General features: G+C 69.5%; 55 protein-coding genes and 2 pseudogenes (1 of these 57 only partly in view). 33 read left to right on the forward strand and 24 right to left on the reverse strand.

Annotated features, from left to right (window positions below):
• Both IEZ15_RS34895 and IEZ15_RS34900 read left to right on the forward strand, forming a co-directional pair.
• Positions 1–1635: pseudogene (locus tag IEZ15_RS34895) on the forward strand (hypothetical protein); the annotation flags it as partial.
• Positions 1636–1668: 33 nt separating this feature from the next.
• On the forward strand, positions 1669–2148 hold the full coding sequence (locus IEZ15_RS34900; RefSeq protein WP_229846318.1) for a hypothetical protein: 480 nt from the start codon (positions 1669–1671) through the stop codon (positions 2146–2148).
• 132 nt (positions 2149–2280) lie between these two features.
• On the opposite strand, the gene IEZ15_RS34905 is transcribed toward IEZ15_RS34900, so the two are convergent.
• Positions 2281–2691, reverse strand: coding sequence for a hypothetical protein (locus tag IEZ15_RS34905; RefSeq protein ID WP_189280927.1), 411 nt, complete (start codon positions 2689–2691; stop codon positions 2281–2283).
• Positions 2692–2958: 267 nt separating this feature from the next.
• The gene (locus IEZ15_RS34910) at positions 2959–3414 is read right to left on the reverse strand and encodes a MarR family winged helix-turn-helix transcriptional regulator (RefSeq protein ID WP_114245907.1); all 456 of its coding nucleotides are present in this window, start codon (positions 3412–3414) and stop codon (positions 2959–2961) included.
• Between the two features lie 165 nt (positions 3415–3579).
• Here IEZ15_RS34910 and IEZ15_RS34915 point away from each other — a divergent pair, with 165 nt between their 5' ends.
• Positions 3580–5037 (forward strand): MFS transporter, encoded by a 1458-nt coding sequence (locus IEZ15_RS34915; protein WP_189280928.1) that lies wholly within the window; start codon positions 3580–3582, stop codon positions 5035–5037.
• A 245-nt stretch (positions 5038–5282) separates the two neighbouring features.
• On the opposite strand, the gene IEZ15_RS34920 is transcribed toward IEZ15_RS34915, so the two are convergent.
• Positions 5283–6269 carry a hypothetical protein gene (locus IEZ15_RS34920; RefSeq protein WP_189280929.1) on the reverse strand — a complete coding sequence of 329 codons (987 nt, stop codon included), beginning with the start codon at positions 6267–6269 and terminating at the stop codon, positions 5283–5285.
• A gap of 189 nt (positions 6270–6458) precedes the next feature.
• Here IEZ15_RS34920 and IEZ15_RS34925 point away from each other — a divergent pair, with 189 nt between their 5' ends.
• On the forward strand, positions 6459–6737 hold the full coding sequence (locus IEZ15_RS34925; protein WP_229846319.1) for a type II toxin-antitoxin system Phd/YefM family antitoxin: 279 nt from the start codon (positions 6459–6461) through the stop codon (positions 6735–6737).
• Between the two features lie 4 nt (positions 6738–6741).
• Positions 6742–7020: pseudogene (locus IEZ15_RS34930) on the forward strand (type II toxin-antitoxin system RelE family toxin).
• A 29-nt stretch (positions 7021–7049) separates the two neighbouring features.
• Here the strand turns inward: IEZ15_RS34930 and IEZ15_RS34935 are convergent.
• The gene (locus IEZ15_RS34935) at positions 7050–7469 is read right to left on the reverse strand and encodes a hypothetical protein (protein WP_189280930.1); all 420 of its coding nucleotides are present in this window, start codon (positions 7467–7469) and stop codon (positions 7050–7052) included.
• A gap of 81 nt (positions 7470–7550) precedes the next feature.
• Between IEZ15_RS34935 and IEZ15_RS34940 the strand changes: the two genes are divergently transcribed.
• From IEZ15_RS34940 to IEZ15_RS34955, 4 genes are read left to right on the forward strand one after another with little or no spacing between them, the layout of a single operon-like run.
• Positions 7551–8363 (forward strand): helix-turn-helix domain-containing protein, encoded by an 813-nt coding sequence (locus IEZ15_RS34940; RefSeq protein ID WP_373302689.1) that lies wholly within the window; start codon positions 7551–7553, stop codon positions 8361–8363.
• The gene (locus IEZ15_RS34945; RefSeq protein WP_189280931.1) at positions 8360–8599 is read left to right on the forward strand and encodes a DUF397 domain-containing protein; all 240 of its coding nucleotides are present in this window, start codon (positions 8360–8362) and stop codon (positions 8597–8599) included. The genes IEZ15_RS34940 and IEZ15_RS34945 overlap by 4 nt, the downstream gene beginning before the upstream one ends.
• Before the next feature lie 43 nt (positions 8600–8642).
• Positions 8643–9965 (forward strand): ATP-binding protein, encoded by a 1323-nt coding sequence (locus IEZ15_RS34950; RefSeq protein WP_189280932.1) that lies wholly within the window; start codon positions 8643–8645, stop codon positions 9963–9965.
• The gene (locus IEZ15_RS34955; protein WP_189280933.1) at positions 9962–11032 is read left to right on the forward strand and encodes a tetratricopeptide repeat protein; all 1071 of its coding nucleotides are present in this window, start codon (positions 9962–9964) and stop codon (positions 11030–11032) included. The genes IEZ15_RS34950 and IEZ15_RS34955 overlap by 4 nt, the downstream gene beginning before the upstream one ends.
• Before the next feature lie 281 nt (positions 11033–11313).
• Here IEZ15_RS34955 and IEZ15_RS34965 read toward each other — a convergent pair whose 3' ends face one another.
• The 4 genes from IEZ15_RS34965 to IEZ15_RS34980 all read right to left on the reverse strand — a co-directional run bounded on the left by IEZ15_RS34965 (position 11314) and on the right by IEZ15_RS34980 (position 14120).
• Positions 11314–12177, reverse strand: coding sequence for an ABC transporter permease (locus IEZ15_RS34965; RefSeq protein ID WP_189280934.1), 864 nt, complete (start codon positions 12175–12177; stop codon positions 11314–11316).
• Positions 12137–13003: an ABC transporter ATP-binding protein gene (locus tag IEZ15_RS34970; protein WP_189280935.1), complete on the reverse strand. Its 867-nt coding sequence runs from the start codon at positions 13001–13003 to the stop codon at positions 12137–12139. The genes IEZ15_RS34965 and IEZ15_RS34970 overlap by 41 nt, the downstream gene beginning before the upstream one ends.
• Positions 13000–13458 carry a MarR family winged helix-turn-helix transcriptional regulator gene (locus IEZ15_RS34975; protein ID WP_189280936.1) on the reverse strand — a complete coding sequence of 153 codons (459 nt, stop codon included), beginning with the start codon at positions 13456–13458 and terminating at the stop codon, positions 13000–13002. Before IEZ15_RS34975 ends, IEZ15_RS34970 begins: the two co-directional genes overlap by 4 nt.
• 167 nt (positions 13459–13625) lie before the next feature.
• Positions 13626–14120 (reverse strand): cupin domain-containing protein, encoded by a 495-nt coding sequence (locus IEZ15_RS34980; protein ID WP_189280937.1) that lies wholly within the window; start codon positions 14118–14120, stop codon positions 13626–13628.
• Positions 14121–14186: 66 nt separating this feature from the next.
• On the opposite strand from IEZ15_RS34980, the gene pip reads away from it, so the two are divergent.
• The 3 genes from pip to IEZ15_RS34995 all read left to right on the forward strand — a co-directional run bounded on the left by pip (position 14187) and on the right by IEZ15_RS34995 (position 18757).
• A complete protein-coding gene (gene pip / locus IEZ15_RS34985) occupies positions 14187–15164 on the forward strand; it encodes a prolyl aminopeptidase (RefSeq protein WP_189280938.1) in 978 nt (325 codons plus the stop codon).
• A gap of 196 nt (positions 15165–15360) precedes the next feature.
• Entirely contained in the window at positions 15361–17634 is a 2274-nt protein-coding gene (locus IEZ15_RS34990; RefSeq protein WP_229846320.1) for a peptidoglycan recognition protein family protein, read from the forward strand.
• 127 nt (positions 17635–17761) lie between these two features.
• Positions 17762–18757, forward strand: coding sequence for an aldo/keto reductase (locus IEZ15_RS34995; protein WP_189280940.1), 996 nt, complete (start codon positions 17762–17764; stop codon positions 18755–18757).
• Positions 18758–18854: 97 nt separating this feature from the next.
• Here the strand turns inward: IEZ15_RS34995 and IEZ15_RS35000 are convergent, their stop codons facing one another.
• Positions 18855–19385, reverse strand: a complete 531-nt coding sequence (locus IEZ15_RS35000; RefSeq protein ID WP_189280941.1) for a PadR family transcriptional regulator — start codon at positions 19383–19385, stop codon at positions 18855–18857.
• An 87-nt stretch (positions 19386–19472) separates the two neighbouring features.
• On the opposite strand from IEZ15_RS35000, the gene IEZ15_RS35005 reads away from it, so the two are divergent.
• Positions 19473–20249, forward strand: coding sequence for an alpha/beta fold hydrolase (locus tag IEZ15_RS35005; protein WP_189280942.1), 777 nt, complete (start codon positions 19473–19475; stop codon positions 20247–20249).
• Positions 20250–20752: 503 nt separating this feature from the next.
• Here IEZ15_RS35005 and thpR read toward each other — a convergent pair.
• Positions 20753–21325: an RNA 2',3'-cyclic phosphodiesterase gene (thpR, locus tag IEZ15_RS35010; RefSeq protein WP_189280943.1), complete on the reverse strand. Its 573-nt coding sequence runs from the start codon at positions 21323–21325 to the stop codon at positions 20753–20755.
• Positions 21326–21425: 100 nt separating this feature from the next.
• On the opposite strand from thpR, the gene IEZ15_RS35015 reads away from it, so the two are divergent.
• Entirely contained in the window at positions 21426–22010 is a 585-nt protein-coding gene (locus IEZ15_RS35015) for a Uma2 family endonuclease (RefSeq protein WP_189280944.1), read from the forward strand.
• A gap of 69 nt (positions 22011–22079) precedes the next feature.
• Here IEZ15_RS35015 and IEZ15_RS35020 read toward each other — a convergent pair whose 3' ends face one another.
• Together IEZ15_RS35020 and IEZ15_RS35025 are read right to left on the reverse strand one after the other, a co-directional pair.
• Entirely contained in the window at positions 22080–23414 is a 1335-nt protein-coding gene (locus IEZ15_RS35020; protein ID WP_189280945.1) for an MFS transporter, read from the reverse strand.
• Positions 23415–23509: 95 nt separating this feature from the next.
• Positions 23510–23950, reverse strand: a complete 441-nt coding sequence (locus IEZ15_RS35025) for a MarR family winged helix-turn-helix transcriptional regulator (RefSeq protein WP_093899797.1) — start codon at positions 23948–23950, stop codon at positions 23510–23512.
• Positions 23951–24095: 145 nt separating this feature from the next.
• Here IEZ15_RS35025 and IEZ15_RS35030 point away from each other — a divergent pair, with 145 nt between their 5' ends.
• Complete coding sequence (locus tag IEZ15_RS35030) at positions 24096–24311, forward strand: ribbon-helix-helix protein, CopG family (RefSeq protein ID WP_189280946.1); 216 nt, start codon at positions 24096–24098, stop codon at positions 24309–24311.
• On the opposite strand, the gene IEZ15_RS35035 is transcribed toward IEZ15_RS35030, so the two are convergent.
• Positions 24304–25758 carry an NCS2 family permease gene (locus IEZ15_RS35035; RefSeq protein ID WP_189280947.1) on the reverse strand — a complete coding sequence of 485 codons (1455 nt, stop codon included), beginning with the start codon at positions 25756–25758 and terminating at the stop codon, positions 24304–24306. The genes IEZ15_RS35030 and IEZ15_RS35035 overlap by 8 nt on opposite strands.
• Positions 25759–25979: 221 nt before the next feature.
• On the opposite strand from IEZ15_RS35035, the gene IEZ15_RS35040 reads away from it, so the two are divergent.
• Entirely contained in the window at positions 25980–26285 is a 306-nt protein-coding gene (locus IEZ15_RS35040; RefSeq protein WP_189280948.1) for a DUF2530 domain-containing protein, read from the forward strand.
• A gap of 217 nt (positions 26286–26502) precedes the next feature.
• Positions 26503–28983 (forward strand): HAD-IC family P-type ATPase, encoded by a 2481-nt coding sequence (locus tag IEZ15_RS35045; RefSeq protein WP_189280949.1) that lies wholly within the window; start codon positions 26503–26505, stop codon positions 28981–28983.
• 24 nt (positions 28984–29007) lie between these two features.
• Here IEZ15_RS35045 and IEZ15_RS35050 read toward each other — a convergent pair whose 3' ends face one another.
• From IEZ15_RS35050 to IEZ15_RS35065, 4 genes are all read right to left on the reverse strand, one after another.
• A complete protein-coding gene (locus IEZ15_RS35050) occupies positions 29008–29892 on the reverse strand; it encodes a calcium-binding protein (protein WP_189280950.1) in 885 nt (294 codons plus the stop codon).
• 248 nt (positions 29893–30140) lie between these two features.
• Positions 30141–31073, reverse strand: a complete 933-nt coding sequence (locus IEZ15_RS35055) for a hypothetical protein (protein WP_189280951.1) — start codon at positions 31071–31073, stop codon at positions 30141–30143.
• A gap of 190 nt (positions 31074–31263) precedes the next feature.
• The gene (locus IEZ15_RS35060; RefSeq protein WP_189280976.1) at positions 31264–34470 is read right to left on the reverse strand and encodes a sacsin N-terminal ATP-binding-like domain-containing protein; all 3207 of its coding nucleotides are present in this window, start codon (positions 34468–34470) and stop codon (positions 31264–31266) included.
• 376 nt (positions 34471–34846) lie between these two features.
• Complete coding sequence (locus tag IEZ15_RS35065; protein WP_189280952.1) at positions 34847–35782, reverse strand: DUF3027 domain-containing protein; 936 nt, start codon at positions 35780–35782, stop codon at positions 34847–34849.
• A gap of 433 nt (positions 35783–36215) precedes the next feature.
• Here IEZ15_RS35065 and IEZ15_RS35070 point away from each other — a divergent pair, with 433 nt between their 5' ends.
• The 4 genes from IEZ15_RS35070 to IEZ15_RS35085 are packed head-to-tail and all read left to right on the forward strand — an operon-like array spanning position 36216 to position 39748.
• On the forward strand, positions 36216–37628 hold the full coding sequence (locus IEZ15_RS35070) for an MFS transporter (protein WP_114245879.1): 1413 nt from the start codon (positions 36216–36218) through the stop codon (positions 37626–37628).
• Positions 37629–37655: 27 nt separating this feature from the next.
• The gene (locus IEZ15_RS35075) at positions 37656–38138 is read left to right on the forward strand and encodes a DUF2771 domain-containing protein (protein ID WP_114245878.1); all 483 of its coding nucleotides are present in this window, start codon (positions 37656–37658) and stop codon (positions 38136–38138) included.
• 40 nt (positions 38139–38178) lie between these two features.
• A complete protein-coding gene (locus IEZ15_RS35080) occupies positions 38179–38901 on the forward strand; it encodes a futalosine hydrolase (RefSeq protein ID WP_189280953.1) in 723 nt (240 codons plus the stop codon).
• Entirely contained in the window at positions 38882–39748 is an 867-nt protein-coding gene (locus IEZ15_RS35085) for a 1,4-dihydroxy-6-naphtoate synthase (protein WP_114245876.1), read from the forward strand. Before IEZ15_RS35080 ends, IEZ15_RS35085 begins: the two co-directional genes overlap by 20 nt.
• Positions 39749–39768: 20 nt before the next feature.
• On the opposite strand, the gene IEZ15_RS46855 is transcribed toward IEZ15_RS35085, so the two are convergent.
• Complete coding sequence (locus IEZ15_RS46855; RefSeq protein WP_093540351.1) at positions 39769–40152, reverse strand: cold-shock protein; 384 nt, start codon at positions 40150–40152, stop codon at positions 39769–39771.
• Between the two features lie 221 nt (positions 40153–40373).
• On the opposite strand from IEZ15_RS46855, the gene IEZ15_RS35095 reads away from it, so the two are divergent.
• The 6 genes from IEZ15_RS35095 to IEZ15_RS35120 all read left to right on the forward strand — a co-directional run bounded on the left by IEZ15_RS35095 (position 40374) and on the right by IEZ15_RS35120 (position 47206).
• A complete protein-coding gene (locus IEZ15_RS35095; protein ID WP_189280954.1) occupies positions 40374–40598 on the forward strand; it encodes a hypothetical protein in 225 nt (74 codons plus the stop codon).
• A gap of 407 nt (positions 40599–41005) precedes the next feature.
• Positions 41006–41404, forward strand: a complete 399-nt coding sequence (locus tag IEZ15_RS35100) for a DUF6507 family protein (RefSeq protein WP_189280955.1) — start codon at positions 41006–41008, stop codon at positions 41402–41404.
• Positions 41405–41601: 197 nt separating this feature from the next.
• Entirely contained in the window at positions 41602–43719 is a 2118-nt protein-coding gene (locus tag IEZ15_RS35105) for a hypothetical protein (protein ID WP_189280956.1), read from the forward strand.
• 14 nt (positions 43720–43733) lie between these two features.
• Positions 43734–44744, forward strand: a complete 1011-nt coding sequence (locus IEZ15_RS35110) for a hypothetical protein (protein WP_189280957.1) — start codon at positions 43734–43736, stop codon at positions 44742–44744.
• 73 nt (positions 44745–44817) lie between these two features.
• Positions 44818–46224 carry a DUF6177 family protein gene (locus tag IEZ15_RS35115; RefSeq protein WP_189280958.1) on the forward strand — a complete coding sequence of 469 codons (1407 nt, stop codon included), beginning with the start codon at positions 44818–44820 and terminating at the stop codon, positions 46222–46224.
• A gap of 94 nt (positions 46225–46318) precedes the next feature.
• Positions 46319–47206 carry an alpha/beta fold hydrolase gene (locus IEZ15_RS35120; RefSeq protein ID WP_189280959.1) on the forward strand — a complete coding sequence of 296 codons (888 nt, stop codon included), beginning with the start codon at positions 46319–46321 and terminating at the stop codon, positions 47204–47206.
• Between the two features lie 24 nt (positions 47207–47230).
• Here the strand turns inward: IEZ15_RS35120 and IEZ15_RS35125 are convergent, their stop codons facing one another.
• Genes IEZ15_RS35125 through IEZ15_RS35140 form a run of 4 tightly spaced genes read right to left on the reverse strand, consistent with a single transcriptional unit; the run spans position 47231 to position 48743 of the window.
• Positions 47231–47476 carry a DUF397 domain-containing protein gene (locus IEZ15_RS35125; protein ID WP_114245870.1) on the reverse strand — a complete coding sequence of 82 codons (246 nt, stop codon included), beginning with the start codon at positions 47474–47476 and terminating at the stop codon, positions 47231–47233.
• Entirely contained in the window at positions 47469–47660 is a 192-nt protein-coding gene (locus tag IEZ15_RS35130; RefSeq protein ID WP_114245869.1) for a DUF397 domain-containing protein, read from the reverse strand. Before IEZ15_RS35130 ends, IEZ15_RS35125 begins: the two co-directional genes overlap by 8 nt.
• 31 nt (positions 47661–47691) lie before the next feature.
• Complete coding sequence (locus IEZ15_RS35135) at positions 47692–47880, reverse strand: DUF397 domain-containing protein (RefSeq protein WP_114245868.1); 189 nt, start codon at positions 47878–47880, stop codon at positions 47692–47694.
• Positions 47881–47891: 11 nt separating this feature from the next.
• Positions 47892–48743, reverse strand: coding sequence for a helix-turn-helix domain-containing protein (locus IEZ15_RS35140; RefSeq protein WP_189280960.1), 852 nt, complete (start codon positions 48741–48743; stop codon positions 47892–47894).
• Between the two features lie 212 nt (positions 48744–48955).
• On the opposite strand from IEZ15_RS35140, the gene IEZ15_RS35145 reads away from it, so the two are divergent.
• Entirely contained in the window at positions 48956–49417 is a 462-nt protein-coding gene (locus tag IEZ15_RS35145) for an ATP-binding protein (RefSeq protein ID WP_189280961.1), read from the forward strand.
• A 20-nt stretch (positions 49418–49437) separates the two neighbouring features.
• Here the strand turns inward: IEZ15_RS35145 and IEZ15_RS35150 are convergent, their stop codons facing one another.
• On the reverse strand, positions 49438–50061 hold the full coding sequence (locus IEZ15_RS35150) for an HAD family hydrolase (protein ID WP_189280962.1): 624 nt from the start codon (positions 50059–50061) through the stop codon (positions 49438–49440).
• Between the two features lie 108 nt (positions 50062–50169).
• On the opposite strand from IEZ15_RS35150, the gene IEZ15_RS35155 reads away from it, so the two are divergent.
• The 4 genes from IEZ15_RS35155 to IEZ15_RS35170 all read left to right on the forward strand — a co-directional run bounded on the left by IEZ15_RS35155 (position 50170) and on the right by IEZ15_RS35170 (position 54210).
• Positions 50170–51180, forward strand: coding sequence for a FecCD family ABC transporter permease (locus IEZ15_RS35155; protein WP_189280963.1), 1011 nt, complete (start codon positions 50170–50172; stop codon positions 51178–51180).
• Positions 51177–52256: a FecCD family ABC transporter permease gene (locus IEZ15_RS35160; RefSeq protein WP_189280964.1), complete on the forward strand. Its 1080-nt coding sequence runs from the start codon at positions 51177–51179 to the stop codon at positions 52254–52256. Before IEZ15_RS35155 ends, IEZ15_RS35160 begins: the two co-directional genes overlap by 4 nt.
• Positions 52253–53107, forward strand: a complete 855-nt coding sequence (locus IEZ15_RS35165; protein WP_189280965.1) for an ABC transporter ATP-binding protein — start codon at positions 52253–52255, stop codon at positions 53105–53107. The genes IEZ15_RS35160 and IEZ15_RS35165 overlap by 4 nt, the downstream gene beginning before the upstream one ends.
• 125 nt (positions 53108–53232) lie before the next feature.
• On the forward strand, positions 53233–54210 hold the full coding sequence (locus IEZ15_RS35170) for an ABC transporter substrate-binding protein (protein WP_189280966.1): 978 nt from the start codon (positions 53233–53235) through the stop codon (positions 54208–54210).
• 117 nt (positions 54211–54327) lie between these two features.
• Here the strand turns inward: IEZ15_RS35170 and IEZ15_RS35175 are convergent, their stop codons facing one another.
• Complete coding sequence (locus IEZ15_RS35175; RefSeq protein WP_189280967.1) at positions 54328–55419, reverse strand: hypothetical protein; 1092 nt, start codon at positions 55417–55419, stop codon at positions 54328–54330.
• A 75-nt stretch (positions 55420–55494) separates the two neighbouring features.
• Between IEZ15_RS35175 and IEZ15_RS35180 the strand changes: the two genes are divergently transcribed.
• On the forward strand, positions 55495–55647 hold the start of the coding sequence (locus tag IEZ15_RS35180; RefSeq protein ID WP_189280968.1) for a helicase C-terminal domain-containing protein. Its footprint extends 2313 nt past the window's final position; the window shows 153 of its 2466 coding nt (coding positions 1–153); its start codon is at positions 55495–55497; its stop codon lies off the right edge, out of view.

Consider the following 55647-nt stretch of genomic DNA (forward strand, 5'->3'; position numbering starts at 1 on the left):
CTGTCCGTCGCAGGGAAGGCCGGCAAGGTCATCGACCCGATGACCTACATCGCCAAGGGCGCAGGCGCCGGCCTCTCCAAGATCGGCGACATCACCAAGGGCCTGAAGGGGATCGGCAACATCGAGATCCCCAAACTCCCCGACGACGCCATCGTGCTGCCCGAGGGCTCCCTCAAACTGCCCGACGGCACCGTCCACCTCCCCGAAGGCGCGGCTGTTCCGGACGGCGGGATCAAGCTCCCCGACGGGAACGTCAAGTTCCCCGACGGTGCCCCCGTCCTGCCCGAGGGCACCACGAAGCTGCCCACCGGCCCCGGTGAACCGGCACGCTACTTCGACAGCGAGTACAACCTCCTCGACGAGAACGGCAACGTCCTCCAGAAGGCAGAAGACGCCCGCCCCGAACGCTCCCCGGACATCCACCCGGACACGACAGACACCGGCACCCCGCACATCGGCTCACCCGACAGAGAACCGGTCCTGGCCGGCGTCGGCGCCCACACCGCCGACAACGCCGCCCACACCGCCGACAACGCCGCCCACATCGGCGACAATCCCACCGGCCTCGGCAGCAGCCTCGACACCGACCTCGGAGACATCGGCCGCACCGGCGAACACATCCCCGACGGCACCATCGGCGACAATCTCCCGGGCACCCGCACCGGAGACAACGCCCCCACCGGCCACGCGGGCCACAACCTCCCCGGCGCCCATGCCGGAGACACCATGCTGCCCCCGAGCAGCCACGTCCCGGGCGGCCACGTCGCCGACAACCTGCCACCCACCCGGGTCGCCGACAGAGCCGAAACCGGCCCCGCCGGTCACGACGTGCCGGGCGGATCCACGACGGACACCCTGCCGCGCCATGCCGATTCACGCGGCGCAGGTGCCTCCGACGACCTGGGGCGTGCCGGTGACGACGCGACCGACGGCGTGGGCCGCGGAACCGACGATGCGCCCGGCGAGCACGGCGACGCGACGGGCCATGACGACGGGCCCGCGCACATCGACGACACCGAGGGCCCGAACCCGGCAGACGACCAGCCGGACGCGACCGACACCGGCGCGAAGCCCGGCGACGACCATCCCTACGCGGGGTACGAACCGGACTATTCACGGCCGGCTCTCCTGCCTGCGGACGGCCCTCTCACGCTCAGGGACGTCCGCAATACGCACGACGTCCGCACCCGTTGGGAACGCGGTGAAGAATTCCATCGCCAGATGTGGGGTGGTGGCCCCGAACGGCACTACCCGGTCCCCACGAGCGAAGGTTCGCGGTATCCCGTAACTGCGACCGGCGGCAGGAAAGTTGACGTTCCCGTTGATCTGCCCGACGGGCGCACGGTCGCTGTCGAGGTGAAGACGTACGGTCCCTATCGCACCATCACGCTCAAGGACGGCACGCACCAGACGATCCAGAACGAGGTCCCGCTCAGCAAGCACATCAAGGAGCAGATTCACAAGGACATAGCCTTGAGGAATATGGATCCCGGCTATGACCCACGATGGTCGTTCACCCATGCAGGCCCGTCGGCGGAGCTTCGCAGCTATCTCCAGGAAGCAAAAATCATATTCCTGGAATACGGACCCACACCCAAGAAAGACCAGTGGGACCTGCCGCCGAAGAAGAAGTAGGATCACTCCGGGTCGACCGAAGGGCTACACACAATGTCGCAGAGCAGTAACCCGGATTCCGCGGACGCAGAGGTCCAGGAGTGGACAGAGGGCGCGCACCTCAACGCTGTCGGTCTTGCGACCGTGCTCGGTGTGGCGCCCGAGGAGTACACGGCGGACCCATTGGCGCTTCTGCCGGGCCTCCAGAACTATGTGGACCGCCTGCCGTTGGGCGAGTTCGAACAGTCGGACTGGGTCACGCTCCACACGGACCTGACGTCATACCTCGGTGATCTGCTCGTACGGCGTCGCGGGGCCATCTGGAAGAAGGTCGACGACCGCAGCTCACCCGCCGGCTATCGATACCTCATCGAGGCCGAGGGGCTCGACGGAAAGAGATATCAGGCGGAGCCCTACGACGTGGTGATGGAAGAATTCCAACACCTTCCCATTGAAATCGGGCGCATGATTGCAAACGCGGAAGCCGTCTTGCATGTAACGCCGACCATCAATGAAGATGCACTGGGCGGATAACGTCGCGATCTTGATCATTGGTCAACGCGATCGAATGCAGGACGGTGGATTGACCGACGCCGAGAGGGATGCCCGGGTGCGGGGCCGGATCGGACAGCCCCGGCAATACGGGGCCGGGACGAGTACCGATGGTCAGCCGGACCCGCCCTCCGACGGGACCAGGGACATCTTCACCAGCTCTCCGGCCCTGTTGACCAAGAGTTCGGGAACGTCTTCCTCGTAGAAGCGGATCTGCCCGACGACGCCCTCGGTGCCGGAGTTCCCTACGAGCCGCTCGGCCAGCGAATCAAGTTCGGGAATGACTTCGGCGTGCATCTCCTGGCGCACCGTCAGGGACCATCCGTCGTCCGTCCGGGCCAGCTCACCGACCTGGATCCCGCCGATGCGCGCAGCGGGTCCGCGCTCCGCCAACAGCGGGTACATACCCGCTGGGGCAGCCTCTCCGCCCTCGATACCGAGATGCCATCGCAGATCGGCGAGCACGGAGCCCGGTACGGAGGCCCGGATGTCCAGGGCAAGGTCCACGGCGTACACGTCACTCATACGGACAGCCTAACGAGCATCGCTGGGGCCGACGGGCCTGTGCACGCCGCGAACGGTGCCTCGGCCGTGGACAGCCCTGGGTATGACCAACGCCCGGGGGCGGGAACGCTGTTCCGCGTACGCGACCGCTCGGGCGGACCGGAGTGCTCGTGGGGATGTGACAGTGGGAGCCCTTTGTGTCACGTCCGGTTCCGGGTGGGGTGCGGGCGGGCTCGGGGTCGCCGCCTCCAGGACCTGCCACACGGTTGCCACCACTGACAGGTCAGATCAGGGTCGCGGCCACCGGCGTCCGCTCAGGCGCTCGATGTCGGCGTTGAAGCGCCTGAGGTACGCGGCGAAGGCCGAGACGTCCTCCTCGGACCAGTCGGACATGATCTGGTCCAGCGAGCTCGTATTGCGCTCCCGCTCATCGTCGAGCATGCGCGCACCCTCGTCGGTGATGCGGAACTTGCGGGCCATGCCACCGTCGGGGTCGGGTATGCGCTCGACGAGACCGGCGCGCTTCGCCGCGGCGGTCTGCCGGTTGAGGGTCGAGGCGTCGAGCCCGAAGGCGTCGCTCAGTTCACCGATCGACATCGGGCCCTGGACGCGGATGCGGCTGAGCAGGATGTAGGCGCTCCGCTCCAGCCGGCTGTCCTCGCGGCGGCCGTTCCTGTGATGCAGAAGTCCATGGCGGCTGAGCAGCATCTGCTCGTACTCGACCTCTTGCGTAGCCCTGACCATTGCGACCGCTGCCTCTCGCTCCTTGCCGGGCCGCCGGCACGTTTCATTTCGGAGCGGCCCCACTTCATCCTCTCACATGACTATGCATCGCACACATGATGTGCGCGATGCATAAGCCATGTACGATGCAATTCGATACCCGACAGCCATCCGAGGAGTCCCGATATGGGAGCCCCCCAAGCATCGACCCGCGCGAACGGTGTGATCGCCACGCTGGCGTTCGCCGGCATCGTGGCCGCGATCATGCAGACCCTGGTCACGCCGCTCATCGCGGAACTGCCGCAGATCCTGCACACCAGCTCCGCGAACGCCGCCTGGGTGATCACGGTGACCCTGCTGGCGGGGGCCGTGTGCGTGCCCGTCACCGGACGCCTCGGCGACCTGCTGGGCAAGCGCCGGATGCTCCTCGCCTGTTCCGTCCCCCTCATCGTGGGGTCGGTGGTCTGCGCCCTCGCATCGTCCGTCGTGCCCATGATCATCGGACGTGGTCTGCAGGGCATGGGCATGGGCATGGTGCCGCTCGGCATCGCCCTGCTCCGCGACGTGGTCCCCGCCGAGAAGCTCAGCTCCTCCATCGCCCTGGTCAGCGCGTCCATGGGTATCGGCGGCGGCCTCGGCCTGCCGATCGCCTCCGCCGTCGCGCAGTACGCGAACTGGCGCGTGCTGTTCTGGGGCTCCGCCGTCCTGGCCGTGGCCATCGCCACCCTGATCTGGTTCCTCATCCCGGACGTCCCGGCCGGCGCCAAGGGGCAGCGTTTCGACGCACCCGGCGCGCTCGGCCTCGGCGTCGGCCTGGTCTGCCTGCTGCTCGCCGTCTCCAAGGGCGCCGAGTGGGGATGGACCTCCGTGACGACGCTCAGCCTGTTCATCGCCGCCGTCGTCGTGCTGCTGGCCTGGGGCGCGTGGGAACTGCGCACCCGTGACCCGCTGGTCGACCTGCGCACCACGGCCCGCCCCCGCGTACTGATCACCAACGTCGCCTCGATCTTCGTCGGCTTCGGCATGTACGCCAGCATGCTGATCGTGCCTCAGCTGCTCCAGTTCCCCGAGGCCACCGGCTACGGTCTCGGCCAGTCGATGCTGGCGGCGGGCCTCTGGATGGCCCCCGGCGGCGTCATGATGATGATCGTCTCTCCGTTCGGCGGAAAGCTCACCGACGCCCGCGGCCCGAAGTTCACCCTGATCTGTGGCGTCCTGGTGCTGGCCGCCGGGTACGGCCTCTCTCTCGTCCTCATGGGCTCCGCCTGGGGGCTGATGCTGTCCCTCATGGTCATCAACAGCGGTGTGGGTCTCGCCTACGGCTCCATGCCGGCCCTGATCATGGGCTCCGTGCCGCTCTCCGAAACCGCCGCGGCCAACGGCTTCAACACGCTGATGCGTTCCCTCGGCACCTCGATCGGTGCGGCCGTGATCGGCGTGGTCCTGTCCCAGATGACCACCACGACGGGCGGCTACAGCTTCACCTCGGAGAGCGGCTTCCGCACCGGCCTGATCATCGGCTGCGGCGTCGCCCTGGTCGCCGCGGCGATCGCCCTCGTCATCCCGGCGGTGCGCCGCAGCGCGTCCGACACCGCGAAGGACGATGCGGCCCCCGCCCCCGAGCAGGCCGCTGTCGAAGCCTGACCGGCCCGACATCCGTTGCGGCACCCCACCCGGGCCACGAGCCCGGCGGGGAAGCCGATCCGCGCTGCCCGGCGTCACCCCTCCGCCGACGCCGGGCAGCGGACCGGGCGGCGGGCGGGAGAACGTTCAGCCGGAGGCCGGAACACGGTCGAGCGTCGACCGGCCCGCGGGTTCCCAGGTCGCCTTGCCGCCGGGAAGGCCCAGGTCCCCGGCTCGGCCGATACCGATGCACCGCCGATTGCCCTTCAGGCGGTCTCGGCCGGGTTCGCCGCGAGGGAGGCGACTCGTTCGCGCCAGGGGATGTGTGAAGGCTGCTGCGCATACGCGGCTGCTTGGGCGGCCCAGGATGCCCGTGCCTCCTCCTGGCGGCACGGGGCGCAGTGTGTTTCGTCCCCCACCGACCGGAAGACGTGATCCTCGCCGGGACCGGCGCAGGGGACGAGTTCCCTGACGCGGGGTGGTGCCGCGGGGCGGGCATCGGTGGGCGCCGGGGGTTCCGGGAGTTTCTGTACGAGGCGGTGGCGCAGGAATCCGACCGCCGACCGCACGCCCTCCGGGGGCAGTTCGCTGGTCAGGGCCCGACGTAAGTCGGTGGTCGTGATGCCGCGCCGAATCCACTCCGCAGCCAGCTCGGCGAGCCCCCGGGCCTCGCGGACTCCCAGGTGCAGCTGGGGTGTTGCGTGGCGAAGTGACAGCAGGAGCCGTTCTGTCACGTTCAGTTCGGGGGCAGGGGTGCTGTCGCGACCGGGCTCGGCTTCGGACTCGGGCTCGGCTTCGGAGGGTGGGTGGGGATAGTTCTTCTCACGTTCTTCTTCCACCGGTAGTGAGCCACCGACCGCCCGGATCCCCGGCTGACCGACCGTCCGTTCCTGCTCACTCGGCTGGGGCGCAGGCGCCACCACCAGACCGTCCAGGACCCGTCGGGCCTGTTCCGCCGTGAGAGGGACGTTCGAGCAGAGTTGGTCGGTGGCCCAGTGACCCCGGCCCACCTGCCGCCGCCGCTCATGCACGAAACCGTTCTCCACCAGCTGTTTCTTGGCCTTCTGGTACGCCCGTCCAGTGATCCCGAGATTCTTCGCATGCTCACTGAGCGCCTGCCCGGCCCGGTCTTCGGGAAGCCCCTGTACGTGCAGGAGGAGAACCTTCGCGTCACTGCCCAGACGCGGATGGCGCACGACGTCGTGCGAAGCCTTCGTGTAGCGCCGAGAGGGCGCGATAGCATGCCGAAGCATCCCGGTGGACTCCTGTATCCACTCGTGGTGAAGGCCCTCGGAGCGGTGTTGGTAGCACCCCCGGGGGCCGCTCTGTGTGCAGGTGCGCCACAGAGCGTTATGACGCGATCACCGTACCGCAGGCTGCGGGAGCCTTGTCCCCTTTCGCTCACACTCGTGCGACAGATGTGCACCTACTACATTCACTACATGAGTGAGCCTGTCGTTGAGTCCATGGCAGAGGTCCGCCGTCACCTCGCCGATGTCATAGACCGCGCGCGACGGGATGGGATCCCGACGATCATCACCCGCCGCGGCAAGAGCGAAGCCGTGCTGGTCGATATCGACGAATACCGACGCCTGAAGCAGGTCGCCGAGCAGTACGAGGAAGAGTGGCTCAACCGACTGGCCGACGAGGCCGAGTCCGAGGGCCTCAACGGTTCGGTCTCCGTGGAAGAGATGGCCGCACTCCTCCGATCTGCGCCCTGACCTCATGGGATACGTCATGCGGTTCACTTCGCGCGCACAGCGGGACTTGCTGAAGATTCCTCGTCAGGACGCGCTCCGCATCCTCTTCCGTCTCACCGAGCTCCAGAAGTCGCTGGACAAGTGAGATACCGCAGCCTTTGACATCAAAGCCCTCCAGGTGCACTCGGCCAGGTGGCGGCTGAGAATCGGCGACTACCGCGCCGTGTACACCGTCGAAGACGGTCAGCTCATCCTGTGGGCGCTGGCCGTCGCACACCGCGGCGAGGTCTACCGCAACCTGTAACTCACGCTCCGGGCCCCTGGGGCACGCCCTCACCCCTCCCTGGCCGTCACCTCCAGGACCAGTTCGTGCAGTAGGCCGGCGTCCACGAACGGCGCCTCGGCCGTGGGCAGTGAGCGCCAGTCGAGCGGCCAGGTCAGCCCGTGCAGCGCGGGCACCCCGACGAACGCCGCGTTCTGCCCGTAGCACCCCATCAACTGCGCCCCCGACGGCCACCGGTGCGCGCGGGCGCTTCGCGGCGGCAACAGGAAGTACATGCTGCGCTCCCCGATCCCCGACCGCACGATCGGGCCCGCCTGGAAGTCGGTTAACTGCATGATCTCGTAAGCGACTTGCTCGCCGAGTACGCCCGGGATCCGTACCGCGTCGAAGTGAATACCGACGTGACGCAGGGCGTGTCCGGACGCGGGTACCCACGAGGGCGCCGGGGTGGGTGAACTTTTCCGTTCCATGGGGAAAGCGTCCCGGTCGACACCTACCGTGACCAGGGACACAGGACGTCTGTGCACTGTTGTGTTCGCAGGGGAGAGATTGTGCACTCCAGTGGTCGTGGCGGCAGCAACGCCGAAATGTTCGGCAAAATGCTGCGTTTCTTCCGTGAACGGGCCGGGCTCTCGCAAGAGGCCCTCGGCTTGAAGATCGGCTATTCCAAGTCACAGGTGGCGATGGTCGAACGGGGGCAACGGCCTCCTAGGGACGAATTCATCGCGGAGGCGGACTGCGCGTTGGGTGCACAGGGTGCACTGAAGGCCGCAGGCGAGGGGTTGACGTTCGGCTATCTGGCGTCCTGGTTCGAGCCGTTCGCCGAGGAAGAGATCACCGCTTCCGCCAGGCACGAGTACGAAACTCACGTCGTGCCCGGGATGTTGCAGACAGACGGCTACGCCCGCACCGTATTGGGCAGCGGCTACCCACCCGTCGACGATGACAAGGTCGAGGGTCGGGTCGCGGCCCGTTTGGCACGCCAGAGGCTCCTGTTCCGAAAGCCCGTGCCGGACATCGGCTTTGTCCTGGAGCTCGCCGCTCTTACCCGGCCCATCGGGGGTCGTCGGGTGCACAAGGAGCAGCTCGACCACATCCTGGAGGTCGGGGCGCTACGGCATGTGCAGGTGCAGGTGATGTCACCACGTCGGCAGACTCACGCCGGTCTCAGTGGCCCGTTCGTTCTGCTGGAGACCAAGGAACGGCGTCAGCTCGCCTACGTCGAAGTTCAGGACCACAACTTCCTCGTCAGCGAACAACCGGCGCTGGGAAACCTGTTCGGGAAATATGGCATTCTGCGGGCGCAGGCCCTCAGCCCCGAAGAGTCCAGAGACGTGATCGAACAGGTGGCGAAAGACCTATGAACACCGGCCTCAATTGGTTCAAGAGCAGCTACAGCGGCGAAAACAGCGGCAACTGCGTAGAGGTCGCCGTCACTTGGAACAAGTCCAGCTACAGCGGCGACCAGGGCGGCGACTGCGTCGAGGTCGCCGCGTGCCCCGACACCATCCACGTCCGCGACTCCAAGGACCTGACCGTCCCCGCCCTCACCCTCTCCCCCGCCGCCTGGGCCGACTTCCTCCCCTACGCCGCGCAGTAAGGCCGCGTCACCGGCTGTCGGCCCCGCTCCGTAGGGTGTCGGCATGTCCAACGAGTCGCCCCTGATCCAGAGCATGCGGACCGCTGTCGCCGCGGCGCCCGCCGACGTACCGCTGCGCCTGCACCTCGCCGAGCTCCTGCTCGGAGAAGGGCTGGGCGAGGCCGCCGTCGCCGAGGCCGCCGTCGCGTTGCAGCACGCGCCCGGGGACGCAGCCGCGCGGGCGCTCATGATGCGGGCGATGGGGCTGCCCGCCCCGGCCGACGACAAGGCGGAGAAGGCCGAGGAGCCCCCGAAGGCGGAGGAGCCGGAGCAGCCCGCCGCACACCGCCCCTCCACCGGGTTCGACTGGGCCGCCGCCGAGAACGAGGTCGCGGGCGCCGTCCCGCCGCGCTTCGTGGCCCCCGCCCCCGCTGCCGGCCCGGGTGCCACCGCCCCCGAGGCGCCCCTCGCCGCCGACGGCAGCGGTGATCCGGGCAACGCCGCCGCCTGGGAGGTCGACGCCCCCGGTACCGTCACGCTCGCCGACGTCGGCGGCATGGAGGAGATCAAGGAGCGCCTCGAAGCCGCGTTCCTGGCTCCCATGCGCAATCCCGAACTGGGCAGGCTGTACGGGAAGAGCCTGCGCGGCGGGCTGTTGATGTACGGGCCGCCCGGGTGCGGGAAGACGTTCATCGCGCGGGCCGTCGCGGGTGAGCTCGGGGCCAGCTTCATGTCCGTGTCGATCAACGATGTGCTCGACATGTGGATGGGCAACTCCGAGCGCAATATGCACGAGGTCTTCGAGACGGCCCGCCGCCAGGCACCGTGCGTGCTGTTCCTCGACGAGGTGGACGCGCTGGGCGCCAAGCGCAGTCGTATGCAGCACGGCGGGATGCGTAACACCGTCAATCAGCTGCTCACCGAGCTGGACGGGGTCGGCGGGGCCAACGAGGGGGTGTTCGTGCTTGCCGCGACCAACGTCCCCTGGGACGTGGACATCGCGCTGCGGCGCCCCGGCCGGCTGGACAGGACGCTGCTCGTGCTGCCGCCGGACGCACCCGCGCGCGAGGCGATCCTCCGCTACCACCTGCGCGACCGGCCGATCGAATCCGTCGACCTGGGCAAGCTGGTCAAGGTCACCGAGGATCTGTCCGGCGCCGATCTGGCCCACGTCTGCGAGTCCGCGTCCGAGCGGGCGCTGCTCGACTCGACCCGTACCGGCGTGGTCCGGATGATCAACATGAAGGATCTGCTGGGCGCGGCGAAGGAAGTGCGGCCGTCCACCGATCCGTGGTTCGCCTCAGCACGCAATGTGGCGATGTTCGCCAACGAGGGTGGCATGTATGACGAGTTGCTCGCCTATCTGAAGAGGAAGCGCAAGCTGTGACCACGGCGGGGCACGAACTGACCGAGCAGGCGAGCGCGCTGCTCATACTCGGCCGGGTCGATGAGGCGAAGGCCATGCTGGCCAAGCGGCTGGCCCAGGACCCCGAGGACGTCCGCGCCTGGTCCCAGCTGGGCCGGTGCCATGAGCAGCTGAAGGAGTACGAGCAGGCTGTCGAGGCGACCGGGGCTGCGCTCGCGATCGACCCCGAGTACGTCAACGCCCTGATCATCCGGACCTACGCGTTGCGCCGGCTGCGGCGCACCGACGAGTCGCTGGCGGCGGCACAGGAGGCGGTACGGCTCGCGCCGCATTACTGGCAGTCGTACATGGCGCTCGCCGAGGCGCTCAACGCCTGGCAGCCGCGCTGGCCCGAGGTGCTCGCGGCGGCGCAGGAGGCGGTGCGGCTGGGGCCTGAGGAGACCGGGGCGTACGGCTCGCTGTGGAAGGCCGCGCTGCTCAACGGCAGGAGCGACCTCGTCGACCTCGCGGTGCGCGAGACCTTGCGTATTGATCCCAATGACGCCTGGGCGCTGAGCCAGCAGGCGGAGAAGCAGCTCGCCGCGCCCGGCATGAAACCGAAGCAGCGGGCGGAGGTGTATGCGTCCGCGCTTGCCGCCGACCCCGCTTCGGACCGGATGCGCCTGGGACTGGACCGGGCCGTTTTCCAGATGCTGCGCCGTACCCGGTGGCTTGCGGTACTGAGCCTGGTGCTGGCGGGGGCGGCGATCGACCTGTTCCCGTCCGACGGGGAGGCCAAGGAGCTGCCGCTGCCGCTCGGCATCCGGGTGTATGTGCTGGCGCTGATCGGAGTGATCTGGGCGCTCGGCGCGTGGTGGCGCTACCGGAAGCTGCGCGCAGGGGTGCAGCTGAGTGTGCGGTCGTTGCTGCGGCGGATGTTCTGGGCGCGGCTGGTGCTGGTGCAGGCGGTGCTGGGGACGTTGTGCGCGGTGGCCATCGCGGCGGTGCCGTGGACGGGCCGGGGTGTTCCGCAGGTGCTGTTCTGGGTGGGGCTCGTACCGACGCTGCTGACGATCTGGTTCGACCGGCCGCGCACGCGACAGGCGTAACCGAAGGTCCGGCAGTGCGTGGTCGCCGGTCAGGAGATGCTGCGGTCAGAAGATGCTGCGGTCAGGAGACGAGGATGCCGATGCCGTCTCCGAGCGGTTTCGCCCCGGGTACGAAGAACAGGGCTGCCATGACAGCGACCTTGTGCCGGGCGGTCCAGTCCTTCCAGCCGCTGAGCACGGTCGTCGCCCGCTCCTCCGTGAACAGCAGTACTGCGAGCGGACGTCGACACCGCTGAGCCCGGGTCCGACGACAAGCCGCGGACAGGACGGCTCCGCGGTGCTCAGCGGGCCAGGCGGCCCAGCAGAGAACCGGCGGCGACGATGCCGGCCAGCGCCGCGAACGCGAGGACGGCGAGGTCGAGGCCCAGGTGGGCCTGGGTGCCGATGAGCAGTCCGCGCAGGGCGTCGACCTGGTAGCTCAGCGGGTTCACCCTGCTGACGGCTTGGAGCCAGCCGGGCATCAGGGCGACCGGGTAGAGCGCGTTGGAGGCGAAGAAGAGCGGCATCGTGATGGCCTGGCCGATGCCCATCAGCCGGTCGCGGGTCAGGACGATCCCGGCGATCGACATCGACAGGCAGGAGAAGAACGCCGAGGCGAGGAGGACCACGACGACCACGCCGAGCAGCCGCAACGGGTTCCAGGTCATGCCGACACCGATCAGCGCGGCGATCACGATGACGACCGCGGCCTGGATCACGGCCTTCACCCCGGCGGCGAAGGCCTTGCCGGTCACCAGGGCGGTCCGGGGCGTGGGCGTGACCATGAGTTTGGTGAGTACGCCCGAGTCCCGCTCCCAGATGATCATGATTCCGTAGAAGATCGCGATGAACATGGCGGACTGGGCGATGATGCCCGGCGCCAGGAAGTCGAGATAGGGGACGCCGCCGGTCGGGATGGCGTGGATACGGGAGAACGTCACGCCGAAGATCAGCAGCCAGAGCGCGGGCTGCACGGCGCGGGTGTAGATCTCGGTGCGGTCGTGGCGCAGTTTCTGCAGTTCGACGACGCACATCGCGGTGACGCGCGCGGGGACGACGCGCCAGCCGGTGCGGGGCGGCGGCGGGGTCAGCAGCAACGCGAACCGCTGATCCGGCGGGACGGACTCAGCCGAGGCGGGATGCGGTGCGACGGGTACGGCGGACATCTCGGAACGCTCCTTTCCCTTCGTCGGAGCCGGAGCCGGGGTCGTTCAGTCCGGCTCCGGAGTGGTGGCGGAAGACGTCCTCCAGGGACGGTGGCGGAAGGCCCGTCTCGCCCGATTCCCTGCGGTGGGCGACGAGCTCGTTCTTGAGCTGGGCGGGGGTGCCGAGCGCGCGGAGTCTGCCGAGGTGCATCAGCGCGAGCCGGTCGCAGCGCTGGTCGGCCTCGTCCATGGAGTGGGTGGTGACCAGCACGGTCATGCCGGCGGCGACCCGTATCTCGGTGATGCGTTCCCAGACGCTGTCCCGTGCGATCGGGTCCAGGCCGATGGTCGGCTCGTCCAGGATCATCAGCCGGGGCGCGCTGACCAGGGCCTGCGCGAGTTCGAGGCGGCGGACCATGCCGCCGGAGTACGTGGCGGCGAGTCGGTGCGCGACATCGCCGAGGCCGACCGCGTCCAGCGCCTGGGAGACCCGCGCGGCGCGCTGGCGGCGGGGCACGTCGAAGACGCGGGCGAAGAGCTGGACGTTCTCCCGTCCGGTGAGGCTCGCATCGGCCGACAGCTGCTGCGGTACGTAGCCGAGCAGGCGCCGCACCGCCATCTTCTGCCGGGCCGCGTCATGGCCGAACACCTCGATGACGCCGGGCGGTACGGGCAGGAGCGTGGTGATCGCGCGCATCGTCGTGGTCTTGCCCGCGCCGTTGGGCCCCAGGAGGCCGAACACCTCCCCCTGGCCGACCAGCAGGTCCAGGCCGTCGACGACCTTCGCGTCGCCGAAGCTGTAGCTCAGACCGGTGCAGTTGAGGGCGGGGGCGGTTTGCGTGGTCACGCGGTCTCATCCCCTTCGCTTCGCAGTGAGGCGGCGAGTCTGTGCAGGGCCGGGAGCGCGGCGGCGAGTGCCGCCCGGTCGGCCGCGTCGAGCCCGGCCAGATGCTCGCGGAAGAGCGCCTCGCGACGGGCGTGCCAGTCGCTCAGCCTCCCGATCCCTGCGGAGGTCGGATGCAGCAGCGCGGCCCGCCCGTCTTCGGGGTCCTTCTCCCGTCGCAGCAGTCCGTCGGCGACGAGATGGTTCACCAGGGTGCTGACCGAGTTGGGCGCGAGACAGAGGCTGTGTGCGGCCGTGGAGACGCGGATGCCGGGTCGGTCGGCCACCAGCCGCAGCAGTTCGGCGTGCGCCCCGCGCAGCCGGGGCGCCGGCAGGCCGCTCCACAGCCGCCGCCGGGCGAGCCTCTGGATGCGGGGCAGAAGTCCGGCGAGCTCATCAGGCAGATCGCCCGCCACCATTTATTCATTTTAACTCTGTATGAGACCTAATGTCCCTGTTGTTTTTGCCTGTACGGAAACGGGGCCGCCACCCCCCGCGATGAGCGGAGGACGGCGGCCCCGGTCGAGGGATCTCGGCGTGCGCCGCAAAGACCTTGGCGCCCGCCAACCGGAGTACCGCCGCGCGGTCAGTGGCCGGCGAACCGCTCCCCGCACCGACTGCAGAACACCGGCTCCGGGTCCTGCGAGAGCCGGCCGCACCCGGGGCAGACCCGGTCCAGCATGCAGGGCGCCTCGCCGCCCTCGTATCCGGCCGGGGGCGCGACCGAGGGCTTGATGGTCAGGCCGGGGCGTCGGCGGTGGACGGTCACATAGGCCAGACCGTCCGGTCCCGCGGCGAGGGCGCGGCGGGAGGTGCGGGGCAGCCAGACGACGCCGGTCGGCGTCAGGTTCAGCGCGTCGCCCCCGGCGACGACCCGGCCGCTGCCCGCGATGACGACGAGAAGGACGTCCAGGACGTCCTCCTGATGCTCACCCACCTCCGCGCCCGGCGGAAGACGTACCAGATTGGCATCCAGCTCCCGGCCCTGCTCGGCCAGTTGCCACAGCGCACCGCGGTCGTCGTGGGCGGCGGCGGTCAGCAGGTCGTCGAGTACGGCCAGTACCCGGGGTTCGGAATTCACGGCAATCAGGCTACGCCCGCCCTACGCTGACCCCTTTGCACGCCGAGCCGAGGGAGCCACCGCGCCATGGACCGCAAGCCCGACGAGAAGTACCCGCCGATCGAACCGTACGAGCACGGCATGCTCGATGTCGGGGAAGGCAACCTCGTGTACTGGGAGGCGTGCGGCAACCCGGACGGCAAACCCGCACTGGTCGTGCACGGCGGTCCGGGGTCGGGATGCAAGGAGCGGCCCCGGCAGTACTTCGACCCGGACCACTACCGCGTCGTCCTCTTCGACCAGCGGGGCTGCGGCCGCTCCACCCCGCACGCGAGCGATCCTGCCGCCGACATGCGGTACAACACGACCGACCGGCTGATCGCCGACATGGAACGGCTGCGCGTCCACCTCGGGATCAGCACCTGGCTGCTGTACGGCGGGTCCTGGGGCTCGACGCTGATCCTCGCGTACGCCGAGCAGTACCCGGAGCGGGTCTCCGAGATCGTGATCCCGGCCGTCACGACGACCCGGCGCTCCGAGATCGACTGGCTGTACCGGGGCGCGGGCCGGATCTTCCCCGAGGCCTGGGACCTGTTCCGGGCCGGGGTGCCGGAGGCCGAGGGGGACGCGACTCCTGACGTACTCGCCGCGTACGCCCGGCGGTTGGAGAGCCCCGACGCGGGGGTGCGGGAGAAGGCGACGGCCGACTGGTGCGCCTGGGAGGACGCGGTGCTCTCCCAGGAGGCGTACACCGGACCGCCGCCGTACAGCGGGCGCCCCGGCCGGGCGCAGCAGGCGCTGGTGCGGATCTGCTCGCACTACTTCTCCCACGGCGCCTGGCTGGAGGAGGGGCAGCTGATCCGGGACGCGGGGCGGCTGACGGGGATTCCGGGCGTGCTGGTGCACGGACGGTTCGACCTGGGCGGGCCGCTGATCACCGCGTGGGAGCTGGCGAAGGCGTGGCCGGACGCGGAGCTGACCGTGATCGACGGTGCGGGGCATCTGGGCGGTCCGGCGACGAGCCGGGCGGTGCTGGCGGCGCTGGACCGGTTTGCCCGGCAGTGAACGTAAGTGGAATTTGCGCCATTCGCGGACGGCAGGAGCAGGGGGGAGGGTCGGGCTGTCGGAGAGGCATGGCAAGCTAAGCCTCCGCTGCATGTGCGGTAGCACTCGTACCCCCCACTGGTCCCATCGTGACCAGCTGTCGCCAGCCGCAGCGCCTGACGAATCAAGTGTCCGAAAACGATCCTTGGGGTACGACTTGAGATCGAAGCGAAGAATCTGGCTCACGGCTGCCCTGGCCACGTCCGCCGTGGCGGGCGTCCTGGTCTTCGAGGGGGTGACGGGCAACTCCTCGGTGGACGCCGACGCCAAGCCCGGCCCGGCCAAGGCCGACGTGCACGCGACTGCGCTGAAGGTCGACGGCGACGGCACCTCGGCCACTCTCGGCAAGCGGGACACCAAGCCGTTCAGCATGCTGGGCATCACCTGGACCGACCCTGCGGCCAAGGTCACCGGAGCCGTGGAGGTACGGACCAGGTCCGCCGCCAACGGGAACTGGACGTCCTGGCTGCCGCTCGAAACCGAGGTCGACGGGCGCACGGAGACCGGTCGGTCCGGCGTACGAGGGAGCACCGAGCCGCGCTGGGTGGGCCCCTCCAACGGTGTCGAGGTACGGATCAACGCAGGCGGCAAGGTCTCCGCGAAGCTGCCCGCGGGGCTGCGGCTGGACACCGTGGACCCGGGCCGGAGCGGCACCCTGAACGCGGACCCGGCCGCCTTCGCCGCCGACATCCCCGCGGCCGACCCCTCGGCCGATCCGTCGGACCCGGCCGCAACCGAGCCGCCCGCGCCGAACGACAGCACCGAACCGCCCGCCGAGGTCATACCGTCCGCCCCGGCGTCACCGAGCCCTTCCGACACGGCCACGGTGGAGCCCGCTCCCCCGGTGAGCCCGAGTCCCTCCGCGCCCGCGAGTTCGTCCCCGGCCGCGACCCTGCCGCCCGCGCCGCCGTCGACCGTGCCCAAGCCGCCCATCACCTCGCGTGCGGGCTGGGGCGCCGACGAGTCGATGAGCCCTGAGGCGCCGGAGTACACCGACACCATCAAGGCCGTCTTCGTCCACCACACCGCGGGGACCAGCAACTACTCGTGCGCCGACTCCGCGGCGATCGTGCGCAGCGTGTACGCGTACCACGTCAAGAGCAACGGCTGGAAGGACATCGGCTACAACTTCCTGGTCGACAAGTGCGGGACGATCTTCGAGGGCCGTAAGGGCGGGGTGGACCGGCCGGTCTTCGGTGCGCACACCTACGGCTTCAACCGGCAGACGGCCGGCATCTCGGTCATCGGTACGTACACGGACTCGGCCGCCCCGAGCGCGGTGACCACCTCGGTGGCCCGGATCGCCGCGTGGAAGCTCGGCCAGTACAAGGGCAACCCGACGGGCAGCACCATGCTCACCGCGGGCGCCACCGGCAGCAACCTCGCCGGCACCAAGTTCACCGCCGGTACGCAGTACTCCTTCAAGCAGATCTCCGGCCACCGCGACGGCTTCGCGACCGAATGCCCCGGCACCAAGCTGTACGGGCAGCTGCCCGCGATCCGCAGCCTCGCCGCGGGTCCGGTCACCGGACTGGCCATCAAGTCGGTGACCGGCGCCGGGCTCTCGGGCACGACGTACTACACCAAGTCCACGGTCACCGTGGGCTGGTCGGCGACCACCCCGAGCGCGTTCATCTCCAAGTACGAGCTGCTGGTCGACGGCAAGTCCGTCGCCACCACCACGGGCACCGCCACCTCCGCCAAGGCCACGCCGGCCGTCGGCAGCCACCAGGTCCAGGTCCGCGCCACCCACCAGTCGGGCAAGGTCACCACGTCCGCCGCGGCCACCGTGGTCGCCGACCAGACGGCGCCCGCCTTCACCACCAAGCCGAACCTGGCCCTGCGCACCGGCACGGTGAACACCACGGCCGTCCCCGTCACCCTGAAGTGGAAGGCCGCCGACGCCGCTTCGCTCAAGGAGGTCAGGCTCACCGCCCCCCTCGCCAAGACCTACGGCCCGACGACCACCAGCGCCTCGCACACCGCGAAGTCGGGTGTGGCGACCAGCTGGGCCATGACCGCGTACGACCAGGCGGGCAACACCGCCGCCGCATCGGTCTCCGGCACGCCGGTCATCGTCCAGGAGAGCTCGGCGACGAAGACGGGCACCTGGACGACGAAGTCCTCGTCCAGCTACCTCGGCGGCAAGTCGTACTCCAGCTCGTCGAAGAGCGCGAGCCTGAGCTGGACGTTCACCGGCCGCTCGGTCGCCCTGGTGGCCTCCAGGGCTGCCACCTCCGGCCAGGTGTACGTCTATGTGGACGGCGTGAAGGTGTCCACGACGGACCTGAAGTCCAGCACCACCAAGTACCGCGACGCGCTGTGGACGAAGAGCTGGTCGAGCAGCGCCAAGCACACCGTCAAGATCGTCGTCGTGGCCACATCGGGCCGGCCGACGGTCACCACCGACGGCATCGTGTACCTGAAGTGACCGAAGCAGCCGAAGCATCCGCGTGAGGCATTCGCATGACCCCCTGCCCCCGGCACTCCGCCGGGGGCAGGACGCGTTCGGGGTCACCCTTGCTTCGAGCGGACTCGAAGGCGTTGGCTTGGTGCCCATGAAGTACACGCAGCTCGGACGCACCGGACTCAAGGTCAGCCGCCTCGTCCTCGGCACCATGAACTTCGGCCCGCAGACCAATGAGGTGGACAGCCACGCCATCATGGACGCGGCGCTGGACACGGGCTTGAACTTCTTCGACACGGCCAATGTCTATGGGTGGGGTGAGAACAGGGGCCGTACCGAGGAGATCATCGGCACCTGGTTCGCCAAGGGCGGCGAACGCCGCGACAAGGTGGTCCTGGCCACCAAGATGTACGGGAACATGGCCGCCGACGGCGAGGCCTGGCCCAACCACGACAAGCTCTCCGCCGTGAACATCCGACGCTCGGTCGACGCGTCGCTGAAGCGGCTCCAGACGGACTACATCGACCTCTACCAGTTCCACCACGTCGACCGGAACACCCCCTTCGAGGAGATCTGGCAGGCGATCGACGTCCTGGTCCAGCAGGGCAAGATCCTCTACGCGGGCTCGTCGAACTTCGCCGGTTACAAGATCGCCCAGGCCAATGAACTGGCCGCCAGGCGCGGCTCGTTGGGCCTGGTCAGCGAGCAGTGCATCTACAACCTGATGGAACGCCGCGCCGAGATGGAGGTCATCCCGGCCGCGCAGGAGTACGGCCTCGGCGTCATCCCGTGGTCCCCGCTGCACGGCGGCCTGCTGGGCGGTGTGCTGAGGAAGGAGCGCGAGGGCACGGCAGGGCGTCCGGCCTCCGGCCGCAGCGCGGACGCGCTGCGGAACTCGGCGCAGCGCGAGAAGATCCAGGCGTACGAGGACCTGCTCGACAAGCACGGCCTGGAGCCGGGCGAGGTCGGCCTGGCGTGGCTGCTCGCACAGCCGGGGGTGACGGGGCCGATCGTCGGACCGCGCAACCAGGAGCAGTTGGACTCGGCGCTGCGGGCGCTGGAGCTGGAACTCTCCGCGGAGGTGCTGGCGTCGCTGGACGAGATCTTCCCGGGTCCGGGTCCGTCGCCGGAGGCGTTCGCCTGGTGAGGACGGCCTGACGGACTGTCCGTCCGATACGTACGGGCCGCCGCCGCCCCGTCCCCGTTCGGGGGCGAGGGCGACGGCGGCCCGTTGTGTGTCCGCGTCAGAGCGAGGCGTCGAGTTCCTTGAGCGTCTCATCGAGCCAGCTCAGCTCCGCCTGGCTGGTCGCACGGGCGATCCTCAGCAGACCCTGCCGGAACGGGTCCTCGAACGTCTCGGCGCCGAGGGGCTGCTCGCCCTCGTAGAAGAAGCTGCTCGGCTCCTCCAGGAACGTGAGCCGGCGCCGCAGCACCTCCGCCTGCTCGGCCGGGGACGCCAGATGGCGCAGGAAGGCGAGGACGGTGAACCAGCGGTTCTCGTCACTGATGTCCGTCTCGTCGGCCTCCCGCAGCCGGCGCCGCAGCTCCTCGCGCCCCGGCTCGGTCAGGGTCAGCGTGTGGCGGGGGGCGGCCCTGCTGCCCGGCTCCGTCCGGCGCTCCAGCCATCCGGCTCGCTCCAGGCGCTTGATCGCCGGGTACAGCGTGCCGTCCGCGATGGGGCGGACGTGTCCGGTGAGGTGGGCGACCCGACGCTTCAGCTCGTAGCCGTGCAGCGGCTGTTCGTACAGAAATCCCAGGATGGCCAGTTCCAGCATGCAAGCATCCTCCCCCATGGCGTTATACATAGATGCCGATATATAGTCTCGCCGAGGTCATCGATGGTGGGGTACGGAGGAGGAAACATGCAGAACGCTCAGGTGACGGCCGACGGTGCGCGCATCCGGTGGGTGGAGCTCCCCGGCCGCCCCGGCACGTCCCGTACCAGGGTCTATCTGCACGGGCTCGGGGCCTCGTCCGGCCCGTACTTCACCGCGAGCGCCGTGCATCCCCTGCTGGCCGACAGCCGGTCGCTGCTCATGGACCTGCTCGGCTTCGGAATCAGCGACCGCCCCACGGACTTCGGCTACACCATGGAGGAGCACGCCGACGCGGTGGCGGCGGCGCTGAAGACGGCCGACGCGTACGACTCGGACGTGGTCGCGCACAGCATGGGCGGCGCGGTGGCCATCGTGCTCGCGGCACGCCACCCGCAGCTGGTGGCCCGGCTGGTGCTGGTCGACGCCAATCTGGACCCGGTCGCCCCGGACCCGGCCCGGCCGGGCAGCAGCGGTCTCGCCCGGTACACGGAGGAGGAGTTCCTGGCCGGCGGCCTGGAGGAAGTACGCGACCGAGTGGGGCCCCACTGGTGGGCAACCATGCGCCTCGCGGGCCCCGAGGCACTGCACCGCACCGCCGTGCATCTCGCCCGCGGGACGACGCCGACGATGCGCGAGCTACTGCTGGACCTGAAGATTCCGCGTACGTATCTGCGCCCCCGGGACAACGGACCGCTGCCCGGCGAGGAATCGCTGATCGAGAACGGGGTGCGGGTCGTGGCGGTCCCGGACTGCGGGCACAACATCATGCTGGACAACCCGGAGGCGTTCGCCAAGGAGACGGCGTCGGCCGTCAACGCCTGAGACGGAGGGGTGCGCGCCGGACGCGCCGGGCCCACGCTCGCGCCCTTGGGTCGGTTCGTACCGCTCCTGGTCGGAGCCCTTGCCGCGGTCATGGGCTTCTTCACCCGGCCGACGATCGTCGCACGTCGCCGCGGGGTTGCGGGCGCGGCAATCAGCGCGGCCCCGGCCTCCTGCAACGAGGCCCGCCGAGGCACCGACGAGGCACCGCCCACCAGGCGTACCACGAGATCCGGGCACAGGCAGAACGCCAGGTGCCGATCCCATCACCCGATGATGCGTGGCGGCCGGGACGACCGGACGAGGAGGGCGCACGCCTCCACCGCCCACTTGCGCGCCGGCCGCTGCGGCGTCTTCGCAGCCGGATCGGCCGCCTGAGACACCGCCGCCGACGTCACGCTCCGACGGCGGCTGCCACGGCGACGACGACGAACATCAGCACGAGGGCGGCGGCCATGATGCGGTTTCTGGTCTTCGGATCCACCCTCCGAGCGTAACCGCCCGTCTCAGTGACCCAGCGACCAGGATGCGATCACCTCGTACCGCGGCTGCTCGCCCCGCACCCCGGCGACCGGCAGGTTGCTGCGTACGAGGGCGAGCTCACCGACCTCCCACGGGGTGCCCTCGAAGCCTCCGAGAGCCTCGACGAAGGGGCGCAGGTCGGCGTCGGTGCGGCTGCGGGCGAGGGTGAGGTGCGCGCTGTAGCGGCGGTGCTCCTCCATCGGGATGCCGGTGCGGCGGGCGGCGGCGTCGGCTCGTTCGGCCAGAAGCCGCAATGTGTCGATCCCGCCCGCGGCCCCCGCCCACAGCGCCCGCCCGCCGAACCGGCCGGCGCCGTGGATGCGCAACGGGAAGGGATCAGTACGGTGGGCCGCCCGTTCGAGGCGCGCATGCAGCTCGGGCAGCACCTCCTCGTCCACGGACCCGAGGAACGCGAGCGTGAAGTGCCAGCTGGGCGTACCGGTCCAGCGCAGTTTCCCGGCACCGGGGAGCGCGCGCAGCGGGTCGACGGCGCGGCGCAGTTCCTGGATCGCATGGTCGGGCGGCGACACGGCGACAAAGAGTCTGAGGCGGCTCATGGGCCGAGTGTCGCACCGTAACGGCGTGTCCCGGGCTCCGTGCGTATCGTTGTACTACGCGGCTGCCCGCGCCCGTGCGGCAGCGGGGAGGAGCGGCACGATGACCGTCGTGGACACCGACAGGATCGAGATGGCCGACATCAGCGACGAGCGCACTCTGGACATGATGTTCGAGTGGCTTGAGCCCACCCCCGAGGGATTCAAGGTCGAGATCGTCGAGGGGAACATCTACATGTCGCCACAGCGGCGCACACACTGGCGGATCATTCTCGACATCATCGAACAGTTGCGCGAAAGGTATCCGCGGGAGAGTTTGCTGTCCGACGTGCGTATCGACTTCCCGGGCCTCCTCAACGGCTTCGCTTGCGACGTGGTCGCCCTGGCCGAGGGCGCCACCGAGGACGCCAACGGCCGCTGCCGCTACCAGGACATCGAGTTCGTGGCCGAGGTGATCTCCAAGAACACCGCCGCCAACGACTACGGGGCGAAGAAGGCCACGTACGCCACGGCCGGCGTACCCGTGTACGTCATCGTCGACCCGTACACCGGCACGTGGCATCTCCACACGCTCCCGAAGGGCGACGAGTACCGCAGCGTGCTGAGCCTCGACTTCGGCACCCCGATCGACCTCACCGCGACCCTTGTGGGCCTCACCTTGGAGACGGGCGAGTTCCCCCGCGACTGACATACGTGCCACGGGCCCCGACCGGTATCCACCGGTCGGGGCCCGTGGCACGTGTTTTGCGGCCGGCCCTCAGGCCGCCGTGGCCAGCTCTTCGCGCGGGACGAACCGCACGTGCGGGCGGCCCGGGCGAAGGTCGACCTTGAGGCGGAGGCCGCCCACGCGGGCCAGCATGAAGCCGACGCCGAGTGCGGCCACCAGTGAGAACGCACCGCCGACCACCATGCCCGTACGGACCCCGTAGGCGTCGCTGACCCAGCCGATGATCGGGGCGCCCACCGGCGTACCACCGGCGAAGACCATCATGTACAGGCTCATGACCCGGCCGCGCATCGCCGGGTCGGCGGCCATCTGGACGCTCGTGTTCGCGCTGATGTTGGTCGTCAGGCCGATCATGCCGATCGGGACCAGCAGGATCGCGAAGAGCCAGACGGACGGCGACAGGGCCGCGACGATCTCCAGCAGACCGAAGGCCGTGCCCGCGGCCACCAGCATCCGCAGCCTCGAGGAGCGGCGACGGGCGGCGAGCAGGGCGCCGGCGAGGGAGCCGGCCGCCATGAGGATGTTGAAGAACGAGTACATCCCGGCGCCGCCGTGGAAGATCTCGTCCGCGAAGGCCGTGAGCCAGATCGGGAAGTTGAACCCGAACGTGCCGACGAAGCCGACCAGGACGATCGGCCAGATCAGCTCGGGGCGGCCGGAGACATAGCGCAGGCCCTCCCGCAGCTGCCCCTTGGCACGCGGCACGACGGTGGCCTTGTGCAGCTCGCTCGTACGCATCAGCATCAGGCCGACCAGCGGGGCCGCGAAGGACAGACCGTTGAACATGAAGGCCCAGCCGCTGCCGACCGTGGTGATCAGGACACCCGCGACGGCGGGGCCGATGAGCCGGGCGGACTGGAAGTTCGCCGAGTTGAGACTGACCGCGTTCCGCAGCTGGGCGGGGCCGACCATCTCGGAGACGAACGACTGGCGGGCCGGGTTGTCGACGACCGTCACCATGCCGAGCAGGAACGCGATGAGGTAGACGTGCCACACCTGGACGACACCGGAGAGCGTGAGCACCGCGAGGGCGATCCCGCACAGGCCGAGAGCCGCCTGGCTGACGAGAAGAAGCTTCCGCTTCGGGAGACGGTCGGCGATGACGCCGCCGTACAGGCCGAAGAGAAGCATCGGAAGAAACTGGAGGGCCGTGGTGATGCCGACGGCGGTGGCGGACCCGGTGAGGCTCAGGACGAGCCAGTCCTGCGTGATGCGGGACATCCAGGTACCGGTGTTGGAGATCACGGCGCCCGTGGCGAACAGGCGGTAGTTACGGATCTTCAGCGACGAGAAGGTCCCGCCGGGCTTGCTCTCGTGGGTGGAAGTCGGTGCGGGGGCGGAGTCTGCTCCGGATCCCGTACTCAAAAGGGTTCGCCTCCTCGGGCGTATACATTTCGCTGACTGACGGGATGCGGCGGTGCGGGCGGTGCGCCGGCTGTGGTCCGGCGCGGTCGGCCCCGCTACAGGTGGGCGAGCTTCTCCAGCACGGGCGCCGCCTTGCGCAGCGTCTCCCACTCTTCCTCGTCCAGGCCCTCGGCGAGGGTGGTCAGCCAGGCGTTCCGCTTGGAGCGGCTCTCTTCGAGCATGGCTTCCGCCTGTTCGGTCTGGCTGACCATCTTCTGGCGACGGTCATCGGGGTGCGGTTCCAGTCTGACCAGTCCCTTGGCTTCCAGCAGCGCGACGATGCGAGTCATCGATGGAGGCTGCACGTGCTCCTTGCGGGCCAGCTCACCGGGCGTGGCCGAACCGCAGCGGGCGAGCGTGCCGAGCACCGACATCTCGGTGGGGCTCAGCGACTCGTCGACGCGCTGGTGCTTCAGGCGTCGGCCGAGCAGCATCACGGCGGAGCGAAGGGAGCTCACGGCGGCCGCACTGTCGCCGTCGTGGATCAGGTCAGGCATGTTTATTAGCGTAACTCATTACCTACCCTAAAGACCATTCGTGTTACACGCGCGAGAGCCACCTCACCCAATCGATCACCCGAACGAGTGAGTTGGATCCGGAAAGTGACGCCAAAAGACCTCGTGGGCCGTAACCCTGCTTGCCATGGGATCGACTGTGCTCAGCCTGCGGATAGACGGTGAGCTGCTCGACCGGCTCAGGCAGCATGCCGCCAAACGCGGAATGAGCGTCCAGGACTATGTCGTCCGGACGCTCATTCGCGATGACTTCGACGAGCGCTTCAAGGCGGCCGTCGACGAGACGGAGAAGTTCTACGGCTCGGAAGGGACCGCAGGGATCAGGGCGGAAGAGGTCACGTGAGGCCGAGGGCCGGCATCGCGTAGTAGAAGACGAAGACCGCCGACACCACATACATGGCCGCCGGCACCTCGCGCCAGCGCCCGGCCACGACCCGCAGCACGGAGAAGGCGATGAAGCCGATGCCGATGCCGTTGGTGATCGAGTACGTGAACGGCATCATCAGCATGGCCAGGAAGGCCGGGATGGCGAGCGTGTAGTCGCTCCAGTCGATGTCCCGCACCGAACCCGAGATGATCAGGAAGCCGACCGCCAGCAGCGCCGGGGTGGCCGCCTGCGACGGGACCATGGTCGCCAACGGCGTCAGGAACAGCGCCACCGTGAACAGCAGACCCGTCACGATGCTCGCGAAGCCGGTGCGGGCACCCTCACCGACACCCGCCGTGGACTCCACGAAGCAGGTACCCGCCGAGGCGGAGCTCGCACCGCCCGCGGCGACCGCGACGCCGTCGACGAACAGCACCTTGTTGATGCCGGGGAAGTTGCCGTCCTTGTCCGTCAGCTTCGCCTCGTCGCCGACACCGAGGATGGTGCCCATCGCGTCGAAGAAGCAGGACAGCAGCACGGTGAAGACGAACAGAATGCCGGTGAGCACACCGACCTTGCTGAAGCCGCCGAACAGGCTGACATTCCCGATCAGCCCGAAGTCCGGGGTGGCGACCGGGTTGCCCGGCCACTGCGGGACGGTCAGACCCCATGCCTCGCCCGGCAGATCGGCGACCGCGTCGATGATCATCGCGAGGGCCGTCATCGCGACGATGGAGATCAGGATCGCGCCCGGCACCTTGCGGACGATCAGCGCGAGGGTGAGCAGCGCGCCGAGGATGAAGACCAGAACCGGCCAGCCGTTGAGGTGGCCGTCGCTGCCGAGCTGGAGCGGCACGGTGGTGTGCGCGGCGTCCGGGATGCGGGAGACGAAGCCCGAGTCGACCAGGCCGATCAGCAGGATGAAAAGACCGATGCCGATCGCGATGCCCTTGCGGAGCGACTGCGGTACGGCGTGCATCACGCGTTCGCGAAGCCCGGTCGCGACCAGCAGCATGACCACGATGCCCGCGAGGACGACCATGCCCATCGCGTCCGGCCAGCTCATCCTGGGAGCGAGCTGGAGGGCCACGACGGTGTTGACGCCGAGGCCGGCGGCCAGCGCGATCGGCACATTGCCGATGACACCCATCAGGAGCGTGGAGAACGCGGCGGTCAGCACGGTGGCGGTGACCAGTTGCCCGCCGTCGAGCTGGTGCCCGTACATGTCCTTCGCGCTGCCGAGAATGATCGGGTTCAGCACGATGATGTACGCCATTGCGAAGAACGTGGCGAATCCGCCGCGGATCTCGCGCGCAACCGACGACCCCCGCTCGGAGATCTTGAAGAAACGATCCAGGCCGTTGTGCGGCTGAGGAGCCGGAGACTGCTTGGAGTCGACCGAAGCGGTGGCCGAGGGGGACATGTATGACCTCAGTCGTACGTAGAGGGGGGTTAAAAGTGGTCAGCTTTGGACTTTCACACGAATAATTCGAGACAGCCGTAAGCAGATTCAGTATGAATACATAAGGCGAAGATCGCTATCTCCGCGCGTAGACCCTTGAGCCGGCTGACCTGTCGACCTTTATGCATGCCGTCTATACGGGGTACGGGAAGCGGCCACAGGTGGGCCCATACACTGAGGTCATGGCGAAGTGGACACCGAAGCACGAGGCACCCGAGCCCCTGGAGGGGCCCGTCGTCGCCACCATCACCGGCGGCACGATCCTCTGGTTCGTCCTCTTCCTGGTCCAGCTGCCGTTCTACGGCTGGTTCGACGACCACGGGCACCTGTGGTGGGTGTGGACCTGCCTGGCCGGTGCGGGGCTCGGCCTGATCGGCATCTGGTACGTACGGGGGCGCGACGCGGCGATCAAGCGGGCGGCGGCTTCCGGGGCTTCCGCGCCGGATTCCGGAACGGACCACAAGGGCACGTCGGGCGCCACGGCCTGACGCCGCACGACGCCTCGGGCGCCACGGCCCGACGTTCTATTACGCGGGTGCCACGGCCCGACGTTCTACGGCGACGCGGGCGCCACGGCCCGACCCTGATCGCACGCGCCCGACGACGGGATCCGCGTCCGACCACAGGACCATTCCCCTCCTCCCCCGGTCTGATCTTCGGACCCCCAGTGGGTGAATCGGACGATCCACCCGTACCGTCGGAACCATGACGCAGCGGGCACCCCACTCCTTCGGCGAGCAGACCCCCGGGGCATCCGGCACTTCCGGCCGCCCCGGGCCGGCCATGATCGACGCCGGGTCCGAGCTCGACCCGGTCCATCCGATGAAACTGCCGGCCCCGGCCGTGAGCACCCGCGGGCTGACCGCGGCCGAGGTGGCCGAGCGGATCGCCCGCGGTGAGGTCAACGACGTACCCGTCCGCTCGTCCCGTTCCGTCCGCGAGATCGTCCGCGCGAACGTCTTCACCCGGTTCAACCTGATCATCGGCGTGCTCTGGCTGATCATGCTGTCCGTCGCGCCGATCCAGGACAGCCTCTTCGGCTTCGTGATCATCGCCAACACCGGCATCGGCATCATCCAGGAGTGGCGGGCCAAGAAGACCCTCGACAGCCTCGCGGTCATCGGCGAGGCCAAACCCACGGTGCGACGCGACGGGGTCTCGGCCGAGATCTCCACCACCGAGATCGTCCTGGGCGATCTCGTCGAGCTGGGCCCCGGCGACAAGGTCGTCGTGGACGGCACGGTCGCCGAGGCCGACAGCCTGGAGATCGACGAATCGCTGCTCACCGGCGAGGCCGACCCGGTGCTGAAGCAGCCCGGCGACCCCGTGATGTCCGGCAGCTTCGTCGTCGCGGGCGGCGGCTCGTTCGCCGCCACCAAGGTCGGCCGCGAGGCCTACGCCGCACAGCTCGCCGAGGAGGCGTCCCGCTTCACCCTCGTCCAGTCCGAGCTGCGCACCGGTATCTCCACCATCCTCAAGTACGTCACCTGGATGATGGTGCCGACCGCGATCGGCCTGATCATCAGCCAGCTCTTCGTCAACAACAACGACTTCAAGGGGTCGGTCGCCCGGACCGTCGGCGGCATCGTCCCGATGATCCCGGAAGGCCTGGTGCTGCTCACCTCGGTCGCCTTCGCGATCGGTGTCGTACGGCTCGGCCGCAAACAGTGCCTGGTGCAGGAACTCCCCGCCATCGAGGGTCTGGCCCGCGTCGACGTCGTCTGCCTGGACAAGACCGGCACCCTCACCGAGGGCGGCATGGACGTCACCGAGGTCAGGACGCTGGGCGGTGCGGACGACACGTACATACAGCGCGTACTGGGTGCCCTCGGCGCGTCCGACCCCCGGCCCAACGCCAGCCTGCAGGCCATCGTCGACGCCTACCCGGACGGGGAGGAGTGGCGGTGCACGCAATCGTTGCCGTTCTCCTCGGCCCGCAAGTACAGCGGCGCCGCGTTCGACGAGGGCGGCGGCCGGGCGTCGGCCTGGCTCCTGGGCGCGCCCGATGTGCTGCTGCCCGAGCAGGACCCGGCACTCACCGAGGTCGGGCAGCTCAACGAGCGGGGGCTGCGGGTGCTGCTGCTGGCCCGCGCGCAGGGCGAGCTCGAAGGGCCTGACATCGCCGCCGGAGCCGTACCGAGCGCGCTGGTCGTGCTGGAACAGCGGCTGCGGCCGGACGCCGGGGAGACGCTGGCCTACTTCGCCGACCAGCGGGTCGCCGCGAAGGTCATCTCCGGCGACAACGCCGTCTCCGTCGGAGCGGTCGCCGGAAAGCTCGGCCTGCCGGGCGCCGAGAACACCCTGGACGCGCGCCGGCTGCCCACCGACCCGGACGACATGGCCACGGCCATGGAGGAGAACGCGGTCTTCGGCCGGGTCACCCCGCAGCAGAAGCGGGACATGGTCGGCGCGCTCCAGTCCCGCGGTCACACCGTCGCGATGACCGGCGACGGCGTCAACGACGTGCTGGCGCTGAAGGACGCCGACATCGGCGTCTCCATGGGTTCGGGCTCCGAGGCGACCCGGGCCGTCGCCCAGATCGTGCTGCTCAACAACAGCTTCGCGACGCTGCCGTCCGTCGTCGCCGAGGGCCGCCGGGTGATCGGCAACATCACCCGGGTCGCCACCCTGTTCTTGACCAAGACCGTCTACTCGGTGCTGCTGGCGATCCTGGTGGTCTGCTTCCAGGTCGACTACCCGTTCCTGCCGCGCCATCTGACCCTGCTGTCGACGCTGACGATCGGCGTCCCGGCCTTCTTCCTGGCCCTGGCCCCCAACAAGGAACGGGCCCATCCGCACTTCGTGCGCCGCGTCATGCGGTATGCGATCCCGTCGGGCGTCATCGCGGCCGTCGCCACCTTCGTGACGTATCTGATCGCCCGGCACTACTACTCCGGTACGGGTGCGCTGGACGCGGAGACCAGCGCGGCCACGCTCACGCTGTTCCTGGTCTCGATGTGGGTCCTGGCGATCATCGCCCGCCCGTACACCTTGTGGCGGATCTGCCTGGTGGCGGCGATGGGGCTGGCGTTCCTGATCGTGCTGGTGGTGCCGTGGCTGCAGAACTTCTTCGCGCTGAAGCTGGTGGGAGCGGCGATGCCGTGGACCGCGGTGGGCATCGCGGTGGTGGCGGCGGCCGGCCTGGAGTTCGCCTGGCGGCTGGTCGGCCGCCGCTTCCCGGTGTAGTTCCTGTGCTGCTGCGTGCGGGGGCTACTTCACGTCGACGAAGTCGCCCGCGGTCGTGACGGCCGGGGTGGTGGACGTACCGGCGAAGCTGTAGCGCCAGTAACCGTCGACCGACGCCTTGACGGTCGTCTTCAGGTTGCCCGTGCTGTTCGTCTTGATCGTCTTGACCGTGGTGTAGGTGCTGCTGGTCTTCTTGCGGAACTGGAGCTTCACCGGCTGCCCGGTGTAGCCGTGGTACGCGTGGTCCTCCCAGTTCGCCCGCGACAGCTTCCCGGTGACCGTGATCGTCCCGCCCTTCTTCACGGGCTCCGGAGCGGCGTTCACCGTCAGCTTCGACAGCCGCTGCACACGGGCCGTGCTGTAGAAGTCGGTGTAGGCGACGTCGGTGTCGTTACCGGCGAACGCACCCGCGGTGACGTGCCAGGTGCCGGCCAGGGAGTTCTTGTACAGGTCGTAGCGCGGGTCGATCGTGAAGGTCCGCTTGCAGGTCGAGGTCGTCGCGTTGACCTTGGTGCACGTCGCCACGTCCTCGTTCGGCAGGATGGCCCCGTCGATGGTGTTCTCGGAGGACGGGTCCGTACCGTGCCACAGGTCGGCGTAGGCATTGACGACACCGTCCGGGTGCGACGCGGTGACCGAGATGGAGATCGTCTTCGTGGCGGTGGTGCCCAGGACGATGTCCTTGCCGCCGTTGACGACGACCTTGGAGATGACGGGTTCCGCCGTGGCCGCGCGGGTGGCCACGGCGGCCTTCGAAGAACCCTTGGCGGCGGTGCCGAAGACCTCGGCGGCCGACGTCGGCTTGTGCAGGTTCGCAGCAGAGTGGTCGCCCGCCTGGGCGGCCGGAACGGCAAGAGCGGACAGAGCCAGGGCGCCGGAAACGGCTGCAACAGTGGCACGAATTCGCATGTGTTTCCCCAGTGGAGAAAGGGGCCCCCGCGAGTACGTGGTTCGACCCGGCCGGGGCTCGTTCGGTCTGTGAGTCTGCTGACTCGGAAGACCAGACCTCTTACGCATGTGAAGGGTTGTACGCAAAGTGGAGTTTTCACCCGGTCGTCCCGCGGCGAGAAGCGCGGCGGCCCACGCGGCGGGCCGTGCCCGGGGACGGGAGCCGTCCCCGGGCACGGCCCGGAGTGGTGCGTGTTGTGCGACGGAAATTACCTCACGTCGAGGAAGTCACCCGCGGCCGAGACGGCCGGGGTGGTGGACGTACCGGCGAAGCTGTAGCGCCAGTAACCGTCGACCGACGCCTTGACCGTGGTCTTCAAGGTGCCGGTGCTGCTCGACTTGATCGTCTTGACCGTGGTGTACGTGGAGCTGCCCTTCTTGCGGAACTGGAGCTTCACCGGCTGCGAGGCGTAGCCGTGGTACTTCAGGTCGTCGAAGTTCGCACGCGACAGCTTGCCGGTGACCGTGATCGTCCTGCCCTTCTTCACGGGCTCCGGAGCGGCGTTCACCGTCAGGCTCGACTGCCGCTGCACACGGGCGGTGCCCAGGCCGTCCTGCAGCGCGAAGCCGATCTTGGTGACGTCGGGGTTCATCGGGTCCTCGCCGTTGTAGTCGACGGCGAAGCCCATCGCCTTCCACGTCGTGGCGTCGGCGTTGCCGATCAGGTCGTACTGCGGCCAGACGGCGATCTGCCCCTTGCAGGTGGCGACCGTGGAGGACACGGCCTTGCAGGTGGGGTCGACATCGCCGTAGAGCTCGTTCGTCGGAGAGTTGAACGAGCCGCGGTAGAGCTCGGCACCGAGCTTGAAGTCCGAGGCGAAGATGTTCACATCGGCGGCGTGCGTCACGGTGAACGTGGTCGGCACGGTCTTCGTGGCGGTGGTGCCCACGGCGATCGGCTTGCCGCCGTTCACCGTGAACTTGGAGAAGGTGAGGTCGAGCTGACCGGGGGCGCTCTCAGCCGCGAGGGAGCGCGCGCCGGACTTGGCACCGGAGTCGGCACCGGTGGTGGACTGAGCGGCGCGCGCGACGTCGCTGACGGTCGAGCGGTGCGCGTCGTCGGCCTGAGCCGCCGACGGAATGACAAGGGCGGAGAGAGCCAGGGCGCCGGTTACGGCGGCCACGGTGGCACGAATGCGCATGTTCATTCCCCAACATGGAGAAGGGGGCCCGCGGAGGTCGTCCGCCCACAGGCCCACGATCGTCTGTGAAGCCTGGTGGCTTCACAGACGAGACCATCGAGACACGTGAACGGTTGTGCAGCTGTTGGGGATTTCTTGCGCATGTGCCCCGCGCCCCGGCGCCGATGTACTTCGGACCCGCTCCGGTCCGTCAGTCGAACCAGCGGTCCCGGGCCAGTTCCTCCGTACGGGACGGGTCCTCCAGCAGCGCCGCGACCTCGAAGCGGCGCGGCCACTGCCCCGCCGCCCAGGCCAGGCCCGCAGCGACGCCCTCCAGCGTGGCGGCGTGCACGGTCCCGTCGGGGGTGCGGCGCCAGTCCAGTTCGACGCCGCCCGCGCGCAGTTCGCCGTGCTCGATGTACACGTCCGGCGTTCCGGCGCCGAGCAGGACCCGTACCGAATCCGGCACTTGGTGCTCCTCACCCTCCGTCGTCACCTCAGCCTCGACGCTCTCGCCGAGCCTGCTCACCTGGAACAGCTCGGCCAGATCGGCCGCGCGTGTCGAGGTGACCGGGAGCAGCGGGAGTCCTCCGGCGAGCGGCAGCAGATCCGGGGCGTCCGCGATCACGGCGTCAGCCGCGTCGACGACCCGGACCTCGCCGTCGACCACGGCCCGCAGTTCGTCGGGCAGCGTGACCTGTTCCGGGTCGAGATCGGCCAGGGCCGTGTACAGGGAGTGCAGTTGTACGGGGTCGACCACACGGTCCCCGTCCGCGAGCCGGCCGAGGAGTTCGGCGGCGCCGCCCGGCTCGTCGAGGAGGGCGGTCACGGACGTCCGTACGCCGAGGGCACGCAGCACCTGGGCGTCGTCGAAGCCGGTCGCGTCGGCGGAGTCGTACAGTCCGGCCAGCCGCGGGTCACCGCCCGCAGACCGCAGACCGGCCGGGCGGCGGCCGTCGAGCACGGGGTGGTCGCGCAGCCACCAGGCCGTATAAGGGCGGACGGACTGCGTCGTGCCGTCGGGCAGCAGCACCCGCACCGGCTGGGTCAGCGCGTCGCGCAACGGCGGCTGGGCGAGCAGGGCGAGCGCCTGCGGCCAGGCGCCGTCGTCGACGAGGTCCAGGTCGCGAACGGCGACGAGTTCGGTGGCGACCGGCGGCACGACGGTGTCGGGCAGCTGGTCGAGGATGTCCTCGCACCACACGTCCACGGCGTCGAGCAGCCCGGCGTCGTCGGGCTCGGCGAAGTCGCCCTCGCGGGGCTCCAGTTCGTCCGGGTCCAGGACGACATCGGTGGCCCGCACGAGGGCGAAGGTGGCGAGCACACCACAGGCGGTGAGCGGCTGCTCGCCCCAGCGGTCGGTCAATTCCTGGTCGCAGAGAGCAAGTTCACCCTCCCGCATGATGGCCGCGAACGGGCTGCCGGGCAGCACGAGTTCACCGGCAGGTGCGGGTTCGCCGTCCTCGTCGGGAAGGGCGAGCGCGCCGAGCCAGGGCTCGTCGCCCGGTGCCAGTTCCGCGTCCCGCACAAGGGTGAGGACGGTCTCTGCGAGCTCTTCGGCGTCCAGCGCGTCCTCGTCCCAGATCTCACCCGCGTCCAGCGATCCGGCGACGGCTGCCCGCACCTGCGGGGTCGTCAGCACGGCGCGGGGCGTGGCGGGCAGGGCGCCCAGCTTCTCCAGCAGCGGATGGGCGGCGTCCGGGTGCGCGACCTTCAGACCGAGCCGGGCGAGGCGGCCCAGGACCGGGCCGGTGAGCGCGTCGGGGAACGGGAGGAGGACCTGGCGGGGTCCGATGGCGGTGCGGGGGGCGGTCGGGGTCGCGGCTTCCTGTGCTTCCGGTGTACCGGCGAGCGGGACGGGCAGGCCGGAGAGACGGTCCGGGTCGATGCCGGACAGGCTGTCGTACAGCCGCCGCCACCAGCCGGGGTCGCGCTCCAGACCGGCGAGACGGTCGATCGCCTCGGTCAACGGGACGCGGGCGATACCGAGGGTGCGCAGTTCGCTGCGGCGCTCCAGTCCGGCGGGCAGCAGGCACGGCAAGACCTCGGCGAGCACCCGTACGGTCTCGGCGCCCACGCCTTCCAGTACCTCGGCCTCGATGGGGCGCAGCGCGGTGGTGGCCGTCTCGCGGATGCCGTCCGCCTGCGCGTCCCAGGTGTCCCACCGGTCCATTTCGGTGGTGGCGTCGCGCGGGGCGGCAGGCTCCAGGAACGCGACGCGCGGCAGCCGCTCCAGGATCGCGCCGCGCAGGGCGCCGTCCAGTTCGCCCTTGCCGAGCGGTCCGGGGACGAGGTCGATGGTGTCGATGGACACCGGCTGCCAGTCGGCGAGCAGCTCGGCGTACGCATCGGCCGCACGCTGCACCAGGAAGTCGGTGAGCGGTCCCGGTGCGAAGTGGCGGCGGGCGGTGTCGAGCGGCAGCGACGCGATGAGCAGCGCCGGGATACCGAGGGGTTCGTCGGTGGGCGTCGGCGCGTGGACGACGGGGACGGTGCGGGGGCGTACCGGGGCGCCCTCCGTGTCCACCGGCACCGCCCAGGTGACCGACCAGTGCGGGCGAAGCCGTTCCTCGCGGGGCCGGTCGGCCAGCAGGGCGGGCTCGACGGGGCCGTGCCGGGTGACGGTGCGCCAGCGGTGCGTACCGTGCGCGGAGTCCTCGACATGGGTGTACGGGCCGTGCTGCGACCGGCGCAACGTCCGTACGGTGTCAGGGGTTTCGATCACGATCTCGTCGAGGCCGCGCAGAGTGAGCAGGAGCGCGTCGTCGACCGCGTCGAGCAGCCGGACCACGAGGTCCTCGGCGCCGCCGTCGCGCAGCGGGAGGACGACGACGGTGTCGTACCCGTCGGGTGCGGTGCCCTCGGCGGGCAACGGGAGCCGCAGCAGGGGTACGTGGCCGTCGCGGCGGCGGAGCTCGTCGCCGAGGCCCGGACTGGCGACGGCCGTCCTTGCGGCGAGGTCGCGGGCCTCGGCGAGGGACCAGCGGACGCCGCCGTGCCGGCCGACGACGGCGGGCTCGTCGCTCACCGCGAGCACGGCGGCGAACCCGACGCCGAACCTGCCGACAGCCCCCTCGTGGCCCTCGCGCTTGGCGGAGGCGCGCAGGGTGGAGAGCGACTCCACGCCGGTGGCGTCGAGGGGGGCGCCGGTGTTGGCGGCGGCAAGTGCGGCGGGAGCGTCCGCGGTCGCCGGGTGCAGAGTGAGGCGGAGCCGGCCGGGGACCTGTGCGCGGGCGGCGGCGTCGGCGGCGTTCTGGGCCAGCTCGACGACGAGGCGGTCGCGGTAGCCGCCGAGCGCGAGGTCCTCCTCGGCGTTGGCGTCCTCACGGAATCTGGCAGGGCCGGCGCCCCAGGCGTCGAGCACGCCGCGTCGCAGCCGTGCGGTCCCGAACGGGTCGGCCCCCTCGGTCGCATTCATGCTCACGCTCTGACTCCGCTCTCTCCGGTTACGCGTTGCCCGTGCCGCCAGTGTGCGCCTGAAGGTACCGGGTCCTCTCGCCGGACGGGGGGCGGTGTCTGCGGGGTGACCCACGGCAGGCCGGATTCTGCCGCACCGCACACCACCGCTCAGGTTCCGTCCTCGAACGCCGGACGGGCTGGGGCGTGCGAAATCAAGCCCGTCGAGGGGGTCCCCCCATGCCCTCAAGGCCATGGGGGAGATTGAGGACAAAGCGGTTCGCCGGGCGGGCCCACAGGCACGTCTCAAGCCCGTCCGGCGTTCGAGGACGGAACCGGTTCGCGGGGCGGGCCCGCAGGTTCGATGGCCGGGCGCGCCGGGGAAACCCCGGCCCCGCTCAGGAGTGACCGAGGTCCTCCGTAGGGCCGTCCGGTTCCGCCGGGACCGAGCCCGAGTCCCGCGCCGGACGCAACGGATACTCGTCCACCTGCATCGTGTCCAGCGCATGCGGCGCCGGCTTCGGCGGCTTCGGCATCACCGCCGCCTCCGAATGCCCACCGCACCCGTACGACAGCGACACCACATGCCCGTCCGCCGGACCGAACTCGTTCGCACACACCCCGAACGCCTGCTTCAGCGAACCCGCCAACGGCACCAGGAACGCACAGGTGACACAGGACGCCGGAGCAGCCTGAGCCATCGGCGTCTTCGCGCCGAACGCCTCGTCCCACCGGTCGGCCGCCGTGTGCAGCCCGTACCGCGAGAGCACCCGCGCCCGGCGCATACCGAGCTCCTCCGCGACCGCCGAGATCGAGCCCCGGCTCGTCGTCGCGGGGTGCGTCGTCAGCTCCGCGTCCTCCGCGTCGACGAGGTCGGCCATCTCCTGGGACACCTCGGAGACCGCGGAGTTCGGCGGCGGCTCCTCCTCGCCGGTGTAGCCGGGCTCCAGACGGAGGTCGTCCGCCTCGGTCGGCAGCAGATCGCCGGGCCCCATGTCCCCGGGACGCAGCCGCTCGCTCCACGGCACCCACTCCGGGGCGAGGATCGCGTCGCTGCCGGGCAGCAGCACCGTCTCGTCGAGGGTGACGTTCTTCGCGCGGGACGCCCGGGCGACGGTCACCGCCCAACGCCAGCCCCGGTAGCCCGGCTCCTCGCACTCGAAGAAGTGCGTGACGACCCGGTCCCCCTCGGAGACCACGGCCACATGCTCACCGACGACCCCCGGCGCGGCTGCTTCCTCGGCCGCCGCGCGGGCGAGGTCCACCGCCTCGGCGCACAGACGGTCGGGAACAGGGGTACGGGCCGTACGGCTTCGCGTCGTCACAGCACTCACAGGTCTCGCTTCTCTCCTACGCCAGTCTCACGAGCGCGCCAGCACATCCATCGATTTCGGCCATGACGGATGCGGGCGGAGCGGACCTGAGGGCCGCGTCGACGTCCACACCCGTTGTGCCTGCCTCGGGCGCACCTTCTGCTATCCATTCTGCGGGATCGCCGATAGGCGCGCGGCCGAGAACAACCGCCGGTGGCGCGCTACGCACGCTACCCTCTCCGCCGCCCCCCGCCCACCTGCCCGTCCCAATCAAGGCCGTATCCGGCGCCGTGGCCCGTGCAAAGTCCGCCTCGGAACCGTCACAATCGCCCGCCGGCCCGGTCCGGGCAGGCCGTGCCCGGACCGGGCGGACCACTGACCCGACAGGGCGGAGTGCACCGTGCCTCGCGCCGATCCCGGTTCGCCACCGCCGTGACTGGGGCACTATGACGAAGTGACTTCCGCCCGGTCGCACAAGGATTCCGGCCCGCTCCGCAGGACGGGCCGGACGATCGGTCATGCCCTCCACGCCCCGTTCACCGGCACCGCGAGAGGAATCCGGAAGGCGACGCACGCCCACGGCGCCGGGGAGTCCGGTCTCGGCAAACTGATCGAACTGCACGCCGTGAACGGCGCGGGCGATGTGATGATCACGGTCGCGCTCGCCTCGACGGTTTTCTTCTCCGTACCGACGGACGAGGCCCGCGGCCGCGTCGCCCTCTACCTCGCCGTCACCATGGCGCCCTTCACCCTCCTCGCGCCCGTGATCGGCCCGCTCCTGGACCATCTTCCGCACGGCCGCCGCGCCGCGATGGCCGGTGCGATGCTGGCCCGTGCGGTGCTCGCGCTCACCATGGCGGGCGCGGTCGCCACCGGCGGCCTGGAGCTGTATCCGGCCGCGCTGGGCGTCCTGGTCTGCTCGAAGGCGTACGGAGTCGTACGCAGCGCTGTCGTGCCGCGTCTGCTGCCACCCCGCTTCTCCCTGGTGAAGGCGAACTCCCGGGTCACCCTGGCCGGGCTCCTGGCGACCGGGGTCGCCGCCCCGATCGGGGCGGGGCTGCACACCATCGGGTCCGCGTGGCCGCTGTACGGCGCGTGCGTGATCTTCATCGGAGGGGCCGTCCTCGCCTTCACGCTGCCGCACAAGGTCGACTCCTCGAAGGGCGAGCGGAAGGCCCAGCTGGTGCCGCCGTACGGCGTGACGGCCCCCCGGCCCGAACCGAAGAGGAACGGGAAGGCGAGGGGCCGCGAGAAGAACGGCGAGAAGCGGCCGGGGCTGCGGTCCGTGGGGCCGTCCGTACTCAACGGGCTCCAGGCCAACACCGCGCACCGCGCGCTCTCCGGCTTCCTGATCTTCTTCCTGGCGTTCCTGCTGCGCGAACAGCCGCTCGCCGGGCAGAGCGCCGCCGTCTCGCTCGGCATCGTCGGTGTGGCGGCCGGTGTCGGCAACGCGCTCGGTACGGCGGTCGGCTCCTGGCTCCGGGCCCGCGGCCCCGAAGTGATCGTCGCCTCGGTGCTGGCCCTGGCCCTGGGCGTCGCCGTGCTCGCCGCGCTCTTCTTCAGCACCGTCATGGTCACCGCGCTCAGCGCGACGGCGGGCTTCACCCAGGCCCTGTCGAAGCTCTCGCTGGACGCGATGATCCAGCGCGACGTGCCCGAAGAGGTACGGACATCCGCGTTCGCCCGGTCCGAGACAGTGCTCCAGATGGCGTGGGTGATCGGCGGCGGCATCGGCATCGCCCTCCCCCTCAACGGCGTACTGGGCATGTCGGTCGCCTCGGGCATCCTCACCCTGGGCGCCGCCACGTCCGTACGGGGGCTGCTGAGCGCCGCGCGACGCGGCTCGCCGCACCCCCGCGTGGCATGAGCCGGAGCGACCGATAGCCTTCGGCCCATGACCGTTGCGTTCTTCTCCGGTAAGGGCCGTCGAATCGGCGTCGCTCTTGGTGCCGTGTCCGCGGGACTCCTTGTCCTCTCCGCCTGCGACAAGCCGACCCCGCTCGCGACCGTAACGGTCGGCGGCGACACGGTGAGCACCGAGGCGTCCTGCTACAACGACGGCAATGCCCTCAAGGCGTCCGACATCCAGGACTGCCTCAACAAGAAGGCTCAGAAGACCGTCGAGGTCGCGATGGACGACAAGGTCCGCTTCGGCGTCGACCCGGAGATCGCGGACAACGGCTGGACGCTGTTCATCAACGGCCAGCAGGCCGAGCAGGAGCCGTACAAGAAGACCTACCGGTCCATCCCGGGCAGCGCCTTCTTCTCCAGCCAGACCGGCGAGACCGTGAGCAACAAGACACAGATCAGCATCGTGGAGACCAAGGGCAAGAAGCTCACCGGCGTCTGGCACTTCGAGCTGAAGAAGACCTCCTGACCTGCTTCCCTCCCCCTCCTGACCTCGGAGGATCCGCCCCGTGCGTGTGCTCGTCGTGACCGCTGTCCCAGCAGAACGGGACGCGGTCACGCGTGCGTTCGGGGACGTGTCCGAGGTGGCCGTGCGCGAGGTGCCGGGCGCGCGGCTCCACCGTGTCGACGCCCCCGGCGGCTGCGGCGTCGTCGATGTCCTCGCGGGCGGTGCCGGACCGGCCGCCGCGGCCGCCTCGACGGCTTTCGGCCTCGTCTCCGGGCCGTACGACCTTGTCGTCTCGGCCGGAATCGGTGGCGGATTCACGCCCGTGGCGCCGGTCGGCTCGCTCGTCGTCGCGAACGGCATCGTCGCCGCCGATCTGGGCGCCGAGACCCCCGAGGGCTTCGTGCCCGTCACCGGTCTGGGCTTCGGCCGCGACCGGCATCTCCCGCCCCGGTCGCTGGTGCGGGACGTGGCCGCCGCCACCGGCGCGCTCAGCGGCGAGATCCTCACCGTCTCCACCGTGACCGGCAGCGCCGAGCGCGCCGCCGCCCTGCTGGCCGCGCACCCTCGGGCCGCTGCCGAGGCCATGGAGGGCTTCGGTGTCGCCGAGGCCGCCGAACGCACGGGCGTACCGGTGCTGGAACTGAGGGCGGTCTCGAACGCCGTCGGCCCGCGCGACCGGGACGCCTGGCGCATCGGCGACGCGCTGGCCGCACTCACCGGGGCGTTCGGGAAGCTCATCCCTGTACTGGAAGGTTGGACCCACCATGAACGACACGACTCGTAGCCCGTCGCATCCGTTGAACATCGCCTTCTCTCCGTGCCCGAACGACACCTTCGTCTTCGACGCCTGGGCGCACGGAAGGGTCCCCGGCGCGCCCGCCCTCGATGTCACCTTCGCCGACATCGACATCACCAACGGCATGGCCGAGCGCGGCGAGCTCGACGTGCTCAAGGTTTCGTACGCGGTGCTGCCCTGGGTGCTCGACGAGTACGCGCTGCTGCCGTGCGGCGGGGCGCTGGGGCGGGGCTGCGGACCGCTCGTCCTCACGAAGGAGGCGGGCACGGATCTGACGGGCAGGACCGTCGCCGTGCCGAGTGAGCGCTCCACGGCTTATCTGCTGTTCCGGCTCTGGGCTGCGGAAGTGGTGCCGGGCGGGGTCGGCGAGATCGTCGTCATGCCGTTCGACGAGATCATGCCCGCCGTGCGCGACGGGAAGGTGGACGCCGGTCTCGTCATCCACGAGGCCCGTTTCACGTACCAGAACTACGGGCTGCACAACCTCGCGGACATGGGCCGGCACTGGGAGGAGACGACCGGGCTGCCGATCCCGCTCGGCGCGATCATCGCCAAGCGGTCGCTGGGCGCAAAGACGCTGGAGCTGCTCGCCGAGTCGGTGCGCACCTCGGTACGGATGGCCTGGGACGACCCTCAGGCGTCACGGCCCTACGTGCTGGAGCACGCGCAGGAGATGGACCCGGCCGTGGCGGACCAGCACATCGGGCTGTACGTCAACGAGTTCACCGCCGACCTCGGCGAGGACGGCTACGCGGCGATCCGCGGACTGCTGACCCGCGCCGCGGCCGAGGGGCTGGTACCGCCCCTCGGCCCGGATGCGCTGTCGTTCGTCTGAGATCAGCCGGGAGGCCGGGGTCAGACGTCGAGCTGATCGGCGACCGCGCGCAGCAGGCCACCGATCTTCTTACCGGCCGCCTTGTCGGGGTAGCGGCCGCGCTCCAGCATCGGCGTGATGTTCTCCAGCAGGGTGGTCAGGTCCTGCACGATGGACGCGAGCTCGTCCGGCTTGCGGCGCTGCGCGGCCGCGACGGACGGGGTCGGGTCCAGGACCGCCACCGAGAGCGCCTGGTCTCCGCGCTGACCTGCGACGACGCCGAATTCGACGCGCTGGCCGGGCTTGAGTGCGTCGACGCCGTCGGGAAGCACCGAGGAGTGCACGAAGACGTCACCGCCGTCGTCGCGGGAGAGGAAGCCGAAGCCCTTCTCGCTGTTGAACCATTTGACCTTGCCAGTCGGCAAAGCACGCACCCCATCTCAACCCGTATGCAACCTGTATGCCGGAACAAGCCTCAGCAGGTCAGGCTATCCAGTGGTGGTGCTCCCCTGCTGGCAGAAGCCTCCCCAGGTGAAGTACCCCTCGTCAAGCCTGGTCATCCGGACTGCTGTCCAGAAACGGTGCATGTCTTTGCGCGCCGCATGCCGTGGGGTGGGTCGCCCGGGTCGGGAACTACCCTGGCGGGGTGAGCACTACTCCTTCTGGCGCAGGTGACCGGCTCGTCCGGATCGGCGCGATCGTCTTCTTCATCGGCGCACTGGCCACGATGGCCACGATGGCCCCGCTGTTCCTCGGAACCCATCCGCTTCCGTCCATCGCGTGGTCGCTGTGCATGCTGATGGGGGTCGGCTTCCTGATCGCCGCGGCAGGCGTGGTGCGCTCGGTGCGGGCGGGGGCGCCGAAGCGGTAGGGCCGCGGGGCGCCCAGCGGGCCGTATCGGCCTCGCGCCGGACGGGCTCGGTCTTCGGCGCGGGCCCGGCTCCGGACGGGATTGAGCTTGCCCAGGCCTGGCACTCACGGACCTCTTGCCGACCGCAAACACTGCTGAGTCCCGCCCTATTGCCGTCCGACCCCCGCCTCACAGGACAGCAACAGGACCAAAAAGGGGGCAGCACAAGCCGCCCATCCAGCGATGTTTCTCGATCGCCACGCAGCCCGGCAACAACGCTGCGCGCCCACCACAACAGGCATTTGGCCTGAAATGCATTGCAAACGCTACGAGCACCTTGATACAGATGAAGATCCTGTTGTCAGTGGCACGCGTGTTGCCGGACGCAGTTGACGAGACGTATCAGCCGGGGGATGCAGGGGGGCGGCATGACGGGGTGGGACATCAGGCCGAGCGGGGTGGAGTCCGTTCTGTCGTTGGTGGGGCTGGCGGCCGAGGACCTGAGCAAGGACGTCAGGGGCTACGGCGAGAGCGTGGAGGACGCCGCACTGCACGCGGGGACGATCAGTGGGCCGTACTGCGGTGAGGCACCTGCGGGGCCGGTCGGGGCTGCGGTGGCGAACTTCGTCGCCGACACCCAGCAGCGGATCAGGTTCATGGCCGCCCGGACGAAGAAGTCGATGGACGGCACGGTCGAGGCCGTCACCGAGTACATCGAGGGTGACCTCGCCATGGCCGCCCAGGCCCAGCGCGACGCGGCCAAGGCACCCACCCCTGCCGAGATCAGGGCGGTCGGGCAGAAGCCCGGCCACCGGGGCGGGGAGTAGCCGGCGTGATCGAACCGGGTGGGATACCGCAGTACACGGGTGACTTCGGTCAGCTGGAGAAGGCCGCGTCCAGTCTGCGTACGCATGCCACGGGCATCCGGACCGGAGGAAAGGACGTCCACTCCCGTTTCCAGGCGACGGCCGCCTATTACAAGGCCCCCGAGGCCGACAAGCTGTTCTCCTCCACCCAGCCGGTGATGGATACGGCGGAGGAGTTCGCCGGGGACATCGAGGCGCTGGCCGATGCCCTGGACACGTTCATCTTCGAGGCCAAGCCGCACGCGGACCGGCTGGGGCAGTTGAAGCTGGACGCGTTCACCTTTGTCGACAGTGTCCGGGGCGATGACGACTGGACCGAGGACCAGAGCAAGACCGACGCGCACCAGGCACTGATGGACGGGGTCGCGGCGGCACGCGAGGGCTTCCAGGAAGCCGAACGCAACGCGGCCAACAAGATCAACGCGATCAGCCCCGGCATGTGCCGCCCGCAGTGGGTCGTGGACGACGGCACCCACGGGCTCGGCATGTACGGCCAGACCGCCGACGCGCTCAAGGACGTGAAGGATCTGCCGTGGGGCAGCCCCGAAGGGCGCACCTATGAGCGCTGGAGCCTGGACTGGTGGGGCCACGGGGCCAAGAGCTGGGCATGGGACGGCATCGCCAAGGACAGCATCTGGGGCGGCATCGACGGCCTGGTCACCCTGATCGGCTTCCACGGGGAGCAAGAGCGTGACCAGGCCTGGGACGGTCTCAAGCGCACCGCCGTCGGCGGCTACGCCTACGGCATGGACCTGTTCGGACAGGACGAGCACCTGACCGACTGGCAGCGCGACAGCAAGGCGTACGCCAAGGAGTTCGGCAAGCAGTTCATCGCGTACGACATGTGGGAGGAGGATCCCGCCCGCGCCCATGCCGTGGTCTCCTTCAACCTGCTCACGCTCGCCTCCGGCCCGCTGGCCGCCGCCTCGAAGCTCGGCAAGGGCGGCACATTCGCGAAGGCGGCCGGCACCATGGCGAAGATCGGCGACGCCCTCGACCCGCTCGGTGGCGCCTTCAAGGCCGCCAAGGCACTCTCGGACCTGCCGAAGGTCTCCCAGGTCCTGGCCAACGTCAGCGACCACCTCCAGATACCGAAGACGAAGTTCCCCGACGGCGCCCTCGACCTCAGCGACCGCTACCGGGTCGACAAGGGCGGCAAGTTCGTCCCACTCGACCCGGACGGCAAACCGAACGTCGACCCGGTCAAGCGCGAACCCTCCGCAGACGAACGGGGAGTCGGCGGACGGCAGGGCGACCGCGAACCGGTCGGCGTCGGGGGACGCACCCCCGGCGCGACCGCGCACGCGGGCGACGGCCTGCCGCCGCGCGGCGGCCATGACGCGGGCGGCGGCGGGGGTGCGAGAGACGGAGCACCTGGGCCGAGAGGCGAGGGCGGCCATGCCGCTGCGGGGCAGCACGGCCCTGGGGATGGTCATGGCGCCGGACCAGGCGAACATTCGGGCGGCGGCAGTCACTGGGGCGAATCTGCAGATTCCAGCCATGGGGATGCTGCGCACGTGGACACCCCGGTGGCAGGTGGTGGCGGAGACGGTACAGGGCACGCCAATAGCGATCACGGATCCGACACTTCCTCCGGATCGAACGATTCCGGGCCCATGGAGTTGGGAGGTGAGGCCGAGCGTCAATTCCGTGAAGGAATGCGCAAAATCCCTAATAACAATATCAAGCCCAAGGTTCTGGAGAAGATTGTCGCTCGAATGGGAGCGTATCCCCAGGGTCGCGAAATCGCCGATATAATCACCTCCGGACATCTTTCACAGACACGGAACTTCAGAGACGTCGTATCCATGCTGGGATCCGGCATTCGCGGCCAGGACCTTCGGGCCATTGATCAAATCCGACTCGGCGACCAGTTCTACAGGAGCGGGCTGCGCGACATCGAATTCGAGATCAAAAACCAGGCGTTCAAGGCAGATCTGGACGTTCGGGTGACTGACGCGAACGGAGAAAGTTACGGATATCAGATGAAGCGTCTGGAAAACCCCAAGAATCCTTTTGAATCGATCGCAAAGGCAGATCATCTGGGCCAGCTGTCGAAGTCGACCGCCGATCACAGGATCATGCTTGTGGACGGGCAGGGGACCGTAGCCGAGTGGCAGGCAAGAGGAATTCCCGAAGAGTTGCTTCAGGTTCACCGAGGTGAGCACGCCATCAAGAGCGGAAAGGGGCGTGGCATCCTGTTTGTCATCCGGCTCGACGACGGGACGATCACGATCCCTCCGGGCGCCAAGGCCGATCCGCGAGGTGTCCTGTGATTACAACAAATCCTGTGGGTAGCTGGTCCTGGGAGACCAAGGAAGAAAAACCGGGGCAAGACCTCGCGCTGCGTTGTGGCCGTATGGCCCTCCAGGCATGGGCAGCGATGCACGCTCTCGGCATCGTCAACGGAGACGCGACAGCTGACGTCACCATGCGTGCCGAGGACGACCACTCCGTCTTGTTCACGCGCAAGCGAGTACACGCGGCCCTGGCCGACGCCGCGAATGACAGTGAACTCTTCGCCGTCCTGAGGTCGACAGAACTGGAGCAGGTTGGCATGGTGGAGGTCAACCTGACCACGCCCGGCACCTGCATGCGCAATGGGGAAGCCCACCGGGTCGAGAAGCTCTTCGTGATTTCGGTCGAAGAGTGGGCAAGCGGCGCTGGAACCGTGACACTTGACACGTACGGCGATGCCTGGATGTCTCACGATCTGCGCGGCCATCGGCAGCCCGGCATTCAGAAGGAGAATGCTCCACGCCTCAAGGCTGCCCTCATCGCGATTACACGGATGGTCGGAGTTGAGGTCGTTGCCTCGGACTTCACTTCCTATGGAATCCCTACCAAGGACGGGTTCGAGGATCTTCCGGACGAAGACCCAGACCTTCTGGATTCCTGGTATATGGCGGAAGTTCCGCGTCGGACCGAGTGGCTCCAGTCATGCCTGCCGCCAAACTCACCCCGCTTTGAGGCAGAGACCGATGCGCCGGTCAGCTTCGTCAAAGTGGCTAGGGGCAGCCGCACAGTCGGCTATCTCTGGGCGGCAGAGGATGAAGTTGCGGCAGGGTTTGAACCTCGCACCCCGGCCGGTGATGAGGCACTCGACGCCGGACAGGATTGGCTGATGCGTCTCAGCGAGGCGAAGCAGCGGGGGCTGACGCCTGCCCAAGCGGTGCGTGAATTGGCGTCCTGGCCCGGCAGCGCTCGTTCCGGAACTGTTGTGCCTGGGACTCAAAAAGAAGCCTCCTCATTGGAGGACTTGCAGGACCTCTCAGGACGCGAGTGGTGTTCCGACACGTGAGACAAGAAGCCTGGGCCGCTCGCGAGGGAAAACCGGCTCCCTCACCTCCTGGATCCGTCTGTACGGAGCGCACATGACCCAGGACGTCATCGCCCTCACCCCGCAGATGCCGGACACGAAGACGCTGCTGGCTGGGCTCCACGCCGGTGGCCCGGACCTGCGGGTGAACCGGGCGGGTGGTGGGTCCGTTGTTCAGTTGTGCACCGCTGCCGGGCAAGCGTTGGTGTCGCTCGAAGCGCCCCGGTATATCCAAGTGCCGGGCGAGGTAACCCGGTTGCTCGGGACGACGGTGCACGCGGAGTCGCCCGTGTGGTGGACCGAGGCGCGAGCGACCACCGCTGTGGATGAGGCCGGGCGGCTGGCCGGGTCCGTCGCCGGGCGCCTGACGGCTGTGCTCGGGGGCACCGTCTGGCCGCGCGAGGCCGGTCATACCGACGTCGTGACCGATCTCGCAGGCGCCGTCACAGAGGCGGCCCCCATGGGTGTCGACATGCTCACCGACACGGCCGCCGTCGTCATCCAGGGCCGCCCCGTCGTCGCTGCCACGACCTGGCTGACCGACGTGGTGCGCAACGCGGTCCGCACCGGGCGTGAGCTACAGATCCTCACCCCGCCCGGCACCCGGCTCACACTCCCCGCCCGCACGCTACTGGACGGATTGCCCTCCCGCTGGGTCGTTCGGGACCCCGAGTGCGGCTACTACGACGGGCTCTCCGGAGCCGTACTGCACTGGCACGGCGGGCGATTCGTCCCGGTCGTCGGCGACGGCCCCCGGATCGCGGACGCCTTCCGGCCCCGACCCGGCAAGGAAGGGGAACGGCAACTGCTGCTCTCCATCCGCACGATCCACCCGGCCGACGAACGGCTCGTCCTGGGCAGCGCCCTGGAGCAGGCATGGCGCACGCTCACCGGCGCCCCGCCCGCCGGATGGGCCACCGCCGAACCCGTCAACGTTCCCTGGTCGCCACGGCAGTTGACCGACCTGGCCCGCACCCGTGCCCAGCAGTCCCTGCCCACCTGGATCGTCGCCGTCGGCGCCCCCGACCGCCCGGCGATCGCCGCCGTGCGCACCGTCCGCACCCGCGCCGGCGTCGAGGAGCACATCACCCTGGCCATCGGCTGCGGTGCAGACCAGAGCACTCCGGTGGACGCCCTGCCCGAGCTGGCCGAGACCCTGGCCACCGGCCACAACCTCGCCACGATGATCACCCAACTACGCACCGCACGCGCAGATCTGACCACCCCGGCCCACTACGAGCCGCCCCCGGTACCTGTCGGCCTTACTCTGGGCCCCGACGCTGTGGCCGACCGCGGCCTCGACCAGGACCGCGGGGTGTTCGACGGCATCACGCCTGCCCGGCTCGGCCCGGCCACCCGGCCCGCCCTGCACTATGCGCTCGGCGACGGAACCGACCTTGCCGCCTGGCAGCGCCTCCAGCGGATCAACGACCGCCTGAACGGCGCCCGGCAGAAGGAATGAGCAGGGTCTCGGCGACCTGCGTGGAGGACGTGGAGGTCAAGCGCCGCCGATATCCCGGGTGCGCTCCGGCAGCGAATGCTGGGAAACTCCAAGCATGCCGATTGTTGAAGTCTCGCCCGGAGTGTCCATCGCGTACGAGACCTTCGGTGACCCTTCTGACGCACCTGTCCTGCTCGTGATGGGTTTCAGCGCTCAGATGATCGCCTGGCACGAGGATTTCTGCCGTGCACTCGCCCGTCGTGGCCGCTACGTGATCCGGTACGACAACCGTGACTGCGGGCTGTCCACCAAGTTCGATGATCATCCCGTCGACACAGGCCGGCTCATCGCCGCTGTGAGCTCGGGAGACATTCCGTCCGCCCTCGCGATGGTTCCCTACACGCTTCAGGACATGGCCGACGACGGCCTCGGCCTGCTCACGGCGCTCGGAATCGAACGAGCTCACGTGGTCGGATCCTCGATGGGCGGAATGCTCGCCCAGATGATGGCCATCAGCCAGCCGACGCGGGTGCTCACCCTGACGTCGATGATGTCCTCGACCGGCGAACCCGAATACGGCCGGTCCAGTCCCGAAGCCCAGGCGGTGGTCTCCAGTCCGAAGCCGACGGACCGCGAGGGATACATCGCAGCGGCGGAGAGAGATCTGGTGTGGGCCTCCAAGCGCTATGGCGACCCCGCGGCCCTTCGTGAGCTGGCTGCCGACAGTTACGACCGCGCGTACTGCCCAGCCGGAGTCGGACGTCAACTCGGAGCGATGGTCCTCAGTGGTTCCCGCGCACATGCGCTCCGGGAGCTTCAGGTCCCGACCCTGGTGATCCATGGCCTGGATGACACGCTGGTCGACCCCAGCGGTGGGGAACGCACCGCAGATCTCGTGCCCGGAGCGAAGCTCTTGTTGATCCCCGGTATGGGTCACGACCGCCCCCGCGAACTCTGGCCCGAGATCAACGACGCCATCGAGGCGCACACCAGCCGCGAATGAAGAGTTTCTCGTTGCCTCGTGACGTCAGGACGGGGTGACCAGGCCCTCGCCGTCGAGTTCGGCGAAGTGATCGAACTCGCCAGCAACGACGCCCTTGGTGAAGGCGTCCCATTTCGTCGTGGTCGTCGTCACGACGTTCTCGGGGTCGCTGGTCTCCCGGAGGTAGACGAGTTCGTCCGGGCCGAAGGCGATCTCGATCCAGGGGCCGGGGCCCTCCTCGCCCTCGGGGGCGGCGCGGACCCAGGTGAGGTCGGTGGGGATGTCAGCCATGGGTGTGGCTCTCCTTGAGCGTGCGTACGAGGGCTGCCCAGGCGGCGGGTGTGGCGCGGAGTATCGCTCCGGTGGGGTCGCTGCTCTCGGTGAGTTCGACCGTGCTGTTGCGCGCGGCGACGTGCATGCACGAGTCCCCCTGGGCGCAGTAGGACGACTTCTGCCAGTGGCCGTACGTGGGCATGAATGCTCCCCTCAAGGGTGCTGACGGAATGTCAGCCATAGGCGCGGTTCTCCTTGAGGGTGCGTACAAGGGCGGCCCAGGTGGCAGGCGTGGTGCGGAGTATTGCCCCGGTGGGGTCGCTGCTCTCGGTGAGGCTGACCGTGCTGTTGCGCGCGGCGACGTACAGGCAGGATTCGCCCTGTCCGCAGTACGAGGACCTCTGCCATGAGTGCTGGTGCATATCCGGTTCCTTCACTGGTCGGCAATCAGACTGTGGATAAAGTCCCGGGACTTGTCCGGCGTCAGCGCCACGGCCGCCATGCGTGCCAGCAGGAGACGGTAGGCCTCCAACTCCGCCTCGGCATCCACCAGGACAGGGCCGTGCGACTGATCCAGCGAAACCGTGTCGAGGCGGGGCACCGAGCCGTGCACGTACAGGATGGTCTGCCCGGATCCGGGATAGGCGCCGATGAAGAACGGGATTACCTGGACCGTGATGTGTTCCCGCTCGCCCTGCTCAAGCAGATGTCGAAGCTGGTTCCTGGCGATGACAGGGCCGCCAACCGGCACGCGGAGAGCAGCTTCATGAATGACTGCCCGGTACGTTGGCGGGTTTGGTCGGTCAAGGAGGACCTGGCGCTGAAGTCGGTGACTCACGCGGTGCTCGATGTCCGAACGAGAGAACTCCGGCACCACCTGCCGGAAGATCTCGCGAGCATGGTCCGTGGTCTGGAGGAGACCCGGAACATGGGACGTGTTGGCGGACCGCAGCCCGGTCGCGTGGTGCTCCAGTTCCGCGATGTCCAGCAAAGGGGAGGGCAGGACCTCGCGGAACGTCTCCCACCAGCCCGATGAGCGTTCCCCGGCGAGATCGAGCAGCCCTGCGACATATGCGGAGTCCGAGCAGCGGTAGTTGCGAGCCATTGCCCGCAGCCGTTCCGCGCTCACACCGAAACGACTCGCCTCGATGTTGCTGAGCTGGGCCTGGCTGATGCCGAGCAGCCGGGCGCCCTCAGTGGCCGTGAGCCCAGCGCGTTCTCGCAACCGACGCAACTCGGCCCCAAGGCGCAGGCGTCGCACGCCGGGGGTGCTTCTGGACGCCATGTGTCAACTCTCCTTAATCAGGAACGTGTTGGCAACGTCACTCACACGAGTGCATATCTCAATCGATTGCCGATCTCGCAAATATTTTATGTCGCGTGCCGCTAATTTAGATCCAGGCCACCCGCCCGGAAGTGCCCCGCTCGACGGAGCGGCCTCGTCACCGGGCAACCCGAAGTGCACCTTCCAACTTCCCTCCGTGAACGGAGACTTCCATGGTCAGTGCCACGGTATCCCCGCCCTGGACGTACACCCTCCAACTCCCGCAGGATCCCCGCGCCCCCGGCGTGGCCCGCGCCACCCTCCGCACGATCCTGCGCGTGCACGGCATGCGCGAACTCACCGAGATCGCCGAACTGTTGGCGAGCGAGCTGGTCACCAATGCCTACCTGCACTCCTCGGGGGCGTACTCCCTGCGCCTGCGCGATGCCGGGCGCAGGCGTATCCGGCTGAGCGTCTGGGACACCAACCCGCACATCCCCGCCCCCTTCCGATGGGCCGCCGAAGCCCCGGAGGAACTCGCCGAGCGCGGACGGGGGCTCTATCTCGTCACCCTCTACGCGGAGAGCTGGGGCGCCCACCCCATGGGGACCGGACTGCCGGGGCAGGGCGGGAAGCTGCTCTGGGTGGAATGCGCGGCGAAGACGGACGATGCTCCGTCGTACGGCGCTCGGTGACCCCGCACCCGCCAAAGGCCCTACGCCGCGTAACCGTCCAGCCAGGACGGGAAATCCGTCAGCGACGACAGGACGACGTCCGCGCCCGCAGCCCGGAGCTCCTCCGCATCGCACGGGCCCGTGGTCACCGCCACCGAGAGCGCCCCGGCCGTGCGGGCACCCCGTACGTCGCCGGTGTGGTCGCCCACGTACACACCCGCCCCGTGCTCGCGCAGCGCCTCCCCCTTGGCCTCCGCCCACAGACCGCCGATCACCGCATCCGGCTCGATCCCGAGGTGCGCCAGGTGCAGCTCGGCGTTCGGCAGGTGCTTGGCGGTGACGACTATCGCCCGGCCGCCCCGCTCACGGATCGCCGCGACCGACTCCCGGGCACCCGGCAGCGCGGGGCTCGGGGCGATGGCGTATGTGGGATAGATCTCCCGGTAGCGGTCGGCGGTGGCGGCCACCGCATCGGCCGGAAACCAGTTCCGCAGCTCGTCGTCGACCGGCGGGCCGAGCCTGCTCACCACCAGATCCGCGTCGATCGGCGTCCCCGTCTCGGCGGAAAGCGCCAGGTAGGCGGCCTTGATACCGGGCCGGGAGTCGATGAGCGTCATGTCGAGGTCGAAGCCGACCGTCAGTGGGTGTGAAGGCATGGAATCCATTGTCACGGGGCCGCGCACGGCGGCGGTCCCGGTACGGGCCTCGGGCCGTGGAACGGCGATGCTTAGACTTAGCCAAGCCTAACTTTGCTTCGCTTTTGATTGGGTCCGATGTCAGCCGCCGCACCACGCCGCTCCAGACGCGCACTCGCGACGGCGGCGGCCGTCGTGGCGCTGCTGGTGGCGATACTCCTCAGCCTCGCCGTAGGGGCCCGCTCCATACCCCCGTCCGAGGTGATCGACGCCCTGCTGCACGGCGGGCACTCCGACGCCGCCGAAGTCATCCGGAACATGCGGGTGCCGCGCACCCTGATCGGGCTGATGGTCGGCGCGGCGCTGGCCCTCGCGGGCACGGTGCTCCAGGGCATCACCCGTAACCCCATCGCCGATCCCGGCATCCTCGGCATCAGCCAGGGCGCCTCGGTGGGCGTGGTGCTGGCCATCGCGTACGCCGGGATCCACACCTTGACGGGATACGTGTGGTTCGCGTTCGCGGGGGCGGCGATCGCCTCCGTCGCCGTGTACGCCATCGCCTCCAGCGGACGCGGGGGCGCCACCCCTGTGAAACTCGCCCTCGGCGGCGCCGCGATCAACGCGCTGCTGGTGTCGGTGACGATGGCGGTACTGACGACCAAGGCGTCCGCGCTGGACGAATTCCGCTTCTGGCAGGTCGGCTCCATCGCCGGGCGCGAGGCCGATGTGGCCCAGCAGATCTGGCCGTTCATGCTGGTCGGGACCGTGCTCGTGCTGTCCGTCGCCCGCGGGCTCGATGCGCTGGCGCTCGGCGAGGACGTGGCGAAGGGGCTCGGGCAGAAGGTCGCGACGGTACGGATCGTCGGCGGCATCGGGGCCACCGTGCTGACCGGTGTCGGCGTCGCGGCGGCCGGCCCGATCGCGTTCATCGGACTCGCCGTCCCGCACATCGCCCGCGCGATCGTCGGCAGCGACCACCGCTGGGTACTGCCGATGGCGGCACTGATCGGACCCGTCATGCTGCTCGTCTCCGATGTCATCGGCCGCATCCTCTTCCCGCCGAGCGAGGTCCCAGCGGGCGTGATGACGGCGCTGATCGGCGTTCCCTTCCTGGTCACTCTGGTACGCCGGAAGGCGGTGCCCGCATGAGCGACACCACTGTCCGGGTGCGGCCCGCCGGGTACCACGTCGTACGGATCGGGGCGCGGGGCCGGTTCCTGCTGCACCGGCGGGCGACCGTCGTCGCCGCCGCCCTCGTCGTCTCGCTGGCCGCCGTCTGTGTCGCGTACCTCTGCGTCGGCGAGAGCTTCGTCGCGCCCGGCGAGGTCGTGAAGGTGATCCTGGGGCAGCCGTCCCCGGACGAACTGGTCGTCGGGACGCTGCGGCTGCCGCGGATGGTCGTCGGGCTGCTGGTCGGTGCGGCGTTCGGGATCGCCGGTGCGCTGATCCAGACCGTCGCCCGCAATCCACTGGCCAGCCCCGACATCATCGGCATCAGCCAGGGGGCGAGCGCGCTCACGGTCGGTGCGATGACCTTCGGCGTCACCTCGTACACCGTGCTGCCGTACCTGTCCGTCATCGGCGGAGTGGCCGCGGCGGCGCTGGTGTACGTCTTCGCCTGGCGCGGCGGGCTGCACGCCACCCGCTTCGTCCTCATCGGCATCGGCTTCGCCATCGCGCTGCGGTCCGTCACCACACTGTTCCTGACGAAGGGCGACTATCTGGTCGCCCAGCAGGCGCAGATCTGGATGACCGGTTCGCTCAACGGCCGCGGCTGGTCCGAGGCCGCGCCGATCGGCTGGACGCTGCTGATCCTGCTGCCGGCCGTCCTGTGGGCCGCCCGCGCCCAGCGCACCGTCTCGATGGACGACGACACCGCGACGGCCCTCGGGGTGCGTCTGGGACGGGTACGGCTGGGGCTCGTCGCACTCGGTGTGGTCCTGGCGTCCGTGGCGACCGGGACGGCCGGTCCGGTCGACTTCGTGGCGCTGCTCGCCCCGCAGATCGCCCGCCGGATGACCCGTACCGCGCAGATTCCGCTGTTCTGCTCGGCGCTGCTCGGTGCGTTGATCGTCGTCTTCGCGGATCTGCTGGCGCGCAGGCTCTTCTCGCCCACCGAGCTGCCGGTGGGCGTTCTGACGGCGGCGGTCGGCGCCCCGTATCTGATCTGGCTGATCATCCGCGGCCACGGCGGCGGTCGCGGCCGTAGTGGAGGCACTGCATGAGCTCGACCCGTACGTCCGACGCCACGGCGACCGCGACCAGCCGGCTCACGGTGCGGGAGCTGACTCTCGCCTACGAGGACCGCACCGTCGTCCACGAACTGGACCTCGCCGTTCCCGACGGACAGGTCACCGTCATCGTCGGCCCGAACGCCTGCGGCAAGTCGACCACGCTGCGCGCGCTCGGCCGGCTCCTCAAGCCGCGCGGCGGGGCCGTGCTCCTCGACGGCACCGAGCTGTCGAAGATCCCCACGCGGAAGATCGCCCAGTCGATCGGGCTGCTGCCGCAGACCCCGGTGGCTCCGGAGGCCATCAGCGTCTCCGATCTCGTCGCCCGCGGTCGGCAGCCGCATCAGCACTGGTGGCAGCAGTGGTCCCAGGAGGACGAGCGGGCGGTGACGGACGCGATGGAGCGTACGGACGTCACCGCGCTCGGCGACCGGTCGGTGGACGAGCTGTCCGGCGGGCAGCGCCAGCGGGTCTGGATCGCGATGGCCCTCGCGCAGGAGACCGATCTGCTGCTGCTCGACGAGCCGACCACGTACCTCGACATCGCCCACCAGGTGGAGGTCCTGGACCTGGTGCGCCGGCTCACCGCCCCGGCGGCGGACGGCACCCGCGGCCGGACCGTCGTCACCGTGCTCCACGACCTCAACCAGGCCGCCCGGTACGCGGACCACCTGGTCGCCATGAAGGCGGGCCGGATCGTCGCCGAGGGCCACCCGAACGACATCGTCACCGCCGGTCTCGTGCGCGAGGTCTTCGGCCTGGACGCGGTGATCGTCCCGTGCCCGGTGACGGGTTCGCCGCTCGTGGTGCCGGGGGCGCCTTGGCAGGCCACGCCGGAGCTGTGAATCCGCGCCCCGCTTCCGGCCGGACCCCCCTCGCCATCCCGCCCCGGCAACCGGTTCGCCCGCGACGGCCGGCCGCCGGCACATCCGTGACCGCCCCGCCCCCGATCCCCCCGAAAGGCAAGTCCATGACCACCCACGCCCGCCGCCGCGGACTCAGCCTCGGCGCCCTCGCCCTGACCGGCGCCCTCGCGCTCTGTGCCTGTGGCTCCTCGGACTCCGACAGCGGCAACGACAGCGGCTCCGGCGCCGCCAGGACCCACACCATGAAGACGGCCATGGGCGACGTCAAGGTCCCCGTGAACCCGCAGCGCGTCGTGGTCCTCGACACCGGTGAGCTGGACTCCGCACTCACCCTCGGCGTGCAGCCGGTCGGCGCGACGCACTCGGCGACGGAGGACGGCTTCCCCTCCTACCTGCCCGAGAGCCGGACGAAGGACATCAAGGAAGTCGGCGAGATCGCCAACCCCAACCTGGAGACCGTCGCCTCGCTGAAGCCGGACCTCATCCTCACCAGCAAGGTCCGTGACGGTGACCGTTACGAGCAGCTCAGTGCGATCGCCCCCACCGTGATGACCGAGTCCACCGGGACCGCCTGGAAGGAGAACTTCCGGACGCACGCGGAGGCGCTCGGCAAGCAGGCCGAGGCGAAGAAGGTCGTCGCCGAGTACGACGCCCATGTCGCGGACGTGACCGAGGCGATCGGCGGCAAGGAGAAGGCGGCCGCCACGGACGTCAACTTCGTCCGCTTCGTCGAGGGCGCCGACATCCGCATCTACGGCAAGCAGAACTACATCGGCTCGATCCTCGCCGACCTCGGCATGGGCCGCCCCGCGATCACCGACAAGGCCAAGGACGGCTTCTCGTACGACGTGTCCCCCGAGAAGATCGACCTCGCGGACACGGACGTCATCTTCACGTCGACGTACGGCGACCCGGAGAAGGCGGGGGCGACCAAGACGATGAACAGCGGCCTGTGGAAGGGGCTGACGGCGTCCAAGGACGACAAGGTCTTCAAGGTCGACGACCGCCTGTGGATCGCGGGCATCGGGTACACGGCCGCGGACCAGATCCTCGACGAGTTCCAGACGGATCTGACGAAGTAGGGCGGGACAGGGTGAGCCTTTCCGGCGGGCATTCGGGCCCGGGCGAGAACGCGCAACGGTTCCGTCCTCAATCGCCGGACGGGCTTGATCTTGCCGCCGGCCGGCGCGCGCCCCCGCCTACCCCTCCCGCTTCCGCGCCCGCCACACCAGGAACACCGCCGACGCCACCGCGGCCGTGCGCACCACCACCGGCCACACCCCGCTCAGCGCCTCCGCCATCCCGTCCTGCGGGATCGGCTCGCCCCAGCGGCCCTCCGTCCGGCCCCAGAGCCAGACGAGTGCGCCCGCCACGACCACGCCGGGCAGCCCCATCGCGGCCCATTTCGCCTCCGCGCGGGACAACTTGCGCGAGCTGTACGCGAGCAGCCAGCCACCCGCCAGGGCCAGCCAGGAGCCCATCACGGCGCCCACGACCAGCAGCCCTGCGGCAAGCAGCAAAAAGGGGTGGGAGAAACCCCGGGCCCTCGACTCGCGCGGGGCGCGGCGGCGGAGGCCAGGGAGCCGTCGGCGTCGCGGCGCGGCCTCGTCGGTGCCGACGTCCTCGGCCGGACCGTCGTCCGCCGAGTCGCCCGCGCGCGGGCGCGGAACGGCGTCCCGGGCCGGCGGCGGCTTCATCATGTCCGGGATCTCGACGCCACCGACGAACCCCGGCACACCGACCCCGTCACCGAACGGCTCCGGCTCGATCCGCCACCAGTCGGGCTCGCTCCCGGACGGCCCCAGTTCGTCCGTACCGGCCATGTGCGGCGGCGAAGGCACCCGACCGGCCGCCGCTTCCGGAGCCGCGGAGTCCGCTGTGTCCGCCGTGTTCGCTGTGTCCGCTGTGTTCTCGGGGTCCCTGTCCGGCGCCTGTGCCCGCGCCCGCGACGCGCCCTTGCCGGAACTGTCTTTCCGGAGCATCCCCTTGCGCGGACGGGGAACGCCGCGCCCCTCCCCCGCGGCGGGTCCCGGCCCCTGCGGCAGCTCCACCGTGCCGTCCGCCGACGCGGCCGCAGCGGCGACCAGTTCGTCCGGCGTGCCGAGCCTCCCGATGATGCGGCGGACCGCCGCCGGGGCGTCCCCGGACTGCTCTCCGCGCTGCCGGTCGATCTCGCCCCGGAGTGTCGCGACGAGCCTCATCCGCGTACCCGAGGACAGTTGTTGCTGCTGTGCCAGGTCCCCGACCCGGCTCAGATAGTCGTAGACGAGCTGGTCGCTCTCGATGCCCACGCGATGGTTCCCCTCTACGGCCCTGCACCGACGGTAGCGCCCTTGAGCCTGTCCGGAGCGACTACCGTGGGACGGATGGGGATGACCACACCACCGCGGACGCTCGCCGAAGCTCTCCGCGCCCGGGACGACGAGTCGTTGGCGGGGCTGCTGCGTGCCCGCCCCGATCTCCTCACCCCCGTACCGGGCGACATCACTCAGCTCGCGACGAGAGCCGGCACGCGCGCC

Source organism: Streptomyces atratus (genome assembly GCF_014648655.1).
Classification (GTDB): domain Bacteria; phylum Actinomycetota; class Actinomycetes; order Streptomycetales; family Streptomycetaceae; genus Streptomyces; species Streptomyces atratus.

Excerpts from the sequence above, each read along its gene's own strand:
- thpR (WP_189280943.1), bottom strand. The coding sequence starts at position 21,325 with ATGAGCCGCCTCAGACTCTTTGTCGCCGTGTCGCCGCCCGACCATGCG.
- IEZ15_RS35055 (WP_189280951.1), bottom strand. The coding sequence starts at position 31,073 with ATGCGCATTCGTGCCACCGTGGCCGCCGTAACCGGCGCCCTGGCTCTC.
- IEZ15_RS35060 (WP_189280976.1), bottom strand. The coding sequence starts at position 34,470 with ATGAATGCGACCGAGGGGGCCGACCCGTTCGGGACCGCACGGCTGCGA.
- IEZ15_RS34950 (WP_189280932.1), top strand. The coding sequence starts at position 8,643 with ATGTCCAACGAGTCGCCCCTGATCCAGAGCATGCGGACCGCTGTCGCC.
- IEZ15_RS35155 (WP_189280963.1), top strand. The coding sequence starts at position 50,170 with ATGTCAGCCGCCGCACCACGCCGCTCCAGACGCGCACTCGCGACGGCG.
- IEZ15_RS35000 (WP_189280941.1), bottom strand. The coding sequence starts at position 19,385 with ATGCTGGAACTGGCCATCCTGGGATTTCTGTACGAACAGCCGCTGCAC.
- IEZ15_RS34935 (WP_189280930.1), bottom strand. The coding sequence starts at position 7,469 with ATGGAACGGAAAAGTTCACCCACCCCGGCGCCCTCGTGGGTACCCGCG.
- IEZ15_RS35170 (WP_189280966.1), top strand. The coding sequence starts at position 53,233 with ATGACCACCCACGCCCGCCGCCGCGGACTCAGCCTCGGCGCCCTCGCC.
- IEZ15_RS35145 (WP_189280961.1), top strand. The coding sequence starts at position 48,956 with ATGGTCAGTGCCACGGTATCCCCGCCCTGGACGTACACCCTCCAACTC.
- IEZ15_RS34905 (WP_189280927.1), bottom strand. The coding sequence starts at position 2,691 with ATGAGTGACGTGTACGCCGTGGACCTTGCCCTGGACATCCGGGCCTCC.
- IEZ15_RS35115 (WP_189280958.1), top strand. The coding sequence starts at position 44,818 with ATGACCCAGGACGTCATCGCCCTCACCCCGCAGATGCCGGACACGAAG.
- IEZ15_RS35015 (WP_189280944.1), top strand. The coding sequence starts at position 21,426 with ATGACCGTCGTGGACACCGACAGGATCGAGATGGCCGACATCAGCGAC.
- IEZ15_RS35135 (WP_114245868.1), bottom strand. The coding sequence starts at position 47,880 with ATGCACCAGCACTCATGGCAGAGGTCCTCGTACTGCGGACAGGGCGAA.
- IEZ15_RS35160 (WP_189280964.1), top strand. The coding sequence starts at position 51,177 with ATGAGCGACACCACTGTCCGGGTGCGGCCCGCCGGGTACCACGTCGTA.
- IEZ15_RS35035 (WP_189280947.1), bottom strand. The coding sequence starts at position 25,758 with ATGTCCCCCTCGGCCACCGCTTCGGTCGACTCCAAGCAGTCTCCGGCT.
- IEZ15_RS35085 (WP_114245876.1), top strand. The coding sequence starts at position 38,882 with ATGAACGACACGACTCGTAGCCCGTCGCATCCGTTGAACATCGCCTTC.
- IEZ15_RS35050 (WP_189280950.1), bottom strand. The coding sequence starts at position 29,892 with ATGCGAATTCGTGCCACTGTTGCAGCCGTTTCCGGCGCCCTGGCTCTG.
- IEZ15_RS35075 (WP_114245878.1), top strand. The coding sequence starts at position 37,656 with ATGACCGTTGCGTTCTTCTCCGGTAAGGGCCGTCGAATCGGCGTCGCT.
- IEZ15_RS35045 (WP_189280949.1), top strand. The coding sequence starts at position 26,503 with ATGACGCAGCGGGCACCCCACTCCTTCGGCGAGCAGACCCCCGGGGCA.
- IEZ15_RS35100 (WP_189280955.1), top strand. The coding sequence starts at position 41,006 with ATGACGGGGTGGGACATCAGGCCGAGCGGGGTGGAGTCCGTTCTGTCG.
- IEZ15_RS35130 (WP_114245869.1), bottom strand. The coding sequence starts at position 47,660 with ATGCCCACGTACGGCCACTGGCAGAAGTCGTCCTACTGCGCCCAGGGG.
- IEZ15_RS34975 (WP_189280936.1), bottom strand. The coding sequence starts at position 13,458 with ATGGTGGCGGGCGATCTGCCTGATGAGCTCGCCGGACTTCTGCCCCGC.
- IEZ15_RS34965 (WP_189280934.1), bottom strand. The coding sequence starts at position 12,177 with ATGTCCGCCGTACCCGTCGCACCGCATCCCGCCTCGGCTGAGTCCGTC.
- IEZ15_RS34910 (WP_114245907.1), bottom strand. The coding sequence starts at position 3,414 with ATGGTCAGGGCTACGCAAGAGGTCGAGTACGAGCAGATGCTGCTCAGC.
- IEZ15_RS35165 (WP_189280965.1), top strand. The coding sequence starts at position 52,253 with ATGAGCTCGACCCGTACGTCCGACGCCACGGCGACCGCGACCAGCCGG.
- IEZ15_RS34915 (WP_189280928.1), top strand. The coding sequence starts at position 3,580 with ATGGGAGCCCCCCAAGCATCGACCCGCGCGAACGGTGTGATCGCCACG.
- IEZ15_RS35005 (WP_189280942.1), top strand. The coding sequence starts at position 19,473 with ATGCAGAACGCTCAGGTGACGGCCGACGGTGCGCGCATCCGGTGGGTG.
- IEZ15_RS34925 (WP_229846319.1), top strand. The coding sequence starts at position 6,459 with ATGAGTGAGCCTGTCGTTGAGTCCATGGCAGAGGTCCGCCGTCACCTC.
- pip (WP_189280938.1), top strand. The coding sequence starts at position 14,187 with ATGGACCGCAAGCCCGACGAGAAGTACCCGCCGATCGAACCGTACGAG.
- IEZ15_RS35125 (WP_114245870.1), bottom strand. The coding sequence starts at position 47,476 with ATGGCTGACATCCCCACCGACCTCACCTGGGTCCGCGCCGCCCCCGAG.
- IEZ15_RS35030 (WP_189280946.1), top strand. The coding sequence starts at position 24,096 with ATGGGATCGACTGTGCTCAGCCTGCGGATAGACGGTGAGCTGCTCGAC.
- IEZ15_RS34995 (WP_189280940.1), top strand. The coding sequence starts at position 17,762 with ATGAAGTACACGCAGCTCGGACGCACCGGACTCAAGGTCAGCCGCCTC.
- IEZ15_RS35025 (WP_093899797.1), bottom strand. The coding sequence starts at position 23,950 with ATGCCTGACCTGATCCACGACGGCGACAGTGCGGCCGCCGTGAGCTCC.
- IEZ15_RS35105 (WP_189280956.1), top strand. The coding sequence starts at position 41,602 with ATGGATACGGCGGAGGAGTTCGCCGGGGACATCGAGGCGCTGGCCGAT.
- IEZ15_RS35140 (WP_189280960.1), bottom strand. The coding sequence starts at position 48,743 with ATGGCGTCCAGAAGCACCCCCGGCGTGCGACGCCTGCGCCTTGGGGCC.
- IEZ15_RS34920 (WP_189280929.1), bottom strand. The coding sequence starts at position 6,269 with ATGCTTCGGCATGCTATCGCGCCCTCTCGGCGCTACACGAAGGCTTCG.
- IEZ15_RS35040 (WP_189280948.1), top strand. The coding sequence starts at position 25,980 with ATGGCGAAGTGGACACCGAAGCACGAGGCACCCGAGCCCCTGGAGGGG.
- IEZ15_RS34900 (WP_229846318.1), top strand. The coding sequence starts at position 1,669 with ATGTCGCAGAGCAGTAACCCGGATTCCGCGGACGCAGAGGTCCAGGAG.
- IEZ15_RS34945 (WP_189280931.1), top strand. The coding sequence starts at position 8,360 with ATGAACACCGGCCTCAATTGGTTCAAGAGCAGCTACAGCGGCGAAAAC.
- IEZ15_RS35120 (WP_189280959.1), top strand. The coding sequence starts at position 46,319 with ATGCCGATTGTTGAAGTCTCGCCCGGAGTGTCCATCGCGTACGAGACC.
- IEZ15_RS35150 (WP_189280962.1), bottom strand. The coding sequence starts at position 50,061 with ATGGATTCCATGCCTTCACACCCACTGACGGTCGGCTTCGACCTCGAC.